The following is a 56,071-nucleotide window of genomic DNA, read 5'->3' as shown; positions in this document are numbered from 1 at the left end:
CACCGAGAGCCGGATGAAGTACTCGCCCTCGCCGGTGCCAGAGACCGCGGCGGAGCGGTTGGAGGCATAGGTGCCGGCGCCGATCAGCGGACTGTCGCCGACCCGGCCCCAGCGCTTGCCGGTGGTGCCGCCGGTGGAGGTGCCGGCCGCCACATTGGCGCGGACGTCGCGGGCCACGACGCCGACCGTGCCGCGCTTGCCCTCGTCGTGGGCGAGCGCGGCGTGGCTCTCGTCGCGCGAGGCGCCGTCGGGACGCGGCGGGACGGCAAGCCCATCGCGCGCGAGCTGCTTTTCTAGCGCCCGCCAGCGGCGTTCGACGAAGAAGTACGACGGCTCGACGCGCGCCAGGCCCTCGGTCGCCGCGAAGGCGTCCGCGCCGGTCCCCATCAGGAGCACGTGCGGCGAGCGCTCCATGACCGCGCGCGCCGCGGAGATCGGATTGCGCACCCGGGTGACGCCGGCGACCGCGCCCGCCTCGAGCGTCGCCCCGTCCATGATCGCGGCGTCGAGCTCGATGCGGCCGTCGGCGGTGAAGACCGCGCCGCGCCCGGCGTTGAACAGCGGGTCGTCTTCCAGGACGTGGATCGCCGCCTCGACGGCGTCGAGCGCCGCGCCCGAGGCCTTGAGCACCGCGGCGCCCGCCTCGGCGGCCCGCGCCAGGACCGCGCGATAGGCCCTGTCCTGCTCCGGCTTCAGGTCGGCGCGGTCGATGACGCCCGACCCGCCGTGCAGGACCAGCGACCAGGCGGATGCGGACATCAGGCGTCCTTCGCCGGCAGCACTCCGCGGCGGATCTGGTCGAGTTCGATGGATTCGAAGAGCGCCTTGAAGTTGCCCTCGCCGAAGCCCTCGTTGCCCTTGCGCTGGATCAGTTCGAAGAAGATCGGGCCGATCATGTTCTCGGTGAAGATCTGCAGGAGCAGGCCCTGGCCCTCGGTGGGCGCGCCGTCGAGCAGGATCTTGTCGGCCTGCAACCGCTGCAGGTTCTCGCCATGCTCCGGGACCCGGGCGTCCAGGAGCTCGTAGTAGCTGTCGATCGTGTCCTGGAATTTCACGCCCTGCTCGCGCATCGTCTCGACGGAGGCGAAGATGTCGGCGGTCCCCAGGGCCACGTGCTGGATGCCCTCGCCGTGGTAATCGCGCAGGAATTCCTCGATCTGGGAATGGTCGTCCTGGCTCTCGTTCAGCGGGATGCGGATCTTGCCGCAGGGGCTGGTCATGGCCTTGGAGATCAGCGCGGTCTGGGCGCCCTCGATGTCGAAATAGCGGATTTCCCGGAAGTTGAAGATGCGCTCGTAGAAGTCGGCCCACTTGGCCATGTTGCCGCGGAAGACGTTGTGGGTCAGGTGGTCGAGATAGGTCAGGCCCTTGCCGTTCTTCGCCATGGCCTCGGCCGCGCCGGGGATCGGCACGAAGTCGACGTCGTAGATCTCCTGGGCGCCGTAGCGGTCGACCAGATAGAGGTTCGAGCCGCCGATCCCTTCGATCGCCGGGATGTTCAGCTCCATGGGGCCGACCGGGCCGGTGACGGCCTTGGCGCCGCGCTCGACGGCGAGCTTGAGCGCCTTGGCGGCGTCCTTGACGCGGAACGCCATGGCGTTGGCCGAGGGGCCGTGCACCTGGCGGAAGTCGGCCGGCTGGCCCGAGGCTTCCATGTTGAGCAGGAAGTTGATGTCGCCCTGGCGGAAGCGCAGCACGTTCTTCGAACGGTGCTTGGAGACCGCCGTGAAGCCCATCAGCTCGAAGAGACCCTTCAGCCGTGCCGGCTCGGGCGAGGTGAACTCGACGAACTCGAAGCCGTCGGTGCCCAGCGGGTTCTCGAAAAGGTCTCGGCCTTGGGCCTTCACGTCGACGGTCATGCGGCTGTCTCCTGTCTGGAGCGGGTTGGTATCATCTGTAACTAGTTCGCGGTAGCCGGAAGACAAGGTTTGTCGCGCCTGATAGCTCAACGCGGCAACATTCTCTGGGATAGTCGATGCTTCGCAAGACCTATGACTGGGTGATGGGCTTCGCCGCCTCGCCGCGCGCGCCGCTGGCGTTGGGCGCGATCGCCTTTTGCGAAGGGTTGTTCTTCCCGATCCCGCCGGACGTCCTGCTGATGCCGGTGGTGCTCGGCGACCGCCGCCGGGCGCTGCGCTATGCGCTGCTGACCACGGTCTGCTCGATCGCCGGCGGATCATGCGGCTACGCTGTGGGCTTCTTCCTGCAGCCGGTGGGCGAGTGGCTCCTGTCCCTGACCGGCGGCAGCTATGCCTCGTTCCACGCCTGGTATTCCCAGTGGGGCGCCCTGCTGATCGCCGTGCCGATCCCCTACAAGATCACCGCCATCGCCTCGGGGATGGCCAAGCTCGACTTCGGCCTCTTCATCGGCGTCTCGATCCTGGTGCGGGGCCTCAGGTTCTCGCTGGAAGCCGTGTTGCTGAAGATCTACGGCGAGCCGATCCGCGCCTTCGTCGAGAAGCGCCTGGCCCTGGTGGCCAGCGCCGCGGCGGTCGTGGTCGTCGCCCTGCTCATGGCGTTGAAGTTCGCTCACTAGGCCTCGCGCGGCGAGCCGGGCTATAGAGGCGCTCATGCAGACGATCCTGCGACCGATCCTCGACCGCTGGCGGCTTTTCGCGCTGCTGGCCTCCGGCGCCATGCTGGCCATCGCCCACGCCTTCCAGACCTTTGGGGGGCTGGCGCCCTGCGAGCTTTGTCTGAAGCAGCGGACGGTCTATTGGGCGGCCGGCGCCTTCGCGGCCGTCGCCATGGTCGTCGTCCGGACGGCGGGCGGTCCGCGCTGGCGCGAGCCCACCTGCTGGGCGCTCGGCCTGTTCTTCCTGGTGGGCGCGGGCGTCGCCGGCTACCACGCGGGCGTCGAGTGGAAGTTCTGGCCGGGGCCGCAGAGTTGCTCCGGCGGCGGACGGGTGACCGCCGCGGCGCTGCGCGAGCTGCTGAACGGCGGCGGGGTGAAGATGCCGGCCTGCGACCAGCCGGCCTGGAAGCTCGCCGGCCTTTCCATGGCGGGCTGGAACACCGTGGCCTCGCTGATCCTGGCGGCGCTGAGCGCGGCCGCGGCGCTGCGCGAACGGAGCAAGGCGTGAGCGCCAAGCCGGTCCCGCCGCGTCCAGGCCGCGGCGCGCTCGCCGCCCGGATGGCGGAGATCCTGCGCGTCGACCACGCGGGCGAAATGGCCGCCGTCGCCATCTATCGCGGCCAGCGCACGGTGTTGGGAGGCGCGGCGGGCCACGAACGGATCGCCGGCCAGCTCGCCGAGATGGAGGAGCAGGAGGGCCAGCACCTCGCCCGCTTCGACCGGCTGCTCACCGAGCGCCAGGTGCGGCCGACGGCGATGGCGCCGGTCTGGCGGATGGCCGCCTTCGCGCTCGGCGCAGGGACCGCCCTGATGGGCGACAAGGCCGCCCACGCCTGCACCGAGGCGGTCGAGACCGTCATCGAGGAGCACTACGCCCACCAGGTCGCCGAGCTCGCCGAGCACGACCCGGACCTCGCCGCGGAGCTGTCGAAGTTCCGCGACGAGGAGCTGGCCCACCGCGACCTGGCCGTCGAGGAGGGGGCCCGCGAGGCGCCCGGCTACGCCCTGCTGTCGGCGGTGATCCGCACCGGCTGCCGCGCGGCGATCAAGATCAGCGAGAAGCTCTAGGCCGCCGCCGGGAACCGCGCCGCGCCCGCCTCAAGCGGCAGGTCGAGCGCGTTGGCCAGGTAGGACACCGTCCGGTAGAAGCCGCAGAGCAGGATGATCTCCAGCATCTGCTCGTCGTCGAAATGCACGCGCAAGGCCTCGAACTCGGCTTGCGAGAGCGTCGAGCGCGCGTGCAGGCCATCCACCGCGGCGAGCAGCGCCCGTTCCGCCGGGCTCCAATCCGCCGTCACCTCCCCCGCCGCCGTCGCGGCCACCTCCTGGGGCGTCAGGCCCGCGGCTTCGGCGAACAGCGCGACGTGCACGCCCCACTCGTATTCGCAGCCGTTGAGCGCGCTGGTACGGTCGATGACGATCTCCCGCTCGCGCAGGCTGAGCGGGCCCTTGTCCAGCAGCGACCCCGCCCGGAACCGGGCCCACGCCCGCTCGCTGACCGCCAGGGTTCGGAACAGCGCGAGCGGCGGCGCACCGCGCATGACCCGGTCGAAGCTCGCCTGGACCTCCGGCGCATAGGGGTCGTTCAAGGGCTCGATACGGGGCATGGCGACGCTCCTTTTGCTACTAATTATGTAGCAATTACGCCGAACGCAAGTCCGCAACGCGGTAGCGTCGCCGTGCGGTTGCGGGCCGCCGCCGATACAGCCGCAGCGGCGTAGCGCCGATCGATAAGTTCTGTTTTTGTTCTTGTTGGCGATTCAGGACGAGGCGAACATGGCGGACGGCGCATCCTATCGGAGCCTTGCGGCCTGGCCGGCTTGGCCCCGGCTCAACCAGGCGCTGGCGGCGCGATCGAGCCTGTGGGCGATCTGCCGCTGCGGGCGCGAGGCGGCGATCGATCCCAGGCCCTGGGTGAGCCAGGGACTCGGCCGTCAGGCGACGGCCCACCTGGAGACACGGCTACGCTGCCTGTGCGGGTCGCGCCGCGCCAGGCTGGAGATCCGCGGTCTCGCCGAGGCGCCGCGGGGCGCCACGGGCGGGATCTACGTCTTCCGCTAGGCCGCCGCGGTTTCCGTGAACATCGGGCTCGAGCGGAAGATCGCCTGCTCCTCCTCGGTCATGTCGACCGGCACGTCGGCGAACAGCGGGGTTGAGAGATAGCGTTCGCCGGTGTCGGGCAGCATGGCCAGGATGTTGGTCCCCTTCGGCGCGTCGGCGGCGATCTTCAGCGCGCCGGCGAAGGTCGCGCCGGAGGTGATGCCCACGAAGATGCCTTCCTTGGTGGCCAGCTCCTGGCTGAGCCGGATCGCTTCCGGACCCGGGATCGGCAGGATCTGGTCGGCCAGGCCCAGGTCGACGGCGTCGCCGGTGAGCTTGGGGATGAAGTCCGGCGTCCAGCCCTGCATCGGGTGCGGTTTCCAGGCCGGATGGCCGGCGGCCGGCGTGCCGTCCGGATTGCGCGCCTGGGGCTCGCCCGATGCGAGGAGTTGGGCGTCCTGCGGCTCGCAGACGACGATCCGGGTCTTGGGGCTCTTCTCGCGCAGCACGCGCCCCACGCCCTTCAGGGTGCCGCCCGTGCCGTAGCCAGTCACCCAGTAGTCGAGCTGCTCGCCCTCGAAGTCGCGCAGGATCTCCTGGGCCGTGGTCTTGGAGTGGATGTCCGGGTTGGCCTCGTTCTCGAACTGGCGGGTCATGAACCAGCCGTGGGTCTTGGCCAGCTCGATGGTCTTCTCGACCATGCCCGTGGCGCGCAGCGCGGCCGGCGTCAGCACCACCTTGGCGCCCAGGAAACGCATCAGCCGCCGGCGCTCGATGGAGAAGCTCTCGGCCATGGTGACGACCAGTGGATAGCCCTTGGCCGCGCAGACCATGGCCAGGCCGATGCCGGTGTTGCCGCTGGTGGCCTCGATCACCGTCTGGCCGGGCTTGAGAGCCCCGGACTTCTCGGCCGCCTCGATGACGCCCAGCGCCAGGCGGTCCTTGACCGAGCCCAGCGGGTTGAAGGCCTCGACCTTGACGTAGAGGTTCACGCCGGCCGGCGCGAGGCGGTTGATCCGCACGACCGGGGTGTTCCCGACGGTGCCCAGAATGCTGTCGTATCGTGCCATGTGGCGTCCCTCTCGTTCGGCCGCGGACTGGAAGCCAGGGCCGGCGAGGAGTCAATTCAGCAGAACATGGGTCATTTGGACATTCTCTGGGGTCGCGCCGCGCGACGGCCGGCGGTCGCCATGTCGCGGCGGGCGCCTAACGTCCGCCGCCGCCGGTGATTTCCTTGATCAGGCCCTGGACCGGGGCCTTGCCGCCCGCACCCCAAACCACCTTGAGGAAGGCCAGGGTGCGCCCGGCGGCGTCCTCGAATTTCCACTCGCAGTCGTCGATGCGGCAGTCCGTGAAGGTCGGCGGCTCGCCGCCGGAATAGACCAGGCGGCAGTCGCGGAACTCGCAGGACGAAAAGGTCTCCCCGTCCAGGACAACGGTCTCGTGGTTGTAGATAGCGCCGTCGGCCATGCCTCAGGCCTGGTCGTCGTCGGACGGCGTGGCGGGCGCGCCGCCCTCGGCCTGGGCGCGGTCGCGCTCACGCTGCTCGGCCTTGGCCCGCGCCTTTTCGGCGACCTTGGCGGCCTTCAGCCGTTCGCGCTCCATGCGCTCGAAGGGGTAGTTGGGCTTACGCGCCATGGGTCTGGTCTCCGTCGGGGGTAAGGCGGGGCGCGAGCCGAGCCGGCGAGCAGGCGTCTTACACCGAAACCGCGGCCGGGCGCATCAGCCTCGTGGATCGCGCCGCGTCCGGCTGGCCGTCGCCATAAAGAAAGACGGCTCCCCCGCCGGGGAGCGGGGGAGCCGTTGGCGGCGCCGCGGGAGACTGGGGGGTTAGTCCGACGGAGCCGTTCTTGACGTGCGGGCGGCGGGGCTGGGGGGAGGAGATCCGCCGCTGCACAACGCCAAATTGGTCCCCGTCCTGGGCGCGAGTAGGGCCGGTTCGTGTCGCTGGCGTCTCCAAATGGAGGTCAAGTCGAGGCGTGCGGAAATATGGCGCAGCCGGCTCCCGGATGGCCTTGCCGGCCTCCTAAGCGATGCGGCGATTACGACCTGAGGCGCCGTCCGCCGGAAAGCTGCCTCATTTCCGCTGTGAAACGCCTCAAATGGGATGACTCGCGCTGAGTGATCCGGGGCGCGGGGGCGTTCTTTCGCTGATGGGAAATCCATGGAGCTCGGTCGAAACGCCAAGGGGGCGCGGCCTTCGGAAGTGATGCAGTCCCAGCAGGATGTGATCCGGCAGCAGGACGAACTGATCGAGGTGCTGAAAGGCGCCCTGGCCGCGGCCGGGATGGCCACGGTTCCCGCCCACGCCCGCTGGATGAGCGCGCTGTCGCCCCAAGAGCGTGCGCTGTTCGGCGTGCTCTACGCCAGATATCCGCGGCCGGTTCCCCGGGAGGTGATCCTGGAATTCCTGCCCGGGCACGACCATGTCCGGGAGCGCCAACTGCAGGTCGTCGACGTCCTGGTGCACAAGCTGCGCAAGAAGCTCGGCGTCGACGCCGTGGTCACCGAGAGGGGCGCGGGATTCCGCTTCGGCGCCACCTTCTATGAACAGACGCCCAAGACCCGGGTCGAGCCGAGCCCCGGCGCTGCCGTGGCGCCCGAGCGCGCCAGCTTCGAGGACAAGCGGCCCGGCCTGCCGCTCGCCAAGGCGACCTCCGTCAGCTGACCGCTATGCGGCTTCGTAGAGCGCCTGGGCCGCGGCCAGATCCTGCACGATGTGGCCCAGGGATTTGTAGATCGTGACCTGATCCGTGGACTGGCGGCCTTCGAGCGCCCCGTCCAGCACCTGGCCGATCTCCCCCACCACATGGTCGTCGCCGATCAGGCCCGCGGCCTTGGCGCGCAGGAATTCCGCGCCCTGCGCCAGCACGCCTTCGCGGCTGTCGGCGATGAAGCGGGCGCGCACCACCAGATCGCTGTCAGCCTCGACCGGCCCGGCGAAGCTGGAGCCCACGAGATTGACATGCGTCCCCGGCCGGACCCAGCGGCCCAGCAGCACCGGCTCGGCCGAGTTGGTCACTGTGCAAATGATGTCGGCCTCTGCGACCGCCGCCTCGGCGGACGCGCAGGCCGTGACCGACAGGCCGAGTTCGGCGCCGAGCCGTTCGGCGAAGGCCTGGGCGCGTTCCGGCGCGCGGCCCCAGACTGCGATGGCGTCGAGCGCGCGCACCTTGGCGATCGCGCGGGCGTGGGTCAGGGCCTGTTCGCCGTAGCCCAGCAGGGCCAGGCGCCGCGCGTCGGGGCGCGCCAGGACGTCGGTCGCCACGGCGCTGGCGGCAGCGGTTCGGATCGCGGTGACCTCGCCGGCATGGATGACGCAGACCGGCGCGCCGCCCTCCCCGTCGAACAGCACCACGAGGCCCTGGTGGGACGAGCCGCCCTTTTCGAAATTCTCCGGAAAGACGCTGATCACCTTGGCGCCGAACATCGCGCGTTCGCCGAGCGCGCCGGGCATGACCCCGAAGAGCCGGCCGCCGCCCAGGGGGATGATCGCGCGCAGCAGCTGGCGGGTCTCGCCGCGGGAGAGCGCGATCATCGCCTGCCGGACCAGCGGCATGCAGACCTCGTAGGTCAGGCGCGCGCGGACCTCGTCGCGGTCGATCATCCTCATGCGGCGGCCTCCAGCGGGGCGCGCGGCGGTCCACATTCCGGGCCGACGCGATATAGCTGCGGGCTATGACCGACGCCGCCGCTGCGATCAACCTTGCCTGGACGCTCTCCACCGAGGGCCGCCATGAGGCCGCCGAGCCCGCCTGGCGGCGCGCCGCGGAACTCGATCCGCGCAACGCCGCGGTCTGGGGGAACCTCGGCGCGACGCTCGCCAAGCTGCAGCGAGCGGATGAGGCCGAGGGCTGCTTCCGCAAGGTCCTGGAGATCGACCCGGGCGACATCCCCGCCCTGCGCAACCTCACCGTCATCCTGCGCGGCCAGGGCCGGCTCGACGACGCGCGCGAACTCTTCGCCGCCGCCAGGGGCCGGGGCCTGCCGGCGGATCTCGTCGCGCCCGCCGAGCTGGCGCTACGTGTGGTCAACCGCTCCCGCGCCGAGATCGCCGAGGAACGCGCCGCCTACGCCGAGGGCCTGAGGAACCTCAGGGCCCTGCCCGGTCCCCTGGTCTATGACGGCGAGCCGTTCGGGCTGCAGGCCTTCTACCTGGCCTATCATGCCCTCGACGACCGGCCGCTGATGGAGGAGACGGCTTCGACCTTCCGGGCGAAGATCGCGGGCCTCGACCATGCCTCCCCGAACGCGACCGCGCCGCGCGGCGACGGCAGGATCCGCGTCGCCTTCGTCTCCGACAACCTCAACAACCACACCATCGGCCACCTCTACCGGGGGATCGTCCGTCATCTGGACCGCGCCCGCTTCGAGGTCGCGGTTGTGCACGGCGCCTATTCGCGGCGCGACGCCTTTCGCGACAGCGTCGATGCGGCGGCTGACGAGGCGGTGGTGCTGCGGCCCGGCCTGGCGGCCCAGCGCGCGCAGATCGCGGCCCTCAGGCCCGACATCGTCTTCTATCCGGACATCGGCATGTCGGCGCCGAGCTACTTCCTGGCCCATTCGCGGCTTGCGCCCGTGCAGGCGACGGCGTGGGGCCACCCGGACACCACCGGGCTTTCGAGCCTCGACTACTTCATCTCCACCGAGTTGTTCGAGCCCGCGGGCGGGGCGGCGCACTACACCGAGCAACTGGCGACGATCCCCCGGATTCCCTGCTGCTTCGACCCGCCCGAACCGCCGCCGGCCGTCTCCCGCGAGGCCGCCGGCCTGCCGGCGACCGGAACCCTCTACGGCTGCCCGCAGACCCTCTTCAAGCTGCACCCGGACTTCGACGCCGTGCTGGCCGCGATCGCCCAGGGGGACCCCGAGGGCCACATCGTCCTGCCGGCGGCCGACCAGCCGGGCTGGACGGCGGCCGTCGAGGCCCGCTGGCGCGAGACCTTCCCGATCCTGCTCGAGCGCGTGCGCTGGACGCCCAGGATCGAGCCGGAAGCGTTCCTGGCCCAGCTCGCGCATTTCGACGTGCTGCTCGATCCGCTGCATTTCGGCAGCGGCTACACCTTCTACCTGGCGATGACCCATGGCGTACCGATGGTCACCTGGCCGGGCGAGTTCGCCCGCGGCCGGGTGGTCGCCGGCGCCTACCGGCAAATGGGCGTCGGCCAGGAGCTCGTCGCGGCCAGCCCGGCCGACTACGCGGGCCTGGCGCTCAAGCTGGGGCGCGACCCCGGCCGCCGCGCGAAGCTACGGACGGAGCTGCATCGGGCAGCGCGGGATCATCTGTTCTCCGACCTCGCGGCCGTGGAGCAGCTCGGCGACCTCTTCGCCGCCGCCGTCGAGGCCGCCCGGCGCGGCGAACGGCTCGCGCCCGCCGGGCCCGGGTGTGGTTGAAATTCAACCGGGGTCTGGTGAAGCTGCTCGCGGGACCGGGAATCGTCGTCGCCGTGGTGATCGCCGCGCTCGGCCTCGCCACCGACGTCAGGCCCCCCGGCCTGCTGGCGGGATGGCTCGTGGCGGGCCTCACCGACTATACCTGGACGTGGACCCGCCCGCGCCCGCCCGCCGCCGAAGGAGCCTGAAGATGCGCGCCCTGTTGATCGCCACCGCCCTGCTCACCGCCACCGCCGCCAACCGGGCCATGGCCGCGCCGGAGTTCTTCCCGCCCGCCAATCCCAAGAGCCCCTTCTCGGAAGCCGTGAAAGCCGGCGACCTGCTGATCGCCTCCGGCCAGCTCGGCGTACGGCCCGGTCAGCCCGCCAGCTTCGAGGACGAGGCCCGCCATGCCATGGAGAACGTCGCCGCCGTGCTCGGCCGCCACGGGGCTTCGATGAACGACGTGGTGAAGTGTACGGTGCTGCTGACCGACATGGGCAAGTTCGCGGCCTTCAACGAGGTCTATGTGAGCTTCTTCAAGCCCGGCCGGCTGCCGGCCCGCACCGCCATGGGCGTCGGCGCGCTTGCCGCCGGCGCCGCTGTCGAGGTGGAGTGCTGGGCCTACGTCGGGGCGCGCTAGGACCCGACGATCACGGAGGGAACCATGTCCGACAAGCTTCGACTTCTGGCCCTGGCCCTGCTGATCGCCGCCTTTGCGCCGGCCGCGGCCACCGGCGCCAGGCCGGCCAAGGCCGAGCCCTCGCCCGTCAAGTATGAGTGCCCCGACGGCTATCGGGTGAAAGAGGGGCTGAACCTCGACTTCGCGCACAAGGGCGAGAAGCGGGCCTTCGTCGTCGTCCCGCCCGTCGCCGCCAAGGGGCCCGCGCCGGTGTGGGTCCCGCTGACCGGCACCGTGGAGTCCACCAACGCCAACCTCACCGTGGCGCGTAGCGGGGCCAACGGGCTGATGGCGCAGAAGGGCTTCATGGTGATCGGGCCGGTGCGCAACTGCTCCAGGCAGGATCCCGCCGACTTCAGCCAGGCCTGCAACGGCCCCGGCAAGGACGGCTGGAACTGGATGCCCTGGCGCGAGGGTCGCGCGGGCGGTCCAGCGGGTGAGGCCTGGAAGACCGACGCCGGGCCCGACGTCAGCTTCCTGGAAGCGGCCGTGAAATGCGTCGGGACCAGGTGGCCGCTGGACAGCCGCCGGCTCTACGTCGGCGGCATCTCGTCAGGCGGCACGCTGACCAACCGCTCCCTTACCTTCGCCTCGGACTTCTGGGCGGGCGGCATGCCGATCTCCGGCGAGTGGTATGTGAGCAAGGACGACGGTTCGGCGCTGTCGTTCGAAGCGGCCCGGCAAGCCGTGGCCGACGCCCCCGCCAAGATCCACCAGGGCCGGGTCGGGCCCTATCCCCTGAAGGCGGCGCTGGGGCCGATGATCGTCATCACCGTCTGGGGCGGTGAGAAGGACATGTGGAATTGCGGCCCGCCGATCGGGCTCTGCTCGGACTACCGGCCGACCACCCAGGCCGCGTCGAACTACTTCTCCTCGATGAAGAACCTCGTGCATGTCGCCTGCTCGGCCACCCACGGCCACATGTGGCCGCAGGTGAACACCCAGGCCTTCAACCTGTGGGCGCTCACCACGCTGGCGTCCTATCCCAAGGGGTCGAAGCCGGCGGACTTCCGCCTGACGCCGCCGCCGGAGGGCTACCGCTGCAAGCTCGGGCCGTTCTCGGATCACTATCCGGCGCCGGCGGCCGACTGACGCCGGAAGACGCGCCGTCCGCTACTTCACGCCGTCGAGGTCCGCCAGCGTCGCCGCCGAGGCCTGGGTGGTCGCGCGCAGGCTTTTTCCCACGGCTTCGGTCTGGCGCATGACCCGCAGGACGTTGCCGCCAGCCAGCTTGCCCAGGGCCTCGTCACTCCAGCCGCGGCGCGCGAGTTCTGCGAACAGGGCGGGATATTTGTCGACGCCGTCCAGGCCGTCCGGCGTGTTGGGGATGCCGTCGAAATCGGAGCCGATGCCGACGCAGTCGCTACCGCAGACCTTGGCGACATGCTCGATGTGGTCGGCGACCATGGCGAGCGTGACCGGCGGCTTCGGGTGGGCCGCGTCCCAGGCGGCCAGCGCCGCCTTGGCCTTGTCCGGCTGACCGATATAGAGGCCGCCGTAGGGTGGGCTGTTGTAGCGGGCCTGCTCCGCCGAGCGGTCGGCCTCCCAGTGGGCGCGCGCCTCCGAGACATAGATCGGCGCGAAGTTGACCATCACCACGCCGTGGTTCTTCGCCACCAGCGCCAGCACCTCGTCGGAGACGTTGCGCGGGTGGTTCGAGATCGCCCGCGAGCCCGAGTGCGAGAAGATCACCGGCGCCTTGGTGGTCTCCAGCGCGGACTTCATGGTGCCCTCGGAGACATGGCTCAGGTCGACCAGCATCCCCAGGCGGTTCATCTCGGCCACCACCTGCTTGCCGAAGGGTGTCAGCCCGCCGTGGACCGGGTTGGCCGTCGCGGAATCGCCCCAGCGGATGTTGGTCGCGTGGGTGAGCGTCATGTAGCGGGCGCCGGCGGCGTACATCTGGCGCAGGCTGGCCAGGCTCTCGTTGATCTGGTTGCCGCCTTCCACGCCGATCAGCGAGGCGATGCGTCCGGCCGCGTGGATGCGCACGATGTCGTCGGCCGTGTAGGCCATCTCGAGGTCGGCGGGGTAGCGCTCGGCCAGCCGCTTCACGAGGTCGATCTGTTCGATCGTGGTCTGGACCGCGGCGGGGCCGGTGATGTTCGACGGGATCCACACCGACCAGAACTGGCCGCCCATCCGGCCGGCCCGCATGCGCGGGATGTCGGTCATCAGCCCGAGGCCGCCCTCCTCCGGCGACGGCAGTTTCGAGGTGTCGGCTTTCAGGTCCAGCCCCTCGAGCTTGCTGGCGAACCGGATGCGGATTTCCCAGGGCAGGTCGTTGTGGCCGTCAATCAAGGGGGTCTGGGCCAGGATCCGGTCGACGCGCGCCGCGATCTTGGGATCCGGCCGCTCGGCCGCCGCCGCCGCGGTGCTCATCGCCAGCGCCAGCGCCAGGCCCGCGGCCAGTCTCGACAAGGACGTCATGGGACCTCTCAGGCGGCCAGGGCGGCCGCGCGCAGGACTTTCTGCAACTCCGCCCAGGATGGGCCGAACGACGCCGGCGCCTTGGCCCCGCCGTCGCTGTTGATGATCAGGGCCATGGTCGTCCGCTCGGCCGGCAGCGTCTCCAGGAACGAGCCGAAGCCCTGGATGCTGCCACCGTGCGACACGGCCTCGCGCCCGTCCACGGGATTGACGCCGATCCCGAAGCCGTAACGCACCGGCGTACGTTCGCCCTTGCGGTTGGTCTGCAGAGGCAGCGAGCCGTCGTTGAGCGTGATCGGCGTCAGCATGGCCTTGAGCATCGCCGGCTGCAGCACCTTGCCGCCCAAGAGCGCCTCGTGCCAACCGCAGAGGTTCTCGCAGGTCGAGCGCAGGGCGCCGGCCCCGCCGGGGTAGGTCATGGAGGTGAAGGACGCGTTGTCGAAGCCGCTCGGCGCCTTCGGATCGTCCGTATACCCCGCCGCCCGGTTCGGTACGATCTCGGCGACGTCGTCGACAGCGGTGTGCGACAGGCCGAGCGGAGTGAATAGCCGCGCCTGCAGGAAGTCGCGGTAGGTCTGCCCCGAGGCCTTCTCGATGACCACGCCCAGCAGCACGAAGCCGGTGTTGGAATAGCGGTAGTTGGTCCCCGGTTCGAAGATCAGCTTGGCGCCGACGTTGCGCATGATCTCCAGCATCTGGGCCGTGTCGCGATCGGTCCGGGCGATCTGCCAGATCAGTTCCGGCGGCGTGGTCTCGGTGTAGTTGCCGAGGCCCGCGGTATGGCTCAGGAGCCGCCGGATCGTCAGGCGCTCGGCGTTGGGGAAGTCCGGCAGGAACCGCGACAGCGGGTCGTCCAGCGCGACCTTGCCGTCCTGCACCAGCAGCAGGATCCCCGCGGCGGTGAACTGCTTGCTCACCGAGCCGATCCGGCACACCGAGGCCGGCGTCATCGGCGTCGCGGTCTCGACGTCGGCCTGGCCGAAGCCCCGGGAGAACACCGTCGCGCCGCGCTTGCGCACGCAGATCTGCAGGCCGGGGACCAGCCGCCCGGCGACCATCTTGCGCGCGGCGGCCTCCACCGGCGTCCAGGAGCCCGCCGTCCTGGCCGCCCTGGCCGCGGCCAGCGTCGGTGCGGCGAGCGCCGCCAGCATTCCGGCCATCGATGCGCGTCGGTTCAGGTCCATCTCGGATTTCCCTGCCTCTTCAGCGGGCACCTTGCACGGGAACCGACGGCGCTGGCAATGTCGATTTTTCCGATTGGGAAAATTGTGAAAACCATGACCGATTGCAGGCGCCATCAAGGGGTGGGACAGGCCGACCGGCCGGCCCTAGGTTGCCGCGAGGCGTCGTTCACGGGGACCAGGATGAAGACCATGGCATTGGCCGTCGCGATCGCGGCGGCGTGGGGTTCGGCGGCGTTCGCGCAAGCCCCGCCGCAGCTCTCCACCTGCGAGGGCCCGTCGAAGCCGGCGGCCTGCCAGGCGATCCGCGGCGACCGGACCGAGGGCTGGGCCGCCCAGTCGCGGGCGGAGGTCTTCGCCCAGCATGGCATGGTCGCGACGAGCCAGCCGCTCGCCGCCCAGGCGGGTCTGCAGGTCCTCAAGCAGGGCGGAAACGCCATCGACGCCGCGGTGGCGACGGCCGCAGTGCTCAACGTTGTCGAGCCGATGAACGTCGGGGTCGGCGGCGACCTCTTCGCGATCATCTATGTGGCCAAGGAGCACAGGCTCTACGCCCTGAACGCCAGCGGCATGGCGCCCTCCGGCGCGACGCCGGAGCACTTCGCGGCGCTGGGCTACCGGGCCGATCCGAAGAACTGGGGACCGGGCTCCGGCATGCCGCTCGGCGGGATCCTGCCGGTCACCGTGCCGGGCTCGGTCTGGGGTTGGGACGCGGTGCTGAAGCGCTTCGGGACCATGACCTTCCGCCAGGTGCTGCAGCCCGCCGCCGATTACGCCCAGGACGGCTTCCCGGTCAGCCAGCGCATCGCCCACGACTGGCGCCTGCCCAACGCCCTGCCGCTCAAGGCCTGCTGCACGGCGCCCGATCCCGACTCCGTGGCCGCCTGGTACATCGACGGCCAGCCGCCGGTCGCCGGCCAGGTCTATCGCAACCCCGACCTCGCCAAGACCTTCCGCCTGCTCCAGGCGCAAGGGCCGGACGCCTTCTACAAGGGCGACATCGCCAGGGCCCTGGTCGCCAAGTCCACGGCGGTGGGCGGGACCATGACGCTCGCCGACCTCGCCGCCTACAAGGGCGAGTGGGTGGACCTGGCGCACACCACCTATCATGGCCACGACCTCTATGAGCTGCCGCCGCCGTCCCAGGCCTGGGCCGCGCTGGAGATGGTCAATGTGCTGGAGGCCTGCGTGCCGGTTTGGACGCCCGGCCGCACGCTGGCTGACCTCGGCCCGCGCAGTCCGCGATACTGGCACCTGATGGTGGAGGCCAAGAAGCTCGCCTACGCCGACCTGATCGCCTTCAATGCCGACCCGAACTTCGCGAAAATCCCGCTGGAGAGGCTGCTCTCCAAGGCCCACGCGAAGTCCCTCTGCGGGCGGGTCGATCCGGCCCACGCCTCGGCGACCGGACCCCGCGGCGAGGCCGCCGGCGCCGGCGACACCATCGTGCTCTCCACCGCCGACGACCAGGGCAACATGGTCGCCTGGGTGAACTCCAATTTCGACAGCTTCGGCTCGGGCCTGACGGTGCCGGGCTACGGCTTCGTCCTGCACAACCGGGGTTCGCTGTTCAGCCTCGATCCGAAGTCACCCAACGTCATCGCCCCGCACAAGCGGCCCTACAACACGCTGGCGGCCGGCTTCGTGATGGACGGCGACCGGCCGCTGATGTCGCTCCTGCTGATGGGCGGCGACATGCAGGCCCAGGGCCACGCCCAGGTGCTGGTCGACATCTTCGACCTCGGCGCCAATCTGCAGATGGCCACCGACATGGCGCGCTTCCGGCACAACCAGGTCGCCAACAAGCTCTCGCTGGAACCGAGCCTTTCGGACCTGGTCGGCAAGGGCCTGGCGGCCATGGGCCATGACCTTGGGCCGCCGAACAGCAGCATCATGGGCGGCTTCCAGGCGATCATGGTCCAGCCCGCGGCCGCCGATCCGAAGGCCGGGCGCGTCTACCGGGCGGGCTCCGACCACCGCAAGGATGGTCAGGCGGTGGGCTACTAGCGGGCCCGGGGCGCCGGCGCCGGTTTGCATATCCGGAAACTGTTGCTAGGTTCGAAAATTCGACGCCGCCCCATGCGGCTCGCGCCCTTGGAGACATCGACGTGAGCCCCAGGACCCACTGGTTCCAGCGCTGGCTGCTTCCCGGCCTCGCCTTCAAGGCGGTGGTCATCGGCGGCGGCTACGCCACCGGCCGCGAACTCGCCTCCTACTTCCTGCCCAGCGGACCCTGGGGCGGCCTCTACGCCATGCTGCTGGCCACCGCGATCTGGAGCGTGGTCTGCGTGGTGACCTTCCTCTTCGCCCTGCGCACCACGAGCCGCGACTACCGGACCTTCTTCAAGCACCTGCTCGGCCGGTTCTGGCCGATCTTCGAGATCGCCTATATCGCGGCGATCATCGTCATCCTCTCGGCCTTCGCGGCGGCGGCCGGCGCCATCGCCGGCGCGGTCTTCGGCTTCCCGCCGCTCGCCGGCGCGCTCGCCCTGATGGCCCTGATCACCGCCTTCGCCTCGCTCGGCAACGACGCCGTCGAGCGGCTGTTCAAATACGTCTCGTTCCTGCTCTACGGGACCTATGCGGTGTTCGTGGTCCTCTCGCTCCTGAAGTTCGGGGGGCGGATCGAGACGGCGTTCGCGGCCCACACCCCCACGACGGGCTGGCCCCTGGGCGGCCTCACCTACGCCGGCTACAACATCATCGGCGCTGTCATCATCCTGCCTGTGACGCGCCACCTGACCTCCAGGAAAGACGCCGTCATCGCCGGCCTGCTGGCCGGTCCGCTGGCCATGATCCCGGCCGCCCTGTTCTTCATCGTCATGGCGGGCTTCTATCCGACGATCGCCCAGCAGGTGCTGCCGTCCGACTTCCTCCTGGGCCAGCTCGGCCTTCCAGCCTTCCGCATCCTCTTCCAGACGATGATCTTCGCCGCCCTGCTCGAGAGTGGAACGGGCGGCGTCCACGCCATCAACGAACGCATCGCGCACGCCTATGAGCGCGGCGGGGACCGGACCTTCGCCAAGCCCATGCGTCTGGCGGTGACCGTCGCGATCCTCGCCGGCTCGGTCTTCGTCGCCGACCGCGTGGGCCTCGTGAGCCTGATCGCCGACGGCTACCGGTGGCTCGCCTATGTGCTGCTCGCCATCTACGTCGCGCCGCTGCTCACGCTCGGCGTCTGGCAGCTCTCGCGCCCGGCGCCGCCGACCCTGACGGAGCCCGCGGCCTAGCGTCCCGCGGCCGGGGCCGACCTGGTGAAATCCAGGTCCTGGAAGTCGAAGCTGAAGTCGGTGGTGGGCGAGAGCGGGGCCATGGTCATGCCGCTGACCGCGCCGTCCATCCCGGTGCGGAAGTTGACCAGGGCGTCGGCCTTCAACGTCCGGTCGTCCCAGCGCACGGCGAAGACATTGCCCTTCATGACCTGCATGTCGCCCTGCATGTCCGTGGTCCGGCTGAAAACCATGCGCAGCTTGTCGCCCTGCTTCTTGACCGTCACGTCGCCGCGCCAGGCGTCGTGATAGACGCCGACATAGGCGTCGAGCGGCAGGAAGGCGCGCCCGCCGGCCGCCTTGATCGCGGCCTCCGCGTCGCGGTCCGCCGCCGCCTCCCGCTTGACCCCATCGGCCTCCCGCTGGTCCCAGACCTTCACCCAGTCCTGGACAGGCTTTCCAAGCAGCGGATCGAGCAGCGACTGCATCATCGCCGACATGGCCGCGCCGCTCTGCTGGTTGGTGAGCACGATGACGCCCAGGTGCTGCTCCGGCAGCAGGGAGACGTAGCTGACCATGCCCACCAGGCCGCCGGTGTGGGTGACGCGCTCGGCGCCCTGATAGTCCTCGAGGAACCAGGCGAGGCCATAGTTCCGGAAGTGGGTCTGGGTCGCGGCCGCCGTGTCCGGCAGGGGCGCGACGATGGTCTGCGGCGTCCACATCTCCTTTTGCCGCGCGGGGCTGAAGAGGGCCGAGCCATCCTTGAACTTGCCGCCGGCGAGCTGCAGCTCGGCCCAGGCGGCCATGCCGTTGGCGTTGCATTGGATCGAGCCGGCCGGATCGTAGGCGGTGCTCGGGTCCGGGGTGACCACCGTCATCTTGTCGCCGACCACCACGTGCGGCATGGCCACGTTGTGGCCCGAGATCGTGCTGACCGTCGCCGCGCAGCCGGTCCCCAGCCGATCCAGGATCTTGGTCTGGACGAAGCTCTCCCAGCTCATGCCGGTGATCGCGGGCACCAGCTCGCCGGCGACGATATAGAGCAGGTTGTCGTAGGCGAACTTCGACCGGAAGCTTGAGGCCGGCGGCATGTACCGCAGATTGTGAATGATCTCCGCGCGCGTGAAATCGCTGGGCGGGAACAGCATCAGGTCGCCCGAGCCCAGGCCCAGGCCGCTGCGGTGGGTCAGGAGGTCGCGCACCGTCAGCTCGCGCGTCACATAGGGGTCGTAGAGGCGGAAGCCCGGCAGGCGATCGATGACCTTGTCGTCCCAGTTGAGCTTGCCCTCGTCCACCAGGATCGCCAGCGCCGCCACCGTGAACGCCTTGGTGTTGGAGCCGATGCCGAAGAGGGTGTCGGCGTCGACCTTGTCGGGCTTGCCGGCCTCGCGCACGCCATAGCCCTTGGCGAACAGCACCTTGCCGTCCTTGACGATGGCGACGGACATGCCGGGCACGGCGAACTTCTGCTGGATGCGCGCGGCCAGGCGATCGATGTCCTGCGGCTGCGCCCCGGGCGGAAGGGCCGTCGCGGGCGCCTTGGCGGCCAAGGCGGGCGTGGCCAGGGCGACGCCCAGCACGCAGGCGAGCGTCCGGGCCGCGGTCAGGGTCGTGCGGAGAGCGTGCATGGCGGTCCTTCAGCTTGGCGTCTAGCGGTGCGTCGGTGGGGCCGGATCGGGCTTGAGATGGCGGCCGAAGAAATCGTCGGTGGCATGGAAGAACGTCAACCAGGATTGCGCGCGCAGCAGGTCGTGGATCTCGTCGGGCAGGATGATCTGCTCGAACTCGACGCCGTGCTTCCGCAATCCCTCGACCAGCTCCACCGTCTGCGAGAACGGAACATTGCGGTCATCGTCGGCGTGCACAAGCAGCACCGGCGACTTCCACTTCTCGATGGTGGCCATCGGCGAGGACTCGAAGGCGAGCTCCACTGCGCCCTTGGCGGTCCCCGGGCCGAGGCGCGCGCCCATGGTGCTCCAGTCGTGGACGCCCGCGTAGTCGACGCCCGCCGCCAGCAGGTCCGAGGCGCGCGAGAGGCCAAGCGCGGTCATCAGGCCGCCGTAGCTGCCGCCCCAGATGCCGATCCGCTTGGGGTCCACGTCGGGCCGCGCGCGCAGGAACTGGGCCGCGCCCAGGATGTCGTTGAACTCGCTGGAGCCGGACGGTCCGAACTTCGGCGGCTCGCGGAAGTCGAGGCCGTAGCCGCTGCCGCCCCGGTAGTTGACCGACAGGACGACATAGCCCTCGCGGGCCAGATACTGGTTCAGCCCGTACATGTAGGTGTAGGCGTCCATCGGATGCCAGCCGAGCAGCATCTGCCGGGTCGGGCCGCCGTGGAAGAACAGGATCGCGGGACCGCGCGCCGCGCGCCCGGGGGGCGGCATGAAGAGCTGGCCGTGGACCTGCAGGCCGTCGGGCGAGGTGAAGACCACCGGCTTCGGCTCGGAGAACCGCGCGTCGGGGAAGTCGGCCGGGTTCGCGGCGGGCGCCAGATCGGTCAGGCGGCCGCCGGCGGCGAGCGAGACCGGACGGATCGGTTTGCGCCAATCGCCGTGCAGCGCCACCACCTGTCCGTCGCTGGCCACCGCGGGATTGTCCTCGATGGTCGCGCCGCGGGTCAGTTGGCGCGGAGCCCCGCCGCTGAGCGCGATCTCCCAGACGTGGCGGTGGTCGATGTCGCCCTGGTTCGAGGAATAGACGATCCGCTTGCGGTCATGGCTGAGGGTCGCGCTGAACACCTCGAAATCGCCCTCGGTGAGCCGGGTCGGCGCGCCGCCTGAGGCCGAGACCGCATAGAGCTGCAGCCAGCCGCTGCGCTCCCACGGGAAGACCAGCCGGCCGTCTGCGGCCCACATCAGGGTCTGTTCGACTTCCAGCGAGTGGAAGGCGCTGCCAGCGCCCGGGCTCGCGGTCCAGACGTTGCGCGCGGCGCCCGTCGCGGCGTCGGCCACCCACAGGGACCAGGGCTGGGCCTCGTGGCGGCCGGCGAAGGGGTTGGCGTTGCCCGCCGCCACCCGAACGTAGGCGAGGCTCCGTCCATCCGGCGACCAGGCCGGCGCCATGTCGCGGTCGACGCTGGGGCCGAGCCAGACGATGGCCTTGGCCGCGAAGTCGTAGACGCCGACCAGGCTGTGATCGCCGCGCGAGCTGACGAACGCCAGCCTGGCCCCGTCGGGCGACCAGGCGATGGCCTCGGCATGTCCGCGATCGTGGATCAGCTGCGCCGGCTGTCCGCCCGCGGCCAGCGGCGCGGTCCAGATCTGGTCGGCGAGGATGTAGGCGACGGCGTCGCCGTGGGGCGAGACGGCAGGCGAATGTCCGGGCCCGAGCCGGCGCGGCGCCGTCCCGTCCACCGAGGCGATCCAGACCTCCTGGCCGACCGCGCCGGCGGGTTTGCTCAGCACGTTCACCGGCCCGCCGCCTTCCAGGCTGCCGCCGCGCGAATAGGTCACCTGGCGGCCGTCAGGGCTGAAGGCCAGCTCGCCGAGGTCGTAGCCGTCATCACCCGCATAGGCGCTGATCGCCCGTGCGGCGTAGGTCCCGCCGGCGCCGGGCTCGGCGACCCAGACGTTGCGGCTGCCGCCCTTGTTGTTGACCCAGGCGACGCGGCCGCCCGCGCCCGCCGCCACCAGGCTCGAGGGGAATGGCGCGCTCAGCGCCTGCTCGATCGTGAAGTCCGGCGCGGCCGCCGCCGGCTGCGCGGCCGTCAGCGAAAGCGCCAGGGTCAGGGCCGCGGCCCCGATCGCCGTGGCGAGACGCATGTGGCTCGAGGTGGTGAGCATCTTGCGGAACCTCAAAGGGCTGATGGGCTGGATCGCACGGCGGTCATTGGAGGGCTCGGAAGACGTGCCAGCCGGCCCACAGGTCCTGGGCGACGGATCCGAGCGACTTGTAGGCGGTGATCTCCGAGCCGGACTGGCGACCGCCGACCCGGCCCGCCAGCACCTCGCCGATCTCGCCAACGATGTGGGCGTCGTCGATGCGCCCGGCCGCGCGGGCCCGCAGGAACTCGGTCCCCTGGGCCATGACGTTTTCCCGGCTGTCGACGAAGTAGCGCGAGCGCGCGACCAGGTCGTCGTCGACCTCGCTGGGTCCGGCGCGGCTGGAGCCGACGATGTTCACGTGAGCGCCATCCGACAGCCAGGCCCCCTGCAGGACGGGTTCGGCCGCGGCGGTGGTCGTGCAGATGATGTCGGCCTGGGCGGCGGCGAACGGCAGGGCCGCGGCGACCTCGATCGGGACCGCGATCGTCGCGGCGAGCGTATCGGCCAGGCGTCGGGCGTTGGCCGGATTGCGGCCCCAAAGGACGATGCGGCGCAGCGGCCGCACCGTGGCGATCGCCCGCACATGGGCCTCCGCCTGCTCCCCGGTCCCCAGGACCAGCAGTTCCCCCGCGTCCGGCCGGGCCAGCACGTCGGTCGCCATCGCGCTGGCCGCCGCCGTGCGAATCCGGGTGATCTCCCCGGCGTCGAGGATGCAGACCGGCGACCCGGTCAAGGGATCGAACAGCACCACCACGCCCTGGTGCGCGGGGAGATCCGAGCCCTTGGCGTGGTTGAAGGCGCTGATCAGCTTGGCCCCGAACCGGTCGTCGGCGATCACCCCGGGCATGATCCCGAAGACCCCCTTGCCGCTGACCAGCGGCAGGATCTGGCGCGGCGGCTGGTTGATACCCCCGCTCGACACGGCGGCCATCGCCTCCCGCATCAGCGGCGTGCAGGCCTCGAAGGTCAGGACGCGCCGGATCTCCTCGCGGCCGATGAACCGGGGCTCCACCGCAGGCCTCAGTAGGCGATGTGCAGCGTGATCAGGCGCAGGCTGAACGCGAACCAGATGCAGGCCACGCACGCGACCGCGATCGACACGCTCGAGACCTTGGCCCACCAGCCCCGCGAGGCGTCGCCGAACACCGTCGCCACATTGGCCAGCGGTGCGAGCGTTCCCAAGACCCCGACCAGGCCCACCAGCTGGATCAGCCGGATGATCCCATCGGTTCCGCTGCTGAACCACTGGATGTCCTTCTGCGACAGGAACCAGAACCAGAGGCCAGCGAACGCGAGGTCGACCACGCAGACGGCCCGGGTCAGCCGGTAGAGCAGGGCCGCGCGGCCGGCGAGCGCGAAGCTGTGGCCATAGCGCCGGCGGATGATCGCCGCCGCCGGCCAGGTCACCGCCGCGGTCAGCAGGATCCCCAGGCTCACGTAGAACAGAGGCACGTTCCAGGCCGCCGACATGGCGGGCGAGACCGGCTGCAGCGACAGGACCGGCGGCTGGTCGTCGGTCATGATCCTGATGACCTTGCCGCCCTCGACCACCGCGGCCATCCGGCTGTCGCCGCCGACGTCCTGGTACTGGAACGGTCCGACCTCGCGCCAATGCTTGGGCTGGTTGTTGACGCCCCGATAGCTCGAGATCGTCACCACGCCCTTGGGGTCGGCGGTGACCTTCGCCTGGCCGAGCAGGAAGTTCGCGATCCGCAGCCAGCCGGAGTCCGAGCGGCGGCTGTCGATGTAGCGGCCCGACAGGGTCTTGCCGTCGGCCTTGGCGTCTTTCCAGGTCGGCAGCTCCGGCGTCGCGGGCGCCGGGAAATAGCGGTTGGTGAAGCCCTTGAAGACCGTCGTGCGGATGTTGTGCGCCGCGCCCAGGCTGCCGGCGCTGTTGAACGAGATGAACAGGCCGACGTGGTCGTCGAGGTAGAGGTGCATGTCGCTGTGGAAGTGGTTCAGGTCGCCGGCGTGGGCGATCACCCGGTGGCCGTTGCCGGGCTCCTGATAGAAGCCGAGCGCCATGCCGGGCAGCGAGGGCACGGGCTTGAACTGCGGGCTGTGCATCAGCTGGGCGGTCTGGGCGCTGAGGATGCGCTGGCCCTGGTATTCGCCGTCCTGCAGGTGGGCGATCATGAACCGCGCCATGTCCGACCCGCTGGTGGCGAGCGCGCCGGCCGGGGATTCGCCCACCAGTTCGTAGGGACCGGCCGGTTGCGAGGCGACGCGATAGCCCTTGGCCATGTCCGCCGCGAAGCGCGCCGGCAGCGGCTGCTCGAACGTCGAGTGGGTCATGCCGAGGGGCACGAAGATGTGCTTGTCGACGTAGGCGGCGAACGGCTCGCCGGACACCCGCTGCACGATGTAGCCGGCGAGCGAGGCGCCGTAGTTCGAATAGGCCGGCGTGGTCCCGGGCGGGAAGATGCGCGGCGGCACGGCGGCCTTCAGCAGGGTCTCGAGGCTCTGGAGGGTCTTCGGATCCTTGACGATCAGGTCCTTGGCCGCGTCCGAGAACCCGGGCGAATGGGTCATCAGGTTGCGCATGGTGATCGGCTTGCCGTCGTAGGCCGGGATCTTGAAGTCGAGGTACCGGTTCACGTCGGCGTCGAGGTCGATCTTGCCGGCCTCGACCTGCTGCATCACCGCGGTCCAGGTGAAGGTCTTGGAGATCGAGCCGGGGCGGAACAGCGTCTTCTCCGGATCGATCGTCCGCCTGGCCTTGATGTCCGCGAGGCCGTAGCCGCGCTCGAACAGGGGCTCGCCGTCCTTGACGATGACGATCACGGCGCCGGCGATGTCGGCGCGGCTGATGGCGTCCGGCAGCAGGCCGTCGAAATAGGCCGCGGCGTCCTCGGCGGTGAGCGCGTGGGCGGCGGTCGGCGCCGGCGCGGCGGCCGCCTCCGCCCTGTGCGACCCGGGGGCAGGCAGGGACACCGTCGCCTTGGGGGCCAGGGTCGTGGGCGTCACCTCGGTCGGCGCGGGCGCGAAGGCGCCGAGGGCGACGAAGATCGCGCCCATGGCGGCCAGGTTGGTGAGCAGTTTCATTTCTCAAAGCCCCCGAGACGGTGAAATGCCTGGACCGTGCCGGCGCGATGCCGTCATGGGTCAGCGATCGCCCACGGCGACCCGAAGCCACGGCCCCTGACCGCCTGTCACGATCAGTTCATATGATTTCTCTTTTCGCAAGCTGTTTCCGGTTTAGATATATTGCCGCTCACTGGGAAACTTGAGCCGCCAGAACTACGGCGGCGGCGGCCCGCGTTGGACCTCTGAAGCAAGCCAGTAGTAGGATGCGAAAAGCGGATGCGGAGCTGAAGGCGCGTGAATACCAAAGCAAAGCCAGGATCGGTCCTGAAGGGCCTGAGGCTCGCCAACGGCTGGACCCTGTCCGAGGTCAGCCGAAGGACCGGCCTGCCCGTCTCGACATTGTCGAAAGTCGAAAACGACAAGATGTCCCTCAGCTACGACAAGCTGGCGCGGATCAGCCGCGGGCTGGAGATCGACATCGGCGTGCTGTTCGCCTCGGACGGCGCGGCCCCGCCGCTGAGCCTCGTGACCGGCCGGCGCAGCATCACGCGGGCCGGCGAAGGCCGGGTCATCGAGACCGAGCCCTACGAGCACGTCTATCCGGCGACCGACCTCCTGAATAAGCGCTTCGTGCCGATCGTCGCCGAAATCCGCGCCCGCTCGGTGTCGGAGTTCAGCGAACTGATCCGCCACCCCGGCGAGGAATACACCTTCGTCCTCGAAGGGACCGTCGAGCTCCACACCGACCTCTACGCGCCGGTCACCCTGGAGGTTGGCGATTCGATCTATTTCGACAGCGGCATGGGCCACGTCTACCTCTCGGCGGGGCCGGGGCGCTGCCGGGTCCTGTCGATCTGCTCGGGCGAGGAATCCCAGCTGATCGCCGCGGCCATGGGACCGGATCCGGCCGCGGCCGCCGCAACGGCCGAGCGCGACGAGGCCGTCGCCAAGCCCGTCAAGCCAGCGGGTCGGCGACGCGCGGGTGGTAGTTGAGGTCGGCCTTCTTCACATAGTTCAGAGCCGCGAAGTCCATCTGGATGGCGCCGTGCGTCGCGGCGCGGATCACCTTGGCGGCGATCGGCGCGAACCCGCCGTAGAAGTGCTGGCTCGACTTCACCGCGACGATCTTCTTGGCCGCCAGGTCGATGCCGAGGCCGGTGAAGGCGTCGGGCGAAAAGACCTGGGTGCGGATGGAATTGAGCACGACGTCGATCCCCGCCACCTCGATCCACACCGACAGGCCCATGTCGGTGCGCGAGTTTCCAAGCCCGGTCTGGTCGTGCCGCTCGCGTACGGCCCGGACGGTGGCCTCGACGTCCAGCGGCTGGGCCGAGGACAGCCCGGACTTGCCGCCGATCCGCAGCCGCAGCCTTGCGCCCACGCCGGCGTCCGCGCAGGCCGCCGCGGCGACCGGGTCCCAGATCGCGCCGAGCGCCGCGCCGGCGATCCCGCGGTCCAGCATCGCCTTCAGCAGGCTGGTGTTGTCGCCGGGCGCGCCGCCGCCGGCGTTGTCGGCGGTGTCGGCCACCACCACCAGGCCCGGCGTCGCGAGCGCGTCGGTGAGCGCGGCGTCCACGCTCAGGAACCGGGGCAGCAACGCCTCACGCGCGGCGTAGATCTCCCGGCCGATCTGTTCGGAGAGCCGCGCGGCGAGCGCCGGGTCTCCTTCGGTGATGACCAGCACCCGCGAGCCGGTGTCGGGCGTGTCGCCCCACGGAAACCCGTGGGCGAAGCTGACCGAGAGCACGCCGGGCTGGCGCTCGACCTCGGCGAAGCGTCCGAGGAAGGAGGCCATGGGCTCGCCCGTGGTCGGGTAGAAGCCGACCATCCGGCAGTCGAACAGCGCGGAGGTCGGTTGCGCCTCGCCCCGCGCCTTGGCCAGGCAGAGGCCGTAGAGTTCCACGCAGCGTTCGAGATAGTCGTCGTGCGGATAGTGCTTCATCAGGATGACGGCGTCCGCCGCGTCGATCAGCGGCTGGGTCAGATGGCAGTGCGGGTCGAGCTCGACGCCGATCACCGCCTTGTCGCCGACGACCTCGCGCACCCGGCGCACGAGGTCCGCCTCGCAATCGTCGCAGCCGGTCGAAACCATGGCGCCATGCAGGAACAGCAGGACCACGTCGAACGGCCCCTGCGACCGCAGGGCGGCCAGGATCTCGTCGCGCATGGCCTCATAGACCGTCTGCACGATGGGGCCCGACGGCTGGGCCCAGGCGAACAGGCCGGCCGTGAACTCATGGCCGTCGCGCAGGCAGAGCTCACGCCACAGCTGCGCGGTCTTGTGGTCGGGGCCCTGGCCCGCCAGGACCTCGGCGCCGCGCCGCATCCCGCCCTCCTCGAACGCCCTGGCGCCCGTCGGCCATGGCGCGAAGGTGTTGGTCTCGCTCTGTAGGCCGGCTGCGAACACCCGCAAACCATGTCTCCTGAGATTTCGGTTGTGGAAAACTGTTTTCAGATATGCCAAGTCGTATCGAAAGCTGGGGACCGGTTCAACCGATGATGACGACCGCCAACGCCGACCGCGCCGTGACGGGGGAAGCCCCGTGGCCGCCCGCGTCCCGCGCCTGGTGGGCGGTGGGCGTGTTCTGCATCGCGGCGGTCCTGTCCTACAGCGATCGGCAGATCCTCAGCCTGCTCGTCGACCCGATCCGCGCGGACTTGCACGCTACCGACGTCCAGATCGGCCTGCTGCAGGGCGCCGCCTTCGCCCTGATCTATGCGGTGGCCGGCGTGGGGCTCGGACGCGCCGCCGACGTCCTGCCGCGCCGCCTGGTGATCGTCACCGGCATCGTCATCTGGAGCCTGGCGACGGTGGCCTGTGGCTACGCGCATTCATTCGGAAGCCTGTTCGCCGCCCGCGCCGCCGTGGGCATCGGGGAAGCCGCGCTCGCGCCCGCCGCCATGTCGATCATCACCGACAGCTTCCCGGTCAACCGCCGCGGCGCCGCCACCGGGACCTTCCTCATGGGCATGATCGTCGGCGGCGGCGTGGCGCTGGCGCTCGGCGGTTTCATCCTGCAGGCCGCCCAGTCCGGCGCGCTGCACGGCATGCCGGTCATCGGCGCGCTGGCCCCCTGGCGGGCCGGGCTGGTGATCCTGGGCCTGCTCGGCCTGCCCGTCGCGGTCCTCGCCGCCACCGTCCCCGAGCCCGCGCGGCGTCACCTGATCGGCGGCGGTTCGGCGAAGCCCGTGCCGCTGCACGACGCCGCCAAGCGCCTGGCCGCCCTCTGGCCGGTGCTGGCCCCGCTCTACGCCGCCATGGGCCTCAGCAGCCTCTGCGACTTCGCGATCCTCAACTGGATCCCGACCTTCCTCTCGCGGCGCTTCGGGACTGGGGTCGCGGAAATCGGCGGCGTCCTGGGCACGGTGGTGATCATCGGCGGCGTGCTGGGTTCCGCCGGCGCCGGGATCGTCGCCGACCGGATGGTCAAGCGCGGCGGCGCCTCCTCGCGCCTGGTCCTGGCGGTCGGCGCCATGCTGGCCGGCATCGTCAGCACGCTCTTCGTGATGGCCCCCTCGCCGCCCCTGGTCTTCGCGCTCGCCGGCGTCTGGATATTCGCCTCGACCACCGGCCAGGCGGTCGGGATCACCGTGCTGCAGGAACTGGCGCCCGGCGACGCCCGGGGCCTTAGCGTCAGCATCGTTTCGCTGATCAATATCGGCCTGGGCCTGGCCCTCGGCGCCGCCCTTCCCGCGTTGATCCTGGAGCATGTGCTGCACGACCCGACCGCGGTCGGCGCGGCGATCACCGCTGTGGCGCTGCCCTGCGCGATCGTCGCAACCTTGCTCTACCGAACCGCCCTGGCCGCCGCCCGAAAGATCGACAGGACATGAAAACGGACACGGCCGACATCGTCGTCATCGGCGCCGGGATCGCGGGCGCGGCCGTCGCCGCCGAACTCGCCCAGACGCACAAGGTGATGGTGCTCGAGCGGGAAGCCTTTCCCGGAATGCATTCGACCGGCCGTTCGGCGGCGCTGTTCTCGGAGATCTACGGCAGCGGCCCGATCCGCGCCCTCTCCCGCGCCAGCCGGGCGTTCCTCTACACGCCGCCCGCGGGCTTCGCCGACGCGCCGATCGTGCGGCCGCGCGGCGCCCTGCACATCGCCTCGGCCGCCCAGATGGCCAAGCTGGAGGACTTCTGCGCCCTGCCCGACGTCGCCCCGTCGATCCGACGCCTCACCGCCGCCGAGACCCTCGCCCAGTGCTCGATCCTGCGGGACGACTACGTCGCCGGCGCGGCGCTGGAGATCGGTTCGGCCGACGTCGACGTGGACGTCCTGCACCAGGCCTGGCTTCGGCAGCTCAAGACCCGGGGCGGCGAGCTGGTGGTCAACGCCGAAGTGGTGCGCCTCTCGCGGCGCGAGGGCGGCTGGCGGGTGGACACTCCGGACGCGCGGATCGACGCGGCGACGGTGATCAACGCCGCCGGCGCCTGGGCCGACGTGATCGCCGAGCTCGCCGGGGTGAGGACCGTGGGCCTGCAACCGAACCGGCGGACGGCGCTGATCGTCCCCGCGCCGGAGGGTTCGAACAGCGACGACTGGCCGATGGTGATCGACGTCGACGAGCAGTTCTACTTCCGGCCCGACGCCGGCGCCCTGTTGTTGTCGCCGGGCGACGAGACGCCCACCGACCCCTGCGACGCCCAGCCCGAGGAGCTGGACATCGCCATCGCGATCGACCGGGTGCAGACCGCGACGACGCTTGAGGTGCGGCGGGTGCGCCGCAGCTGGGCGGGCCTGCGCAGCTTCGTGGCCGACCGCAGCCCGGTGGTCGGCTATGCGCCGGACGCGCCGGGCTTCTTCTGGCTCGCCGGCCAGGGTGGCTACGGCATCCAGACGGCGCCGGCCATGGGCCAGCTCGCCGCCGCCCTGGTGCGCGGCGAGCGGGTCCCCGAGGCGTTGACCCGGTTCGGCGTCGAGGCGCATGACCTGCGCCCGGACCGTTTCGCCAGCAGCGTGGCGTCGGTCTCCAGGGCCTGACGGAATCCACGGACGCCGCGATGTTTGAAATCCAGCCCCACCCCTCGCCCACGCCCGCGGACCGGCGCGCCGAGCTGCTCCACGCGCCGGGATTCGGCCGGGTGTTCACCGACCACATGGTGACGATCCGCTATTCCGAGGCCCGAGGCTGGCATGACGCCGCGGTCGGGCCGCGGGGGCCGATCGCCCTCGACCCGGCGGCCGCCGTCTTCCACTACGCCCAGGAGGTGTTCGAGGGCCTGAAGGCCTATCGGGGCGACGGCGGCGGCGTGCTGATGTTCCGGCCCGAGGCCAACGCCCGGCGCTTCCAGCAATCGGCCGAGCGCCTCGCCATGCCGGCCCTGCCCGAGGCGCTCTTCGTCGAGGCGCTGGAGCAGCTCGTGCGCCTCGACGTCGCCTGGATTCCCGATGGCGACGGCAGCCTCTACCTGCGCCCCTTCATGATCGCCACGGAGGTGTTCCTGGGCGTCAAACCGTCGGCGGACTATCTGTTCGCGGTCATCGCCTCGCCGGTCGGCTCCTACTTCGGCGCCCAGACCGGCGCGCTCTCTGTATGGGTCTCGCAGGACTACAGCCGCGCGGCCCCCGGCGGCACCGGCGCGGCCAAGTGCGGCGGCAACTATGCCGCCAGCCTGGTCGCCCAGGCCGAGGCCGTCGCGCGCGGCTGCGACCAGGTGGTCTTCCTGGACGCCGCGGAGCGCCGGTGGATCGAGGAGCTCGGCGGCATGAACGTCTTCTTCGTGTTCGAGGACGGATCGCTGCGGACCCCGCCGCTCGGGACCATCCTGCCCGGGATCACCCGCGACGCGGTGATCGCGCTTGCCCGCGCCCGCGGCCTCGAAGTGCGCGAGGCGGCCTATTCCCTGCCGCAATGGCGCGAGGACGCCGCGGCCGGGCGGCTGCGCGAAGCCTTCGCCTGCGGCACCGCCGCGGTGGTCGCCGCGATCGGTCAGGTCAAGACCCGCGATGGCGACTTCATGATCGGCGATGGCTCCGAGGGCCCGCTCACCGCCGAGCTCCGGACCCAGCTGGTCGCCATCCAGCGGGGCCGGTCCGACGACCCCCACGGCTGGGTGCGCCGCGTCGGCTTTCCGGCGGTCTCGTGATCGCGCCTCGCGTCTAGCGCGCATTGCGGCAGAGCATTCGCCAAACGAGAAACTCGGCCGCAGGCGGAGTGAAAGTTCGGCGGCATGATCAGAGCCCGCCGAGTTCTGCTCGGAAGATTCCCGACTTTCAAATCTGACGCCCGAAAACCTCAACCAGGCACTCGCGTTCAGATTCGGAAAGCATTTGCCAACTCTGAAAAATTATTGTCATCATCGCCCCGACGAACTGCAGGGGGAACTACCGATGAACGCTGTCACGAAGCTGAGCTTGCTGGCCGGGGCCGCCTTCGCCGCCCTCGCCCTTCCGGTCGCGAGCTACGCCGCCGACGCCGCGGCGGGCTCGCCCGGCACGGTGCAGGAAGTCGTCGTCACCGCCGACAAGCGCGAAGAGAACCTGCGCGACGTTCCCCAGTCGGTGACCGCCATTTCCGGCGACGCGCTGGCGCTGGTGCGGGCGTCGAAGTTCGAAGACTACATCACCCGGGTTCCGGGCATGGCGTTGATCGCCTCCCAGGCCGGCTCGAACCGCCTCGTCCTGCGCGGCATCAACGCCGGCGGGGTGAGCGCCACGATCGGCACCTACGTCGACGAAACCCCCTATGGTTCGGTGACCGGCCTGTCGAACGGCGCGATCCTGACGCCGGACCTAGACACTTTCGACATGCAACGCGTGGAAGTCCTGCGCGGACCCCAGGGCACGCTCTATGGCGCCAGCAGCCTCGGCGGCCTGTTGAAGTTCGTGACCAACGCGCCCGACCCCTCGCACTATTCCGGCCGCATCGAGGCGGACGTGGAGAACACCAACTCCGGCTCGACCGGCGGCTCGGTGAAGGGCGTCTTCAACGCCCCGCTCGGCGAGAACGCGGCGGTCCGGATCGGTGGCTTCTACAGCGACCAGCCCGGCTGGGTCGACGACCCGCTCCGCCACGCGCGCAACGTCAACGGCGCACTCTTCAGCGGCGTGCGCCTGGGCTTCCTCTACCACCCGACCGACAAGTTCACCCTCAGGCTTTCGGCGGTGGGCCAGGCGATCTCCAGCAAGGGCACCTCGACCGAGGATGTGAACCGCATCACGCTCGCGCCGCTCTATGGCGACCTCGGGCAGAGCCGCACCTTCGCCGCGCCCAACAAGATCGACTATCGGATCTACAACGCCACCGCCGACTACGATCTCGGCTTCGCCAGCCTGGTCTCGGCGACCAGCTATGCGACGCTGCGCCAGGACGCCAACGGCGACGCGACGGCCCAGCTTGGCCCGACGCTCACCGCGATCTTCCACACCCCGCTCGGCGCGGGCGTGCAGCAGAACCTCCAGCAACAGAAGTTCACGCAGGAAATCCGTCTGGCCTCACCAGCGCAGAAATTCGAGTGGCTGGTCGGCGCCTTTTACACCCACGAAGACAACAAGCTGTTCCAGAACCTCAGCGGGATCAATCTGCAGAGCGCGCCGCAGGTGGCCGCCGGCTTCGGCGGGGTGCAGACCGTGTCCCTGCCGAGCGACTATGCCGAGTACGCGGTCTTCGCCAACACCGACTACCACTTCACCGACCGCTTCGACGTCAGCGTCGGCGGCCGCTACAGCCACAACAAGCAGACCGAATCCCAGACCAACGGCGGTCCGCTCGGCGGCGGCACCGTGGTCGGCGGCAGTTCGTCCGAGGGCGTATTCACCTTCGCCGTGGCCCCCAAGTACAAGCTGAGCGACGACGCCACCGTCTATGCCCGGGTCGCCAAGGGCTACCGTCCCGGGGGCCCGAACGCCATTTCGCCGCTGGCGCCCGCCGCCGTGCCGCGCACCTTCCAATCGGACTCGATCGTCAACTACGAAGCCGGCATCAAGGCCGACCTGCTCGACCGCAGCGTCTCGGTCGACCTGGCCGCCTTCTACATCACCTGGACCGACATCCAGCTGCTGGCCAACGTCAACAACTTCGGCGTCAACACCAACGGCGGCGGCGCCGAGAGCAAGGGCGTGGAAGGCAGCGTCACCTATGTTCCGATGGTCGGCCTGACGCTCTCGGCCAACGGCGCCTTCACCCAGGCCAACCTCACGGAAAACACCCCGGCCCTGCTCGGCGGCAAGGACGGTGACCGCCTGCCCTTCTCCGCACCCTTCAGCGGTTCGCTGAACGCGGACTACAGCATCCCGATGGCCAACGACGCCCGCGCCTTCTTCGGCGCCAGCGTGCGCTTCGTCGGCCGCCGCCGCTCGGACTTCAACGCCACCTTCGGGCAGACCTCCGTGCCGAGCTTCAAGACGGTCGACCTGCGCGCCGGCCTCGATTGGCAGAAGTACCGCATCGAGGCCTATGTGAAGAACGTCGGCGACGAACGTGGCTTCCTGTCGCTCGGCGGCATCGGCTCGACCCCCAACGGCGCCGTTCAGGCTGGCCTCATCCAGCCCCGCACGATCGGGCTGTCGCTGTCCGCCAGCTACTGAGCGTCCAGGCGCTTCCGAAGGCCGAGCCGTGCAGCGAGCGTCGACGACAGATGACGAGCACGGCGCGGAGGATCACGCCCCGTGGCCCTGCTCGACCCGGCCATGAGACGCGAAGCGAAGCGGCCGACTGGCCTCTCGCTCGACGAGTTGCGCATCCTGGCGAAGCTCGAGGGCAGGCCGCTGCCGCGCGGCCCGGGGCTCGCCGACGCCCTCGGGGTTTCCCCGAACGCGGCGTGGCGGCGGGTGCGCGATCTCAAGCGGCTCGGGGCGCTGGGCTTCGTGTCGCCGGTCAGGCTGCCGCCGGGGACCTGCGAATGCGTCACCTACCTGAAGATCAACGGCGCGCACGTCGGCAGCCTCGACCTGCTGGACGCCTGGATCGCCGCCGACCCGGCCACCACCTCCGCGGCGCGGGTGACCGGGACCTACGACTACCGCCTGAGTTCCGCGCACCGCGACCTCAGGACCGCCAACGACTGGAGCCGGAGCCTGGAAGCCCGTCCCGAGGTCGCCGAGGTGCGGACCCGGTTCTGCGACATCCTCTTCGAACGCCACGCCTTTGCCGCCGCCATCCTCGGGACCGGCTCGGCCTAGGTCGCGGCGACGGCGGGCCGAAAGTTTCAGGTTGCGCTAAATTAATTTCCAGGATTGAAAATTATGTGGGACTGGAACCTGCACGCCGTGCATCGCCGCGGACCTAAGGGGGCTATCGCCATGAAGCTGAAATCGATGATCGGCGCCTTGAGCGCGGTTCTCATCCTCGCAGGCGGCGCGCACGCGCAGGCCCCGCAGGAGACCAGGCCCACAAAGACCGCCTCGGCCGCGGCTGCAGCCCCGCCCGCCGCCCCCGCGACCACGCCCGCCCTCACCAAGGCCGACCTCGACAGCTGGCTTGACGGCTACCTGCCCTATGCGCTCGCCAGCGCCGACATCGCCGGCGCCGTGGTGGTGGTGGTCAAGGACGGCCAGGTCCTGACCGAGAAGGGCTACGGCTACGCCGACGTCAAATCCAAGCGTCCCATCGACCCGAAGGCCACGCTCTTCCGGCCGGGCTCGGTCTCGAAGCTGTTCACCTGGACGGCCGTGATGCAGCAGGTCGAGGCCGGCAAGATCGACCTCGACGGCGACGTCAACCAGTACCTGGATTTCAAGATCCCGGCCTATGGCGGCAAGCCCGTCACCATGCGGGACCTGATGACCCATACCGCCGGCTTCGCCGAGACGATCAAGCACCTCTTCCCCGGCGACACCAAGGTCTTGCTGCCGCTCGACAAGTTCATCTCGGTCTGGACGCCGAACCGCATTTTCCCGCCCGGCGAGGTCCCCGCCTATTCCAACTACGGCGCGGCGCTCGCCGGCTACATCGTGCAGCGCACCTCGGGCGAGCCTTTCGACCAGTATGTCGCCAAGCACATCTTCGCCCCGCTCGAGATGAACCATTCGAGCTTCAGCCAGCCCCTGCAGCCGAACCTGCTGGCCGGGATGGCGTCGGGGTATCTGCGCGCCTCCGGGCCGCCCCAGAACTATGAGCTAGTCGGCCCCGCGCCGGCCGGCAGCCTGGCCACCACCGGCGACGACGTCTCGCGCTTCATGATCGCGCACCTGAACAACGGCCAGTATGGCTCCGTGCGGATCCTGCAGGACGCCACCGCCCGCCAGATGCACGCCCCGCAGAAGCAGTATGTGCCGCCGCTCAACGGCATGGCGCTCGGCTTCTATCACGAGGACCGCAACGGCCATGTGATCGTCGGCCACGGCGGCGACACCGTCGCCTTCCACTCCGACCTGCACCTGCTGCTCAACGACGGCGTCGGCTTCTTCATTTCGATGAACAGCGCCGGCAAGGGCGGCCTCGTCCAGAACGTCCGCGAGACCCTGCTGAGCAGCTTCATGGACCGCTACTACCCGGCCCCTGAGGCGCCCCTCCCCACGGCCGCCACCGCCAAGGCCCACGCCGCGATGATGCAGGGCGTCTACTGGTCGAGCCGCCGGGTCGACACCGGCTTCCTGCGGGTTCTCAACCTGCTCGGCCAGATGAAGGTCGCCGCCAACAAGGACGGGACCCTGGTGGTCTCCAACCTGAAGGACGACGCGGGAACGCCCTTCGTCTGGCGCGAGGTCGGCCCGTTCGTCTGGAAGGACGCCAGCGGCAAACACACCCTCGCCGCGGTGGTCAAGGACGGCAAGGTGACCGGTTTCGGCGAGGACGACCTGGCCGCCATCATGGTCTTCCAGCCGGTGCCGTTCGCGGCCAGCTCCGCCTGGAACGTGCCCCTGCTGATCGGCATGTGCGGCGTGCTCTTGGCGATGCTCGCGCTATGGCCGGTCCAGGCCCTGGTCCGCCGGCGCTACGGCCAGAGCTTCCCGCTGTCGGGGCGCACCGCCATGCTCTACCGGGCGGTGCGGGTCGCCGGCCTCCTCGATCTCCTGGCGCTCGCCGGCTACGTCGGCATCGCCCAGGCGGCCAGCACCAAAATCTACCTGTTCGACGACGCGCTGGATATCTGGCTGCGCCTGCTGCAGCTGGTCTGCCTGCTGGGCGTGATCGGCGCGGGCCTGTCGGTCTGGAACGCCGTCCGTGTCTGGACCGAGGCAGGCCGCAGCTGGTGGGCGAAGACCTCGGTCACCGGAATCATGCTCGCGCTCCTAGCCTTCGTCTGGTTCGTCGTCAGCCTGCAGCTGGTCAGCCCGGGCCTGAACTACTGACCGTCGTCCGGGCGGACACCGTTCAACCTCGGGATCGGGCGGCGGCGGTCGATCAGCCGGCCGCCGGCTGCAGCCTGGCCTGCAGGGTCACCAGGTCCGCAAGCGACCTGGCCTTCATCTTCCGCATCGCCCGACCGCGGTGCGCCTTCACCGTGATCTCGCTGATGCCGAGCTCGCCGCCGACCTGCTTGTTCTGGAGGCCCGAGGCCACCAGGCTCATCACTTCGCGCTCGCGGCGGCTGAGCGTGGCGTAGCGCGCCCGCAGCGCGCGAAGCGCCGTCTGTTCGCCCACCACGGCCTGGCTGCGCTCCAGGGCCGAGGTGACGGCCGCCAGCAGGACGTCTTCGCCGAATGGCTTGGTCAGGAACTCGACGGCGCCCGCCTTCATCGCCCGCACGGTCATCGGCACGTCGCTGTAGCCGGAGATGAAAATGATCGGCATGTCGCTCCGATCGCGGGCGACCAGGGCCTGCACGTCCAGGCCGGTCAGGTCCGGCAAGCCGAAATCGAGCACCAGGCAGCTGGGCCCCGAGGCGGGCGGAGAGGCCAGGAACGCCTGGCCGGAGGCGAAGGTTCGCGGGGTCCAGCCCGCCACCTGGATCAGACCTTCCAGCGCTTCGCGCACGGCGAGGTCATCGTCGACGACAAACACGGTCGGTGAGGATTCCGGCATCTTCGGCCCCTCTGTCGACAGTCGAAGGCCGGATTATAGTTGGTCTACCGGTGATTGCATGGGCGAACTGATCGCCCCTGTCCCAGCGCGGTGCGGCGACGGCGCCCGCTTCAACGGGCGGCCCGCCGGACCGACACGAAGGTATCGCCAACACCTTCGTACAATAGCCTCCGACGGCATTCGGCCGCTTCTGTCCCTGCCCCTCGAAGTCCCGCCATTGGGCGGCCTCGAAGCAGGAGACCTGTCATGCCATCAGAATTCTCATCGACGGCCCATCGGCGGTTCATCGCCGCTTCGGCCACGGTCGGCGCCCTGGGCGGCGTCAGCTCGGCTTCCTCCGATGCTTTCGGCGACGTGCTCGAGCAACCCGGCGGCGGGGCCGCCGCCACGGCTCCCGACCGCACGGCCATCCGGCCGTTCAGCTTCAAGGCGTCCGAGGACGAGCTCACCGACCTGCGCCGCCGCATCAAGGCGACCCGCTGGCCCGAGCGGGAAACGGTCCCCGATGACCTACAGGGCGTGCAGCTCGCGACGGCGCGCAAGCTCGCCGACTATTGGGCGAACGACTACGACTGGCGGAAGGTCGAGGCCAGGCTCAACGCCCTGCCGCAGTTCATCACCGAGATCGACGGGCTGGACATCCACTTCGTCCATGTCCGCTCGAAGCACGAAAACGCCCTGCCGCTGATCGTCACCCACGGGTGGCCGGGGTCGATCGTCGAGCAGATGAAGATCATCGATCCGCTGACCAATCCCACGGCCCACGGCGGCAGCGCCTCGGACGCCTTCGACCTCGTGATCCCGTCGATGCCGGGCTACGGATTCTCCGGCAAGCCGACGGCCGCCGGCTGGGGTCCCGAGCGCATCGCCAGCGCCTGGGCCGTATTGATGAAGCGCCTGGGCTACACGCGTTACGTGGCGCAGGGCGGCGACTGGGGCGCCCTGATCACCCAGCGGATGGGAGCCCAGGCGCCGCAGGGACTGGCGGCTATCCACACCAACATGCCAGGCGCCGTTCCGCCGGAGATCGACGCGCAGGCCATCGCCGGCGCGCCCGCGCCGGCTGGCCTCGCGCCCGACGAGCGGGCGGCCTACGACCGGCTGGTATTTTTCTATACGACCGGCCTGGGCTACGCGAACGAGATGCGGCTGCGGCCGCAGACCCTGTACGGGATCGCGGATTCACCCATCGGCCTCGCGGCCTGGTTCCTCGACCACGACGCCAAGAGCTACCAGATGATCGCCCGCGTGTTCGACGGCCAGACCGAGGGCCTCACGAAGGATGACGTGCTCGACAACGTCACCATCGCCTGGCTCACCAACACCGGGGTGTCGGGCGCGCGTCTCTACTGGGAGAACACGCTTCCCTTCCTAACCCCGCAGAACATCGCCATCCCTGTCGCGGTGAGCGTCTTCCCCGATGAGCTCTATCCCTGCCCGCGCAGTTGGGCGGAGAAGGCCTATCCCAAGCTCATCCACTACAACCGGCTCGAAAAGGGCGGCCACTTCGCGGCCTTCGAACAGCCGGCCGCCCTGACCGAGGAAATCCGAGCCTCGTTCCGATCGATTCGCTGACCGGCGGGCGGGGGCGCAGGGTTCTGCGCCCCCGCCTGAGCCTCCAGCTCGATGTTCCAGCAGAGGTGGACGGCTCGATCGGCGCCTTGTCCTGGCTTGGCCATGGCCGGTTCGCGCCTAGCGACCGCGCGACGCGGCTGCGTAGGCCGCGGCCTGTTTGGCGACGATCCGGTTCAGGTCGCCCATGGTGAGGTCGACGTCGAGGATATGCAGTCCCCAGGACGGGTCGATGCCGGTGGCGCGCAAGATCTGTCCGCCGAGTTCATCGGTGCGATGGCCCTTGGGGTTGGGGTTCACGTGTACAGAGAGGTAGGTGAAGTCGCCCTGCGAGACGCACTCGGTGGAGATCAGCCCCGGGGTTCTGACGAATGGTGTTTTGATCGGGCGCACGGGACGGGTCCACTGCTTCTCCGCGTCGCCGCCGGATCCGTTCAGATAGCCCTGTGTCATGAAATAGGACTGCGCTGCGCCCGTCCCGCCCTTCAGGCTGGCGGGATTGGCGCAGACCACGGCGAGGCCGCCGCGCGAGCGCCCGAACCGCGAGTTCGCGGGCGGCGGCACCCGGTCGCGGAACGACGAATAGCTGATGACGCAGCCGAGCTGATTGTCCGCGTGGCAGACTGGAACCGTCTTGAACGTCCCGCCCACGTCCTTGCCGGGCGGGACCATGACCGGCGCGCCCAGCACGAGGGCCGAGACCAGCTGCTTCTGGACCGGCTTGCCGTCGATCTCCTGGGCGATCAGCCGGGCGATCATCGCCGCGCCCTGGCTGTGACCGATCAGAACGACGCCGCGCCCGTTGTTCTCGTGGGCCATGTACCAGGTCCAGGCGTCGACCACGTCGTTGAACCCGCCGACGCCGGGCGCGGGCTTTTCACCGACCGGCTGCGGCCCGCCCGCCGGCGCCCGAAGGCCGGTCAAGGTCCCCTGCCGATACATCGGCGCGAACGGGCGGCAGACCTGCGAGAACCGCGCGAACTGGACGCGGATATCGTCCCACTCCATGCGGTCGGGCACGAGATCCGATTGCCAGCCCGGATCCTTCGAGACCGTCGGATAGACGAAAAAGCAGTCGATATTGGGGTCCTTGGCGGGGACGAACTTCTCCAAGGACATCGCTCCGCTCGGCGCGATCACCGTGGCGTCGAGGTCAACCTTGCACCTGTTGTCTTTCAGATCGGGCCGGCAGAGCCAGGTCGCGGGGTTGTCATAGTCCGGCCGCCCCTGAGGAGTGAGCAGGTTCGGCTGCGCGATCGCCGCTCCGCCTAAACTCAGCGCAGCGCCCAGGGCCGCCAGCACCGTTAGTCGGCTACGCGTCGACACGCCCCCAAGACCACCCATGACGTCTCCCGCTTTTCTTGTATCTGGACGCTTGTCCTTACGCCGACGCTGAGGGGGTTTCGCCGGCTGGTCAATACTAACTCACGATCTAGCGAATGAAATTCACTGGCCCTCAGGCGCGCAGGGAATGGAAGCCGGCGGCCATGAATTTGGCCATCCGTCGCTTGACCGCCTCGAAGTCGTCGGAGTGGCAAAGCCCGCCGGAGAGCCGGTCGATGCGGCCTGTGCGGGCGAGCGTGTTCATCAGCGCGCCGGTGACAAAGTGGTAGCCCCAGAAGATGTCCTCGTCGGCGTAATCGGGGAGCGCCCGCTTCAGGATGCCGACCAGCTTCAGGACCACCGGGTCGAAGTGAACGTCCATGAGCGCCGCGCCCTCCGGCGTGTTGCTGGCCCTGGCGCCGAAGGCCGCGTAGTTCATCCACCCCTCGCCGCCCTGGATATAGAGGTCGAGGTCGGTGTCGAGGAAGGCGTGCAGCGCGCCCTCGACGGTGGGCCGGTCGCCGGCCTCGGCGGCGTAGCGCTCGAGGGCCTCCATCCGCCGGCCGCTGGTGACGCTGGCGCGGCGCGCGAAGACCGCGTCGAACAGGGCTTTCTTGTCGTTGAAGTAATAGTGCATGAGCGTCGTGTGGACGCCCACCCGCTGGGCCACGTCGCGCAGCGTCACGCCGTGCAGCCCGTTCCTGGAGAATAGATACTCCGCGGCGTCGAGAATCTGCTCAAGCGACTCCGCGCGCCGTTCGGCCCGTTTCCCACCCGCCTTCTTCGCGGCTGAACCGTCCGACATCGGCCTGGACCTCTCCACATCCTCGAAGAGGCCGCGACGGCGCGGCCGCGTCAAGCACCGGGCAGGCCGGCTTCCCCTTCCTTGGCGTACTCGCCACGCAGGCGGAGCTTGTCAATCTTTCCGGTGGCCGCGAGGGGCATCGCAGCCACCTTGACCAGCTGATCCGGCAACCACCAGTCGGCGACCTTGCCCTTGAGGACGGCGAGGAGATCCGGCAGCTCGACCGTGTGGCCCGGCTGGGTTTCGACGATCAAGACCGGCCGCTCTCCCCACTTCGGGTCGCTCCGCCCGATCACCGCCACCTGTCCCACCGCGGGGTGTCGTCCGACGATCTCCTCGATCTCGGCAGGGTTGATCCATTCGCCCCCGGACTTGATCAGGTCCTTTGAGCGACCGCGAATGCTGAGGGTGCCCGCCGCGTCGAGGCTCGCGAGATCCCCGGTGTCGAAATAGCCCTCGTCGTCGAGGGCGCGCTCCGCCGCCTTGAAGTAGCGATCGAGGACGCTGGCGCCGCGGACCTTCAGGTGGCCGACCACGCCGCGCTGTTCGGGCAGCGTCGCGCCGTCGGCGTCCGTCAGCTTCAGATCGAGCCCCATGACCGGCCACCCCGCGGCGCGGGTCTCGGTCACCGGAGCATCGCGGGCCGTGATGACGCCCAGCGGCGAGAGCTCCGTCATCCCCCAGCTCGTCTGCACGCGCGCACCCAGCCGATCCTCCAGCCGGCGGATCAGGGCGTCAGGACAGTGCGAGCCGCCGATGATCACCCGCTCCAGCGCCGGGAGATCGCCACCGACCGCGTCGAGATGATCGACGACGCCGAGCCAGACCGTCTGCACGCCCACCGCGACCGTGACGCCCTCCTCGCGCATCAAGGCCGTCAAGCTGGCCCCGTCGGCGTTCCGTCCCGGCAGCACCAGTTTCGCGCCCACCGCCGGCGCTGCGAACGGCATGCCCCAGCCATTGGCGTGGAACATCGGCACCGCGGCGAGGACCGTGTCGCGCGCGGTCAGGGCCAGGGCGTCGGCCTGCAGGGCCCGCAGGGTGTGCAGGTAATTGGAACGATGGGCGTAGACGACGCCCTTGGGCTTGCCGGTGGTGCCCGAGGTGTAACAGAGCCCTGCATCGGCCTCCTCGTCGAACCCGCCCCACGCGGCCCGCGCGCCCAGGCCCTCCAGCAAAGCATCGTAGGCCCAGACCTTGGCCCGAGACCCGGCCAGGTCGCCGGGCTCCGCCGGGCCGTCGTCCAGCACGATGACGTGTTCCAGGTTCGGGCAGAGCGGCGCAAGCTCGGTCGCCAACGGCCAAAGGTCGCCGGCGACCGCCAGGACGCGGTCCTCCGCCTCGTTGACCATCGCCGCCAGGTGCGCGGCGGTCAGGCGCGGATTCAGCGTGTGGCAGACGATGCCGACGCCCATCGCCGCGTAGTAGATTTCGAGGTGGTGCTGGGTGTTCCAGGCCAGTGTCCCGACCCGGTCGCCGGCCGCAAGTCCGAGCGCGGCGAACGCCCCGGACAGCCGGTTGCTGCGCTCGCGCAGCGCCGCGTAGCCCGTGCGCAGCCTCGCGCCGCCCAGGGCGGTCACGATCTCCCGCTCGCCCGCCCACTTGGCGGCGTGCTCGAGGAACTTGTCGACGGTAAGCGCATAGGACTGCATCGGACGCCTGGGTCTACTTCATGGGTGGGATCGGCCGGCCGCACTCACTCCCGCCGCCCCTCTCAACGGCGATGAGAACGATGGAGACGCCTCCCCGCCCGGCCGTCTCTACGGCAGGCGCCTCCCGCGCGGGCGACAGCGCCGGGCGAACGAGGCCCCCCGGAGCGCCAGGGCGTTCCGGGGGAAAAAGGGCGTGTTCGGGAAGGAACGTCGAACAGCGCCGTGAGCGTGACGGTGGAAGGCCGCCTCGCCCGACCTCAGAAGCGCTTCTTGACGGCCACCTCGAAGACGCGGCCGAGCGGGCTGGCCAGGAAGAAGTCGTAGTTGAAGGGGCTGAAGGCGAAGGGCGGATCCTTGTCGAAGAGGTTCTGGATGGTCGCCGTCAGGGTGGTGTCCGCCGGCAGGTTGACCCGATAGGTGAGGTCCACCGGCGTGAAGGCCTTGATGGTCGCCGCCTGCACCCCTGGGGTGGCGGCGTCGGTGTCGTGGTTGATGTCGCGCAGCGGGTCGACGTAGTGGAACGTGACCCGGACGTTGTGCGGCCCCACGGCGTAGTTCAGGTAGAACGTCGCCTTCCAATGCGGGTCGGAATAGAAGGTGCTGAGCAGGTCGGCCTTGCCGGCCCGGTCCACGCCCGCCGCGATGGTGATCCCGTCGAGGGTCTTCAGCGCCCCGCGCTGATATTTCCGCAGATAGCTCGCGTCGACGCCGGCGGTGAAGTTCCCGGGGATCCCGAACAGGTTCTCAATGTCGTAGAGCGCGTCGATGTCCACCCCGTCGGTGTTGACGTTGGGCCCGTTGATCAGGTTCGCGCGCACCCCCTGGAAGTTCGAGGGGTGGCAGTTGGTGCCGGTGAGCGGGTTCACCGCGGTGCCCGCGCCGGAGGCGAAGGTGAAGCGCGAGGCGAGCGCGGCGTTGGTGCATTGCCATGCGGAGGGCGACGCGCTCGGGAACATCGTCGCGTAGATGGCGGTCGCGGTTTCGCCCGTCAGCTCCTCCTTGAAGTTGAACTTCCACCAGTCGAGCGTCGCGCGGAAGTTCCCCAGCTGGAAGATGCCGCCGACATCGTAGTTCGTGGCCTTTTCCGGCTGCAGGTTCGGATTGGCGTAGGTGTCCACCGCCCGATAGAGGGCCGCCCCGTTCGTGGGATCCACGAACTGCTGGAGCGAGCGCGAGAAGGTGTTGCTGATCGAGGTTTCCGGCGGTGCGCGGAAGGTAGTTCCCACAGAGCCGCGCAGGGCGAACCAGGGGAGCGCCTGCCACTTGATGTCGAACTTGGGATTGGTCGTCGAGCCGATATTGCCGCCGTAATATTCGTATCGCACGGCGAGGTCGGCGTTGAGGTTGTCGAGGATCGGCAACTTGGCTTCGCCAAAGACCGCGGTGACTTCGCGGCTTGCGGAGCTGGTTTGAACCGACGGGAATAGAATGAATGCTCCGATCCCGTTGGTGCAGGTCGGCGTGTGGTCATCGACGTCGTCGACGCACCGCGTGGCGCCGATATCGGAGATCGTGTCGCCGGGGTTGGTCCTGAAGGAGTCGTAGCGCCACTGCGCGCCCACCGCCACGGCCACCGGTCCGCCGGGAAGCTGGATCGGGACCTCCCCGTTCGCGACCGCGTCACCGACCAGGATCTTGCTCTCGCTGATCGCGGTGCCGTTCTGGTGCATCCAGGCGAACAGCGCCTGGGTGTTGGTGTTCGCCGGCACGGCGGCGGCGCTGAAGAATGGATTTACGGCGCCGTGGACCGCGTCTTTCGCCACCGCATTCGCAAAGGGATTGAACCAGAAGCAGCCGTTCTGGCCGGGCGTGTTGGCGGCGACGTTGCAGTTTGGACCGCCGAGGCCGCGGAGGCCCAGCTGCAGGCGATTGACGATTTCATCGGGCGTGCCCGTCTCGCCGTGGATGTCCATGTAGGTGAGCGCGACGTTGTATTTCCAGTTGCCGTAGCCGAGCTTGCCGCTGAGCACGCCGGAGAGGCGGAATTCATCGGCCTCGCGCTTGTTGTGGTCCGCGAGGTCGGAGAACAGCGGCTGGCCGCCATAGCCGCCCGGCCGCCACTGGGTCTGCGAGGTGATCACCCCGGACGTCTGGATGTCGTTGCATTGCACGGCCGAATAGGGCGACGCCACGCCGGCCAGGCAGTGCTGGTTGAACAGCGTCGTCAGACCCGGGTTGGCGAACGGAATATAGAAGCGCGACTGCTGATTGAGGCCGGTGGCGGGATAGGGTGAGACCCCGCCGCCGGGCGATCCCCCGGACGCCTGGATCGGCGTCGGGAACTGCACGGTGGACTCGTAGGGCGATACACGCTCGTCGGTCACGTCGTGCTTGGAGTACATCCCCTCGAAGTGGACTCGCGTGTCGGCGGTCAGGTCGTAGTTGAGTTCGCCATAGACCTGATAGTGGGTCTCGTTGTCCGCTAGGTTGTCGAACTGGCTGTAGTGGAAGCGGCAGGTGCCGCCGACGATCTCGCCGCCCAGCGGCACGCAGCCATCGTCCTGGAAGTTGATCGGGTTGGCATAGGGCTGCGCCAGCGATCCGTTGGGAAGAACGCCGCCGCCCGCGCCGGTGGTGTAGCCGCCCGGGTTCGAGGACGCAGACCATCCGCCGAACGGGTCGACCGCGTTGGGCTGCAGGGCCCAGCTGCGGTCGGTCGTGCGCAGTTCGTCGATGCGGCGGTAGCCCAGGGTGATGAGCGCATTGCCGTTTTCGAACTTCTTCCCCCACGCTCCGCTCAGCGTGTAGTTCCCGGAGTTGCCCTTGATGGCGCTGTAGTCGCCGCTGACCTCCAGGCCGTCGAGGTCGGTTCGGCTGATGAAGTTCACCACACCCGCCACCGCGTCGGACCCGTAGATCGCGGCCGCGCCGTCCTTCAGGACCTCGATGCGGCCGATAGCCGCCATGGGGATCAGGTTGACGTCGACGCCGCCCGCGGCTGGCCCCGCCACCGAGGGCGCCAGCCTCTGGCCGTTGAACAGGACGAGCGTTCGCGCCGCGCCGAAGCCGCGCAGGTTGATCGTTGCGATGCCGGCGGACGCGCCGAGCAGACGATTGGTTTCGCCGATGGAGCCCGAGGCAGCCGGGAGCGACTTCACGATCTCGACCATGGTGGGCGAACCGCGCTTGGCGAGGTCCTGCGCATTGATCACATCGACCGGCAGGGCGGTCGTCTTCGGCGTTCCCGCGATGTAGGAGCCGGTCACCACGACCTCGCTCACGGTGCTGTCGGCGCTTGACCCGGCCGCTCTGGACGGCGCCGCGGCGGCGGTGCGGGTGACCGTCGACCTGTTCACCTCGGCCTCGACGCTCGACCCGCCGGAGGCGGTGCTGATCGGGGCGTCGCCGGCGGCTGCGTCAGCGGCGAAAACCGGACTGGACCACAGAGCTGCGGATACGACGATCGCTACGGCGGACACGCCGCAAAAGACGTTTTGCCTCATATTTCCCTCCCCTGACAGCGCCGCTCATTGCGGGCGTTGACGCTGTGCGCTTCCCCAGAACGCGAGGTTGAATCCCCACGACCGCCGTTCGGCGATTGCTGTGACGGTGCAGGATGGGCGGGAGACTGTCAACGCTGACTATCAGAAGAGTGAATGACTTGGAGACGGGTTGCGTGCGGCCAGGGGCGCGCACGACCGCCCGTGGCTGGAGGGCGCTCTAAGCCTCCAGCTCGATGTCCCAGTAGAGGTAGTCCAGCCAGCTTTCGTGGAGGTGGTGCGGCGGGAAGCGGCGGCCGTGCTGCTGGAGCTCGAAGGCCGAGGGGCGGTGCGGCGGACGGCGCGGGTGCATGCCGGCCTCGCGCGGGGTGCGGCCGCCCTTGATCAGGTTGCAGCGGGCGCAGGCGGTGACGATGTTCTCCCAGGTGGTGCGCCCGCCGCGCGAGCGCGGGATCACATGGTCGAAGGTCAGGTCCTCGCCGGCCCGGCAGTACTGGCAGCAGAACGCGTCGCGCAGGAAGAGGTTGAACCGGGTGAAGGCCGGCGGCCGGTCCTGGGCCACATACTGCTTCAGCGACACCACGCTCGGCAGCTGCATCTCGAAGGACGGCGAGTGGACCACCTGGTCGTAGGTGGAGACCACGTCGACGCGGTCGAGGAAGACCGCCTTGATGACGTCCTGCCAGGGCCAGAGGGAGAGGGGGTAGTAGCTGAGCGGCCGGAAGTCGGCGTTCAGCACGAGCGCGGGCCAACCGGAAGGCGCACGGCTAAGCACCTGCATGGTCGGCCTCCACCTTGTCGGGGGCGGGGCGCCGCTCGGCGCCTATGTCGTACGCTGGTGAACTGAAGACGAGACCCCTGTTCGCGACGCATGGATGCGGCGACGGGCCCGTTCAGGAAGCTCGGGCTGTCCCGCAGTGGGAGCCACTATAGGTAAGATTCGGAGACATCTCCATGACGCAGAGAGGGCGGCCGGGCCTCGCCACAACTCGGTTGAGCGGGCGAGGCTTATCGGCATCGCATCCTGGAGCCTTACGCGCCGACGATGGCGGTGGCGCCGGCGATGGTCAGGCCGAGGAACACGATCGCGTAGGACGCGAGGGTGTCGAGGATACGGTTCAGTTGGATCGACATAGCTTGGTTTCCTTTCGTAGTCGGGAGGCGATTGGGCCGCCCTGTCCGATGTGGACGATGCTTAGATAGCACATATCTGAACGCTGCCTAGATGTGAAATTGTGCAGTGCAGCTATGCAGAAATGCATGATGGCGCTTGGCGCCCTGTCGGCGCCGACGAAAAAGGGCCCCGCGGGGGGCCCTTCTCCGATCGGCAGGAGACGGGGAGATCAGATGCCGACGGCGGCGAAGGCTGCCGTGAGGGACGTGCCGAGGCCCAGGATCAGGGCCGGCGCGATACGGTCGAAGAACCGTTCGAAGCTTGCGAGAGACATGACACACACCTTTGAGTTGGAACCTCGTGAGCAGCGAGGTACTTGTTATGTTAACAACGCTAAGATAACACTGATCTAAGCGGCGTCAAGATATCTTTACGGCGCCCAGATAGAGAATTAGAGTGGGGTTGATGAGAGAATCTCAAGCCGCCGAAGCCCGGCCCTATCACCACGGCGATCTGCGTCGCGCCCTGATCGACGCCGCGAGCCGTCTCCTGGAAGCCGAGGGCCCCAGCGCCCTCTCGCTCCGCGCGGTGGCCCGCGAGGCCGGGGTCAGTCCGGCGGCGCCCTATCACCACTTCAAGGACAAGGGCGAGTTGCTCGAGGCGGTCGCCCACGAGGGCTGGACCCTGCTGGACCAGGCGCTGGCCAGGGCCAAGGCCGAGGCCCCCTCCCCCCGCGAGGCGATGAACAATCTGGGCGTGGCCTATGTCTGTTTCGCGCGCGAGAACCCGGCGCTCTACCGGGTGATGTACGACACCGCCCGCGACAAGGAAGCCCTGCCCGACGAGATGCAGCAGGGCGAGGACAGCGCCTACTGTAAGGTGCGCGACACCCTGGTCGAGGCCGGCGCCGATCCCGATGACGCGCTCGACATCGAACTAGCCACGGTCGCCGCCTGGTGCTCGGCCCACGGCCTGGCCGAGATGGCCGGCTTCAAGCAGTTCGATCACCTCAAGGATGCCTGCGGCGGGGAGCGGGCTTTCTTCAAGGCGATCTTCCAGCACATGGGTCTGGTTCCCAAGCACCTGGCGGACTAGACCGCCGGGGTGTCCGGCCCCGCCTTCGTCACCCGCTTCGCGCCCTCGCCCACCGGCTACTTGCACCGGGGCCACGCCTTTTCGGCCCTCACCGCCCATGAGGCGGCCCGCGCGGTCCACGGCCGCTTCCTCCTGCGCATCGAAGATATCGACCGCACCCGCTGCCGCCCCGAGTTCGAGGCCGCCGCGCTCGAGGACCTGGCCTGGCTGGGCCTGGGCTGGGAAGACCCGGTGCGCCGCCAGTCCGAGCACATGGCCGACTATGGCGCGGCCCTGCGCGACCTTTCCGAGCGCGGCCTCACCTACCGCTGCTTCCGCACCCGCCGCGAGATCGCCGAGGCCATCGAGAGCGCGCCACACGGCGCCATGGAGGCCTTCCGCGGCGCGCCGCTGCCGCCCGACCAAGAGGCGCGGAGGGTGGCGGCCGGCGAGCCCTATGCCTGGCGCCTGTCGCTGGCCGCGGCCGAGCGGGCGCTGGGCGGCTTCGAACGTCTCAGCTTCGTCGAGGAGGGCGAGGGCCCCGATGGCGAGCACGGGGCGATCGCGGCGCGGCCGCAGGTCGGCGGCGATGTGGTGCTGGCCCGCAAGGATGTCGGCGTCGCCTATCACCTGGCCGTCGTGGCCGATGACGCCCTGCAAGGCGTGACCCAGGTGATCCGTGGCCAGGACCTCTTCGAGGCGACCCACGTCCAGCGCCTGTTGCAGGCCCTGCTGGCCCTGCCGACCCCGACCTACCGCCACCACCGGCTGTTGACCGGCCCGGACGGCAGGCGGTTCGCCAAGCGCGACCGGGCGGAAACGCTGCGCGAGCTGCGCGCGTCGGGTATGACGGCGGCGGACCTGCGCGGGGAGCTGGGATTTTGACCGAGGCCGTGGCCGCATCCGAGGCCGGCGCGCAACGCTGGCGGGCCGTGGCCGTGCTCGTGTTCGGCGCCTGCGTCATCGGCCTGTCGCCGATCCTGGTGCGGTTGACTGAGACGGGTCCCGCGGCCGGCGGCTTCTGGCGCCTGGCCTTCGCCATGCCGCTGCTCGCCATCATGACGCGCCGGACCAGCGGACCGCTCGGCCGGCCCTCGCGGATCGCGGTGATCGCCGGGGTGATGTTCGCCCTCGACCTGGGGTTCTGGCACTACGGGATCAAATACACCTCGGTGACCAACGCCACGGTGCTCTCCAACCTGACGCCGGTGGTGGTGACGGCGTTCGCCTGGATCTTCCTGAAGCAGCGGCCGCGCGGCCTGTTCCTGCTGGCCGTGGCGGTCGCGGTGGCCGGCGCCTGGATGATGGCGCTCGGCAAGACCTCGGGCGGCAGGATCCTGAACCAACCGCTGGGCGACGCGCTCTCGGCCACCACCGCGCTCTGGTACGCGCTCTATTTCCTGGCGATCAGCGAGGGCCGCAAGACCGAAGGCGCGAGCCGGCTGATGTTCTGGTCGAGCATCGTGGGCATGCCGCTGATGCTGATCTCGGCCCTGCTGCTCGGCGAGCCGATCCTGCCGACTGGGAGCTCGGGCTGGGCGGCCTGCGTGGGCCTGGGCCTGATGCATGTGGCCGGCCAGGGTTCGATAGCCTGGGCCATGGGCCGGCTGCCGACCGCGACGGCCTCGGTGGTGGTGCTGGTGCAGCCGGTGGTGGCCGCCTGGCTGGGCTGGCTGCTGTTCGCCGAGGCGCTTGGGCCCCTGCAGGCGGCGGGCGCGGCGGTGGCGCTGGGCGGCGTGGTGCTGGCGCAGTGGGCCTCGCGGCCGAAGGCGCAGCCGGCCTAGGTTCCCTGCGCGGGCAGGCCCCAGGCCCTTCGGGCGGCCTCGATGCCGGCGAGCTTGGCTTCGAACCCCGACCAGTCGTCGCGCTCGGCGATGGGCGCCCACAGCGCCTCGATCTGGGCGACGAGCAGTTCCTCGGGCTCGGCCCGCGCGAAATAGGGATCGTCGAGCCGCTCGGGCCGGTCGGCCGTGAAGCCCGCCAACAGCCGCCGGAACTCCGCGAACCCGTCCAGCGCGTAGAGGTCGCCGCGCGGGCCGGCCAGCGCGCGCGCCTCCCCGCCGCAGAACCAGTCGAAGAAGAACGGTTCCCAGCGCAGCCGCTCACCGCCCTCGGCGAAGGCGCGGAAGGCCGCCTGGACCAGCGCCGCATCCTCCTCCGCCCCCCGGGCCTGGACGCCGAGCCGCATCCGCATGGCCGCGGTGAGCTCGCCGCGATAGGCGGTCCCGAAGCCGTTCAGGGCTTCCACCAGGGCCTCGGTTTCGGAGACCAGGCTCAGCGCGCCCGCCAGCTGCTGCAGGTTCCAGAACACCGCCTCGGGCTGGCGGCCGAAGGCGTAGAGGCCGGCGTGGTCGAAATAAGCGGCGGTGAAGTTCGGGTCGTTGTGCGGCAGGAAACGGTAGGGGCCGTAGTCGAAGCTCTCGCCGGTCAGGTTCATGTTGTCGGTGTTGAGCACCCCGTGGACGAAGCCCGCCGCCATCCAGCGCGCCGTCAGCCGGGCGTTGCGCGCCACCACCGCCTGGAGCAGGGCCGCCGGGCGGTCGTTCGCGCCTTCAAGCTCCGGGTAGTAGTTGGCGATGACGTGATCCACGAGCGCGGTGATCCGGTCGGGGCGCTCGAAGAAGGCGTGGCGCTGGAAGCTGCCGAAGCGGATGTGGCCGTGGCTGAGCCTGACCAGCACCGCCGAGCGGGTCGGACTGGGCTCGTCGCCGCGCTCCAGGTCCTCGCCGGTCTCGATCAGTGAGAACGAGCGCGAGGTGGGAACGCCCAAGGCTTCCAGCATGGCGGTCGCCAGCACCTCGCGCACCCCGCCCTTCAGCGTCAGCCGCCCGTCGGCGGTCCGCGACCAGGGCGTGCGGCCGGAGCCCTTGGTCCCGAGGTCCAGCAGGCGGCCGGTTCCGGCTTCGCGGAGCTGGGCGAAGGTGAAGCCGCGGCCGTCGCCGAGCTCGGGGTTGTAAACCCGGAACTGGTGGCCGTGATAGCGCTGGGCCAGCGGCGGATCGATGTTGCCGGGCAAGGGCTCGAAGCGGCCGAAGTGGGCGATCCATTCGTCGTCGGTCAGGGTGTCGAGGCCGACGCTGGCCGCGGCGCGGTCGTTGCGGAACCGCAGGATGGTCTTCGGGAACACCTCCGCGCGCACCGGATCGCCGAACTCCGCGCCCAGGTCGGGGAACTGGGGATCGGGGCGATAGGCGGGCGAGACCGGCATCGCCGCACCTAGCCGCCGACCGCCGCCCGCGGCAAGCGGATCGCTAGGCGATCCGCCGGGCGCCGGGGCCGAGCTGGACGCGCACCTCGTCCATCGTGAGCCGCGCCGCCTTGGGATCGGCGGTCATCGACACCCGCACCGGACGGCCCGACGCGCGCTCGCTCACCTTGGCGACCGGACCGTCCGGCGGCGGCGTCCAGCGTTCGCTCCACTGCGAGAGGGCCAGGAGCGCCGGGAACAGGTCCCAGCCCTTTTCCGTCAGGTGGTACTCCGCGCGCTTGCGCTGGCCGGGTTCGGCATAGGCCCGCCGCTCCATGAGGCCGGCGGTGACCATGGCCTTCAGCCGCCCGCTCAGCACCCCGCGGCCACACGCCAGCGCCCGGGCGAAGTCGTCGAACCGGGTGAGGCCGTAGACCGCCTCGCGCAGGATCTTCAGCGTCCAGGGATCGCCCACCGTCTCCAGCGCCGTGCGGATCGAACAGGCGTCGAGGTCGTAGAGGAAGCGCGGGTGCATCGCGCCCTCATAACTGGATTCGAAGTTCGTACTTAGCCCGATCGAGCCCTAGCCGATCCGCAAGCCCATGGCGCCGTCCACCGGCAGGATGGCGCCGGAGATGAACCGGGCGTCGTCCGAGGCCAGGAACAGGGCCGCATGGGCCGTGTCCCAGCCGTCGCCCATCTTGCCCTTGAGCGGCACCCGCGCATCGCGCTCGGCGCGAACCTCCGCCGTCGAACGGCCGCTGGCGGATGCGATGCCGGAGACCGCCATGGGCGTGTCCATGTAGCCCATCTCGATGGCGTTGCAGCGCACGCCATAGCGGGCGTTCGACTGGGCCACGCTGGTCGTCAGCCGGTTCACGCCGGCCTTGGAGACCTCATAGGCGAGCTGGATGCCGCCGGCCCGGGCCGCCAGCGACGAGATGTTGACGATCGCCCCGCCGCCCTGGTCGCGCATGACCGGCAGCGCCGCCTTGATGGTCAGCCACATGCCCTTGAGGTTGACCGACAGGATGCGGTCGAAGGCCGCTTCTTCCAGCCGATGCGCCGGGGCGTCGCCGTTGCCGATGCCGACGTTGTTGATCAGGACGTCGAGGCGGCCGTAGCGGGCCTTGGCTTCCTCCACGATCCGGGCGGGGTCGCCCGGCTTGACGATGTCGCCGGCCAGGAACGAGGCGACGCCGCCGTCCTCGGCGATCAGCGACGAGGTCTCCTCGGCCCGCTCGGCCACGCGGTCGACGCACAGCACCTGGGCGCCTTCCCGCGCGAACAGCAGCGCCATGGCGCGGCCGTTGCCGATGGTCTCGCCGGGCGTCTGGCCGGCGCCGACGACCACCGCGATCTTGCCCTCCAGACGGCCCGCCACGGTCAGAAGCCCTTCAGGTCGGGGTCGAGGGTCTGGCCTTCGTCGAGCTGCACTCCGAAGGTGTTCAGCATCATCGAGACCTGGGTGTACTGGCCGGCCGTGAACACCACGTCCATCCGCTGCTTGTCGCTGAAATGCTTGCCGAGCTCGGCCCAGGTCGGCTCGGTGATGAACTGGTCGGCATGCAGCTCGTCCGAGGCCCGGATCAAGGCCGCATCGGCCGCGCTCCAGCCGGCGTCGGCACCCTTTTTCAGGCGGCCGATCTCGTCCTCGGTCAGGCCTTCGCGGAGGCCGATGCGGACGTGCTGGGTCCATTCGTAGCCCGACTTGCAGAGGAAGCCGGTGCGCAGGATGACGATCTCGCGCTCGCGGGCCGGCAGGTCGTTGCGCCGGGACAGCACATAGCCGCCCCACTGGTTGAAGCGGACCAGCGCCTTGGGCGCGCGGGCCAGCGTGCGGAAGATATTGAGCACCGGACCAGGGCGCATCGGCTCCAGCGCCTCGGCCTGTTCGGGCGTCAGCTCGGCGTCGGTGAGCGGTTCGAACCGGGGCTTGGTCAGTCGCATCGGAGCGTCTCCTCCGCGTCTCGCGGGTGGTGTTGTCGGATACCTTAGCGACGGGCGCGTGACCATGCTAACCGAAGCCATGGCCAGGCGGATCACGCTGGATTTCCTGAAGACCGAAAGCGCGTCGGGCGCGATCCTGGCGGCCGCCGCCGTGGTCGCCATCACGCTGACGAACTCGCCCTGGGCCCACATCTATTTCGGCTTCATCGCCGAGCCTTTCACCGTCCAGCTGGGCGCCTTCACCGAGACCCTTTCGATCCTCGACTGGGTCAAGGAAGGGCTGATGGCGGTGTTCTTCTTCGTCGTCGGCCTGGAGATCAAATACGAGATCGTCCGCGGCGAGCTGGCCAATCCGCGCAGGCTCGCCCTGCCGGTGATCGCAGCCCTCGGCGGCATGGTCGGGCCGGCCCTGATCTACCTGGCGATCAACATGGGTCCTGGCGGCGCGCCGCGCGGCTGGCCGGTGCCGGTCGCCACCGACATCGCCTTCGCCATCGCAGCCCTCGCGGTCGCCGGGCCGAAGCTGCCGCCGAACCTGCGGGTCTTCCTCCTGACGCTGGCCATCGTCGACGACCTGGGGGCGGTCGGCCTGATCGGCCTGCTCTTCACCGACCACTTCCGGGTGATGGAGCTGCTGGGCGCCCTCGTGGGCCTGGCGCTGATGGGCCTGCTCGGCCGCTGGCGGCGCGCGCCCTACCTGCTCTACGCCTTAGGGTTCGTGGTCGTCTGGGGCTTCACCCTGAAGTCGGGGATCTCGACCTCGCTGGCGGGCGTGGCGGCCGCCGCCATGATCCCGCTCGAGGCCCGCAAGCCCGGTCGGCCCGGCGTGCTGGAGGACTTCATGGAGGGCCTGCATCCTTACGTCGCCTTCCTCATCCTGCCGCTCTTCGCCTTCTGCGCCGCCGGCTTCACGATCCGCGGCCTCGGGGTCTCCGACCTCTTTGGGCCGGTGGCGCTCGGGGTCGCCGCGGGCCTCTTCATCGGCAAGCAGCTCGGCGTCTTCGGCGCCGCGGCCCTGGTCATCGGCCTGAAGCTCGCACGCCGGCCGACAGGCGCGAAGTGGATCGAGCTCTATGGCCTGTCGCTGCTCTGCGGGATCGGCTTCACCATGAGCCTGTTCATCGGCCAGCTCGCCTTCCCGCTCACCGATGCGGCCGCCGAGGCGCAGGTGCGGATCGGCGTGGTCGCAGGCTCGCTCCTGTCGACGCTGGCCGGCATGGCGGTGCTCGCCTGGTCCCAGGCCCGCCGCGCGCGCGACGACGACTAGGCCGGCAACGAAAAAGGGCCGCCCTCGCAGGCGGCCCCTGATCGCTTGAGCTGCGGAGGACCTACTCGGCGGCCTGCTTGGGCGCGTAGCCGAGAACGGCCTTGGTCTCCAGGAACTCGTGGAAGGCGTAGTCGCCCCACTCGCGCCCGTTGCCGCTCATCTTGTAGCCGCCGAAGGGGGCGGTCAGGTCGCCGCCGCCGCCGTTGATCGACACCTGGCCGGCGCGCAGCCGCGAGGCGACCTTGCGGGCCTTCTCCAGGTCGCCGGCCTGGACGTAGGCGGCCAGGCCGTACTCGGTGTCGTTGCCGATATCGATGGCCTGATCCAGCGTCTCGTAGCCGAGGATCGACAGCACCGGCCCGAAGATCTCCTCGCGGGCGATGGTCATGTCGTTGGTCACGTTGGCGAAGACCGTGGGCTTCACATAGTAGCCCTTGTCGAGGCCTTCCGGCCGGCCGACCCCGCCGATGACCAGGGTCGCGCCCTCGTCGATGCCCTTCTGGATCAGCTTCTGGATCTTGTCGAACTGGGTCTTGTTGACCACCGGACCGAGCTGGCTGTTGCCGTTCGGGTCGCCGACGGTGACCTGGGAGGCCGCCTCGCGGGCCACGGTGATCGCCTCGTCCATCCGCTTGGACGGGACCAGCATGCGGCTCGGGGCGTTACAGGACTGGCCGGAGTTGGGCATCATCGCCGCCACGCCGCGGCCGACGCCCTTGGCGAACGCGTCGTCGTCGAGGACGATGTTCGGGCTCTTGCCGCCCAGCTCCTGGGCCACGCGCTTGACCGTAGGCGCGGCCGCCTTGGCGACCTCGATGCCGGCGCGGGTGGAACCGGTGAAGGACACCATGTCCACGTCCGGATGGCTGGCCATCGCCGCGCCGACCGTCGGGCCGTCGCCGTTGACCAGGTTGAACACCCCGGCCGGCACGCCCGCGGCATGCATGATCTCGGCGAAGATATAGCCGCTGAACGGCGCCACTTCCGACGGCTTCAGCACCATCGTGCAGCCCGTGGCGATGGCCGGGGCCACCTTGCAGACGATCTGGTTGAGCGGCCAGTTCCAGGGGGTGATGAAGGCGCAGACGCCGATCGGCTCCTTGACGATCATCGTCGGGCCGCGGTCGTCCTCGAACTTGAAGGTCTTCAGGATCTCGGCGGCGGTGGCCAGGTGGCCCATGCCGATCGGCACCTGGGCGCGCTGGGCGAGCGAGGACGGGGCGCCCATTTCCTCGGTGACGGCCGTCGCCAGGTCGCCGAAGCGCTTCTGGTACTCGGCGAGAATCCGGCCCAGCACCTCCAGGCGCTCCTCGCGGCTGGTTTGCGACCAGGTGGCGAAGGCCTTGCGGGCGGCCTTCACGGCCTTGTCCACGTCGGTCGCGTTGCCGAGCGCGATCTGGCCGACGACCTGCTCGGTGGCCGGATTCTCGACGTCGAGGGTCTTGAGCTCGGTGGGCTCGACCCACTTTCCGTCGATGTAGAACTTGAGGTACTCGCGCATGACGTCCTCCCGGATCGTTCGTTTTAAGGGGTGGCCGGACGGGCGGGCCCGCCCGGCTTCAATCCCTATTCTAGTGATCGGCGGTAAGTGGGGAAGACAGATTCCCTAATGACGTCGCGTCACCGTTGGTGGATGAGCGGCTCGCCGGCCACGGACGAGCGGCCCTTCAGCACATAGTCCGCCCGGATCGAGCCGATGTAGAGGTCCTTCAGGTCGGCCCCGCCCCAGGTGACGTTGGTCGGGTGGTTGACGATCTCGCCGGACGGATCGTGGATCACGGTCACCATCTCCAGCGAGGGCAGGATCGCCACGATCTTGTTGGCGGCCGGCAGGCAGACCCAGACATTGCCCTCGGCGTCCATGCCGACGCCGTCGGTGTAGCCCAGGTCGTTGTGGTCGGGCGCGGGCTCGCCGGCCTGCTGCAGGAGCCCCAGCACCGGCCCGTAGCGTTCGCCCCTGCCCAAGCGTCCGCCCGGCAGGATCGGGAAGGCCATGACATCGGCGCCGCTGGTCTGGGCGCAGTAGAGGGTCTTCTCGTCGGCGGAGAGCGCCATGCCGTTCGGGAACTTCAGCCCCTCGGCCACGATCGACGACGAGCCGTCGGGCCTGAGCACGAAGATGAAGCCGTCGGTGCGGCCATCCAGCGCCTGGGGCCAGGTCTCCGCATGGGTGGAGTTGGCGCACCAGATGTTCCCGGCCGCGTCCATCACCGGATAGTTGGACGAGGTCAGCCGCATGCCGCCCACCTCGGCCAGCAGGGTCTCGTGCTTTCCGGTCGCCGGATCGAACCGCTGCAGCGGCCCTTCCTCCTGGTCATAGAGGCCGAAGTTGGCGATCAGGATGCGGCCCTGCCGGTCCATGTTGAGGCCGTTGGGCGCACCCCCCTTGGGCCCCAGCCGCTTGAACGACCCGTCGGGGAAGATCTCGGCCACCGCGCACTGGTGGTCGGAGGCGAAGACCCGGCCGTCCGGGCCCACCACCACATCCTCCGGCCG

At 69.7% G+C, this 56,071-nt stretch carries 49 protein-coding genes (2 of these 49 cut by a window edge); 23 read left to right on the top strand and 26 right to left on the bottom strand.

What is annotated here, in order from left to right:
- Together ACESMY_RS06120 and hppD are read right to left on the bottom strand one after the other, a co-directional pair.
- Positions 1-759, bottom strand: the 5' portion of a protein-coding gene (locus tag ACESMY_RS06120; protein ID WP_372783245.1) for an isoaspartyl peptidase/L-asparaginase family protein. The gene continues 225 nt to the left of window position 1, outside the view; only the first 759 of its 984 coding nucleotides appear in the window; it begins with the start codon at positions 757-759; its stop codon lies beyond the left edge, outside the window.
- Entirely contained in the window at positions 759-1,859 is a 1,101-nt protein-coding gene (gene hppD, locus ACESMY_RS06115; RefSeq protein WP_372783243.1) for a 4-hydroxyphenylpyruvate dioxygenase, read from the bottom strand. The genes ACESMY_RS06120 and hppD overlap by 1 nt, the downstream gene beginning before the upstream one ends.
- A 116-nt stretch (positions 1,860-1,975) precedes the next feature.
- On the opposite strand from hppD, the gene ACESMY_RS06110 reads away from it, so the two are divergent.
- The 3 genes from ACESMY_RS06110 to ACESMY_RS06100 are packed head-to-tail and all read left to right on the top strand — an operon-like array spanning position 1,976 to position 3,643.
- The gene (locus tag ACESMY_RS06110) at positions 1,976-2,536 is read left to right on the top strand and encodes a YqaA family protein (RefSeq protein ID WP_372783241.1); all 561 of its coding nucleotides are present in this window, start codon (positions 1,976-1,978) and stop codon (positions 2,534-2,536) included.
- 34 nt (positions 2,537-2,570) lie between these two features.
- Positions 2,571-3,083 carry a disulfide bond formation protein B gene (locus ACESMY_RS06105; RefSeq protein WP_372783239.1) on the top strand — a complete coding sequence of 171 codons (513 nt, stop codon included), beginning with the start codon at positions 2,571-2,573 and terminating at the stop codon, positions 3,081-3,083.
- Positions 3,084-3,133: 50 nt separating this feature from the next.
- The gene (locus tag ACESMY_RS06100) at positions 3,134-3,643 is read left to right on the top strand and encodes a demethoxyubiquinone hydroxylase family protein (protein WP_372783404.1); all 510 of its coding nucleotides are present in this window, start codon (positions 3,134-3,136) and stop codon (positions 3,641-3,643) included.
- Here ACESMY_RS06100 and ACESMY_RS06095 read toward each other — a convergent pair.
- Positions 3,640-4,182 carry a carboxymuconolactone decarboxylase family protein gene (locus ACESMY_RS06095; RefSeq protein ID WP_372783237.1) on the bottom strand — a complete coding sequence of 181 codons (543 nt, stop codon included), beginning with the start codon at positions 4,180-4,182 and terminating at the stop codon, positions 3,640-3,642. The genes ACESMY_RS06100 and ACESMY_RS06095 overlap by 4 nt on opposite strands.
- Before the next feature lie 169 nt (positions 4,183-4,351).
- Between ACESMY_RS06095 and ACESMY_RS06090 the strand changes: the two genes are divergently transcribed.
- Complete coding sequence (locus ACESMY_RS06090; protein WP_372783235.1) at positions 4,352-4,636, top strand: hypothetical protein; 285 nt, start codon at positions 4,352-4,354, stop codon at positions 4,634-4,636.
- Here the strand turns inward: ACESMY_RS06090 and cysK are convergent.
- From cysK to ACESMY_RS06075, 3 genes are all read right to left on the bottom strand, one after another.
- Complete coding sequence (gene cysK, locus ACESMY_RS06085) at positions 4,633-5,685, bottom strand: cysteine synthase A (RefSeq protein ID WP_372783233.1); 1,053 nt, start codon at positions 5,683-5,685, stop codon at positions 4,633-4,635. The genes ACESMY_RS06090 and cysK overlap by 4 nt on opposite strands.
- Before the next feature lie 136 nt (positions 5,686-5,821).
- Entirely contained in the window at positions 5,822-6,085 is a 264-nt protein-coding gene (locus tag ACESMY_RS06080) for a hypothetical protein (protein WP_372783231.1), read from the bottom strand.
- A 3-nt stretch (positions 6,086-6,088) separates the two neighbouring features.
- A complete protein-coding gene (locus ACESMY_RS06075) occupies positions 6,089-6,253 on the bottom strand; it encodes a hypothetical protein (RefSeq protein WP_372783229.1) in 165 nt (54 codons plus the stop codon).
- 526 nt (positions 6,254-6,779) lie between these two features.
- Here ACESMY_RS06075 and ACESMY_RS06070 point away from each other — a divergent pair.
- On the top strand, positions 6,780-7,283 hold the full coding sequence (locus ACESMY_RS06070) for a winged helix-turn-helix domain-containing protein (protein ID WP_372783228.1): 504 nt from the start codon (positions 6,780-6,782) through the stop codon (positions 7,281-7,283).
- Positions 7,284-7,286: 3 nt separating this feature from the next.
- Here the strand turns inward: ACESMY_RS06070 and ACESMY_RS06065 are convergent, their stop codons facing one another.
- On the bottom strand, positions 7,287-8,228 hold the full coding sequence (locus tag ACESMY_RS06065; RefSeq protein ID WP_372783226.1) for an ornithine cyclodeaminase family protein: 942 nt from the start codon (positions 8,226-8,228) through the stop codon (positions 7,287-7,289).
- A 65-nt stretch (positions 8,229-8,293) separates the two neighbouring features.
- Between ACESMY_RS06065 and ACESMY_RS06060 the strand changes: the two genes are divergently transcribed.
- From ACESMY_RS06060 to ACESMY_RS06045, 4 genes are read left to right on the top strand one after another with little or no spacing between them, the layout of a single operon-like run.
- Complete coding sequence (locus tag ACESMY_RS06060) at positions 8,294-10,009, top strand: tetratricopeptide repeat protein (RefSeq protein WP_372783224.1); 1,716 nt, start codon at positions 8,294-8,296, stop codon at positions 10,007-10,009.
- Positions 10,006-10,197, top strand: coding sequence for a hypothetical protein (locus ACESMY_RS06055; protein ID WP_372783222.1), 192 nt, complete (start codon positions 10,006-10,008; stop codon positions 10,195-10,197). Before ACESMY_RS06060 ends, ACESMY_RS06055 begins: the two co-directional genes overlap by 4 nt.
- A 2-nt stretch (positions 10,198-10,199) precedes the next feature.
- Entirely contained in the window at positions 10,200-10,631 is a 432-nt protein-coding gene (locus ACESMY_RS06050) for a RidA family protein (protein WP_372783220.1), read from the top strand.
- 24 nt (positions 10,632-10,655) lie between these two features.
- Entirely contained in the window at positions 10,656-11,762 is a 1,107-nt protein-coding gene (locus ACESMY_RS06045; RefSeq protein ID WP_372783218.1) for a hypothetical protein, read from the top strand.
- 21 nt (positions 11,763-11,783) lie between these two features.
- Here the strand turns inward: ACESMY_RS06045 and ACESMY_RS06040 are convergent, their stop codons facing one another.
- Together ACESMY_RS06040 and ACESMY_RS06035 are read right to left on the bottom strand one after the other, a co-directional pair.
- A complete protein-coding gene (locus tag ACESMY_RS06040) occupies positions 11,784-13,100 on the bottom strand; it encodes a dipeptidase (protein ID WP_372783216.1) in 1,317 nt (438 codons plus the stop codon).
- Between the two features lie 8 nt (positions 13,101-13,108).
- Complete coding sequence (locus tag ACESMY_RS06035) at positions 13,109-14,284, bottom strand: serine hydrolase domain-containing protein (RefSeq protein WP_372783214.1); 1,176 nt, start codon at positions 14,282-14,284, stop codon at positions 13,109-13,111.
- Positions 14,285-14,473: 189 nt separating this feature from the next.
- Between ACESMY_RS06035 and ACESMY_RS06030 the strand changes: the two genes are divergently transcribed.
- Together ACESMY_RS06030 and ACESMY_RS06025 are read left to right on the top strand one after the other, a co-directional pair.
- Positions 14,474-16,288 carry a gamma-glutamyltransferase family protein gene (locus ACESMY_RS06030; protein ID WP_372783212.1) on the top strand — a complete coding sequence of 605 codons (1,815 nt, stop codon included), beginning with the start codon at positions 14,474-14,476 and terminating at the stop codon, positions 16,286-16,288.
- Positions 16,289-16,389: 101 nt separating this feature from the next.
- On the top strand, positions 16,390-17,511 hold the full coding sequence (locus tag ACESMY_RS06025; RefSeq protein ID WP_372783210.1) for a hypothetical protein: 1,122 nt from the start codon (positions 16,390-16,392) through the stop codon (positions 17,509-17,511).
- On the opposite strand, the gene ACESMY_RS06020 is transcribed toward ACESMY_RS06025, so the two are convergent.
- The 4 genes from ACESMY_RS06020 to ACESMY_RS06005 are packed head-to-tail and all read right to left on the bottom strand — an operon-like array spanning position 17,508 to position 24,299.
- Positions 17,508-19,118: a serine hydrolase gene (locus ACESMY_RS06020; protein WP_372783208.1), complete on the bottom strand. Its 1,611-nt coding sequence runs from the start codon at positions 19,116-19,118 to the stop codon at positions 17,508-17,510. The genes ACESMY_RS06025 and ACESMY_RS06020 overlap by 4 nt on opposite strands.
- A gap of 21 nt (positions 19,119-19,139) precedes the next feature.
- Positions 19,140-21,272, bottom strand: a complete 2,133-nt coding sequence (locus tag ACESMY_RS06015; RefSeq protein ID WP_372783206.1) for a prolyl oligopeptidase family serine peptidase — start codon at positions 21,270-21,272, stop codon at positions 19,140-19,142.
- A gap of 43 nt (positions 21,273-21,315) precedes the next feature.
- A complete protein-coding gene (locus tag ACESMY_RS06010) occupies positions 21,316-22,266 on the bottom strand; it encodes an ornithine cyclodeaminase family protein (RefSeq protein ID WP_372783204.1) in 951 nt (316 codons plus the stop codon).
- 8 nt (positions 22,267-22,274) lie between these two features.
- The gene (locus ACESMY_RS06005) at positions 22,275-24,299 is read right to left on the bottom strand and encodes a serine hydrolase domain-containing protein (protein ID WP_372783202.1); all 2,025 of its coding nucleotides are present in this window, start codon (positions 24,297-24,299) and stop codon (positions 22,275-22,277) included.
- A 276-nt stretch (positions 24,300-24,575) separates the two neighbouring features.
- Between ACESMY_RS06005 and ACESMY_RS06000 the strand changes: the two genes are divergently transcribed.
- The gene (locus tag ACESMY_RS06000) at positions 24,576-25,274 is read left to right on the top strand and encodes a helix-turn-helix domain-containing protein (protein ID WP_372783201.1); all 699 of its coding nucleotides are present in this window, start codon (positions 24,576-24,578) and stop codon (positions 25,272-25,274) included.
- On the opposite strand, the gene ACESMY_RS05995 is transcribed toward ACESMY_RS06000, so the two are convergent.
- On the bottom strand, positions 25,237-26,688 hold the full coding sequence (locus ACESMY_RS05995) for a M81 family metallopeptidase (RefSeq protein ID WP_372783403.1): 1,452 nt from the start codon (positions 26,686-26,688) through the stop codon (positions 25,237-25,239). The genes ACESMY_RS06000 and ACESMY_RS05995 overlap by 38 nt on opposite strands.
- A gap of 89 nt (positions 26,689-26,777) precedes the next feature.
- On the opposite strand from ACESMY_RS05995, the gene ACESMY_RS05990 reads away from it, so the two are divergent.
- The 6 genes from ACESMY_RS05990 (at position 26,778) to ACESMY_RS05965 (ending at position 35,518) form a co-directional block, all read left to right on the top strand.
- Positions 26,778-28,115: an MFS transporter gene (locus ACESMY_RS05990; RefSeq protein ID WP_372783199.1), complete on the top strand. Its 1,338-nt coding sequence runs from the start codon at positions 26,778-26,780 to the stop codon at positions 28,113-28,115.
- Positions 28,112-29,266, top strand: coding sequence for an NAD(P)/FAD-dependent oxidoreductase (locus tag ACESMY_RS05985; RefSeq protein ID WP_372783197.1), 1,155 nt, complete (start codon positions 28,112-28,114; stop codon positions 29,264-29,266). Before ACESMY_RS05990 ends, ACESMY_RS05985 begins: the two co-directional genes overlap by 4 nt.
- A gap of 20 nt (positions 29,267-29,286) precedes the next feature.
- Positions 29,287-30,372, top strand: a complete 1,086-nt coding sequence (locus ACESMY_RS05980; RefSeq protein WP_372783195.1) for a branched-chain amino acid aminotransferase — start codon at positions 29,287-29,289, stop codon at positions 30,370-30,372.
- Between the two features lie 244 nt (positions 30,373-30,616).
- Positions 30,617-32,812, top strand: coding sequence for a TonB-dependent receptor (locus ACESMY_RS05975; protein ID WP_372783193.1), 2,196 nt, complete (start codon positions 30,617-30,619; stop codon positions 32,810-32,812).
- A gap of 102 nt (positions 32,813-32,914) precedes the next feature.
- Positions 32,915-33,406, top strand: a complete 492-nt coding sequence (locus ACESMY_RS05970; protein ID WP_372783192.1) for a hypothetical protein — start codon at positions 32,915-32,917, stop codon at positions 33,404-33,406.
- A gap of 120 nt (positions 33,407-33,526) precedes the next feature.
- Positions 33,527-35,518, top strand: a complete 1,992-nt coding sequence (locus ACESMY_RS05965) for a serine hydrolase domain-containing protein (RefSeq protein WP_372783190.1) — start codon at positions 33,527-33,529, stop codon at positions 35,516-35,518.
- 52 nt (positions 35,519-35,570) lie between these two features.
- Here ACESMY_RS05965 and ACESMY_RS05960 read toward each other — a convergent pair whose 3' ends face one another.
- The gene (locus ACESMY_RS05960) at positions 35,571-36,191 is read right to left on the bottom strand and encodes a response regulator transcription factor (protein WP_372783188.1); all 621 of its coding nucleotides are present in this window, start codon (positions 36,189-36,191) and stop codon (positions 35,571-35,573) included.
- Positions 36,192-36,437: 246 nt separating this feature from the next.
- Here ACESMY_RS05960 and ACESMY_RS05955 point away from each other — a divergent pair, with 246 nt between their 5' ends.
- A complete protein-coding gene (locus ACESMY_RS05955; RefSeq protein ID WP_372783186.1) occupies positions 36,438-37,766 on the top strand; it encodes an epoxide hydrolase family protein in 1,329 nt (442 codons plus the stop codon).
- A 117-nt stretch (positions 37,767-37,883) separates the two neighbouring features.
- Here ACESMY_RS05955 and ACESMY_RS05950 read toward each other — a convergent pair whose 3' ends face one another.
- From ACESMY_RS05950 to ACESMY_RS05930, 5 genes are all read right to left on the bottom strand, one after another.
- On the bottom strand, positions 37,884-39,089 hold the full coding sequence (locus tag ACESMY_RS05950) for a DUF3089 domain-containing protein (RefSeq protein WP_372783184.1): 1,206 nt from the start codon (positions 39,087-39,089) through the stop codon (positions 37,884-37,886).
- A 130-nt stretch (positions 39,090-39,219) separates the two neighbouring features.
- Positions 39,220-39,891 carry a TetR/AcrR family transcriptional regulator gene (locus ACESMY_RS05945; RefSeq protein ID WP_372783182.1) on the bottom strand — a complete coding sequence of 224 codons (672 nt, stop codon included), beginning with the start codon at positions 39,889-39,891 and terminating at the stop codon, positions 39,220-39,222.
- Positions 39,892-39,941: 50 nt separating this feature from the next.
- Positions 39,942-41,543, bottom strand: coding sequence for an AMP-binding protein (locus ACESMY_RS05940; RefSeq protein ID WP_372783180.1), 1,602 nt, complete (start codon positions 41,541-41,543; stop codon positions 39,942-39,944).
- Positions 41,544-41,800: 257 nt separating this feature from the next.
- On the bottom strand, positions 41,801-44,986 hold the full coding sequence (locus ACESMY_RS05935) for a TonB-dependent receptor domain-containing protein (protein ID WP_372783178.1): 3,186 nt from the start codon (positions 44,984-44,986) through the stop codon (positions 41,801-41,803).
- Positions 44,987-45,203: 217 nt separating this feature from the next.
- Positions 45,204-45,764 carry an HNH endonuclease gene (locus ACESMY_RS05930; RefSeq protein ID WP_372783176.1) on the bottom strand — a complete coding sequence of 187 codons (561 nt, stop codon included), beginning with the start codon at positions 45,762-45,764 and terminating at the stop codon, positions 45,204-45,206.
- A 798-nt stretch (positions 45,765-46,562) separates the two neighbouring features.
- Between ACESMY_RS05930 and ACESMY_RS05925 the strand changes: the two genes are divergently transcribed.
- The 3 genes from ACESMY_RS05925 to ACESMY_RS05915 are packed head-to-tail and all read left to right on the top strand — an operon-like array spanning position 46,563 to position 48,955.
- Positions 46,563-47,192 carry a TetR/AcrR family transcriptional regulator gene (locus tag ACESMY_RS05925; protein WP_372783174.1) on the top strand — a complete coding sequence of 210 codons (630 nt, stop codon included), beginning with the start codon at positions 46,563-46,565 and terminating at the stop codon, positions 47,190-47,192.
- A gap of 9 nt (positions 47,193-47,201) precedes the next feature.
- A complete protein-coding gene (gene gluQRS / locus ACESMY_RS05920) occupies positions 47,202-48,056 on the top strand; it encodes a tRNA glutamyl-Q(34) synthetase GluQRS (protein ID WP_372783172.1) in 855 nt (284 codons plus the stop codon).
- A complete protein-coding gene (locus tag ACESMY_RS05915; RefSeq protein WP_372783170.1) occupies positions 48,053-48,955 on the top strand; it encodes a DMT family transporter in 903 nt (300 codons plus the stop codon). Before gluQRS ends, ACESMY_RS05915 begins: the two co-directional genes overlap by 4 nt.
- On the opposite strand, the gene ACESMY_RS05910 is transcribed toward ACESMY_RS05915, so the two are convergent.
- The 4 genes from ACESMY_RS05910 to ACESMY_RS05895 are packed head-to-tail and all read right to left on the bottom strand — an operon-like array spanning position 48,952 to position 52,308.
- Positions 48,952-50,379: a protein adenylyltransferase SelO gene (locus ACESMY_RS05910; protein ID WP_372783168.1), complete on the bottom strand. Its 1,428-nt coding sequence runs from the start codon at positions 50,377-50,379 to the stop codon at positions 48,952-48,954. The two genes, ACESMY_RS05915 and ACESMY_RS05910, sit on opposite strands and share 4 nt — an antisense overlap.
- 43 nt (positions 50,380-50,422) lie before the next feature.
- A complete protein-coding gene (locus ACESMY_RS05905) occupies positions 50,423-50,893 on the bottom strand; it encodes a winged helix-turn-helix transcriptional regulator (RefSeq protein WP_372783166.1) in 471 nt (156 codons plus the stop codon).
- Positions 50,894-50,941: 48 nt separating this feature from the next.
- Entirely contained in the window at positions 50,942-51,742 is an 801-nt protein-coding gene (locus ACESMY_RS05900; RefSeq protein WP_372783164.1) for an SDR family NAD(P)-dependent oxidoreductase, read from the bottom strand.
- 2 nt (positions 51,743-51,744) lie between these two features.
- Positions 51,745-52,308 (bottom strand): carboxymuconolactone decarboxylase family protein, encoded by a 564-nt coding sequence (locus ACESMY_RS05895; protein ID WP_372783162.1) that lies wholly within the window; start codon positions 52,306-52,308, stop codon positions 51,745-51,747.
- Between the two features lie 64 nt (positions 52,309-52,372).
- Here ACESMY_RS05895 and nhaA point away from each other — a divergent pair, with 64 nt between their 5' ends.
- Positions 52,373-53,575 carry a Na+/H+ antiporter NhaA gene (nhaA, locus tag ACESMY_RS05890; RefSeq protein WP_372783401.1) on the top strand — a complete coding sequence of 401 codons (1,203 nt, stop codon included), beginning with the start codon at positions 52,373-52,375 and terminating at the stop codon, positions 53,573-53,575.
- Positions 53,576-53,636: 61 nt separating this feature from the next.
- Here the strand turns inward: nhaA and ACESMY_RS05885 are convergent, their stop codons facing one another.
- On the bottom strand, positions 53,637-55,076 hold the full coding sequence (locus ACESMY_RS05885) for an aldehyde dehydrogenase family protein (protein ID WP_372783160.1): 1,440 nt from the start codon (positions 55,074-55,076) through the stop codon (positions 53,637-53,639).
- A gap of 119 nt (positions 55,077-55,195) precedes the next feature.
- On the bottom strand, positions 55,196-56,071 hold the 3' portion of the coding sequence (locus ACESMY_RS05880; RefSeq protein WP_372783158.1) for an SMP-30/gluconolactonase/LRE family protein. 57 nt of this gene lie beyond the right edge of the window; only the last 876 of its 933 coding nucleotides appear in the window; its start codon lies off the right edge, out of view; its stop codon occupies positions 55,196-55,198.

Source organism: Phenylobacterium sp., assembly GCF_041691455.1.
Lineage (GTDB): Bacteria > Pseudomonadota > Alphaproteobacteria > Caulobacterales > Caulobacteraceae > Phenylobacterium.
Note: the sequence above shows the minus strand (reverse complement) of the source record. Positions and strands in the feature narration are given on the sequence as shown.

What these genes read in the sequence shown, in the direction of transcription:
- hppD (WP_372783243.1), bottom strand. Translation starts at nt 1,859, where the DNA reads ATGACCGTCGACGTGAAGGCCCAAGGCCGAGACCTTTTCGAGAACCCG.
- ACESMY_RS06110 (WP_372783241.1), top strand. Translation starts at nt 1,976, where the DNA reads ATGCTTCGCAAGACCTATGACTGGGTGATGGGCTTCGCCGCCTCGCCG.
- ACESMY_RS06105 (WP_372783239.1), top strand. Translation starts at nt 2,571, where the DNA reads ATGCAGACGATCCTGCGACCGATCCTCGACCGCTGGCGGCTTTTCGCG.
- ACESMY_RS06100 (WP_372783404.1), top strand. Translation starts at nt 3,134, where the DNA reads ATGGCGGAGATCCTGCGCGTCGACCACGCGGGCGAAATGGCCGCCGTC.
- ACESMY_RS06095 (WP_372783237.1), bottom strand. Translation starts at nt 4,182, where the DNA reads ATGCCCCGTATCGAGCCCTTGAACGACCCCTATGCGCCGGAGGTCCAG.
- ACESMY_RS06090 (WP_372783235.1), top strand. Translation starts at nt 4,352, where the DNA reads ATGGCGGACGGCGCATCCTATCGGAGCCTTGCGGCCTGGCCGGCTTGG.
- cysK (WP_372783233.1), bottom strand. Translation starts at nt 5,685, where the DNA reads ATGGCACGATACGACAGCATTCTGGGCACCGTCGGGAACACCCCGGTC.
- ACESMY_RS06080 (WP_372783231.1), bottom strand. Translation starts at nt 6,085, where the DNA reads ATGGCCGACGGCGCTATCTACAACCACGAGACCGTTGTCCTGGACGGG.
- ACESMY_RS06075 (WP_372783229.1), bottom strand. Translation starts at nt 6,253, where the DNA reads ATGGCGCGTAAGCCCAACTACCCCTTCGAGCGCATGGAGCGCGAACGG.
- ACESMY_RS06070 (WP_372783228.1), top strand. Translation starts at nt 6,780, where the DNA reads ATGGAGCTCGGTCGAAACGCCAAGGGGGCGCGGCCTTCGGAAGTGATG.
- ACESMY_RS06065 (WP_372783226.1), bottom strand. Translation starts at nt 8,228, where the DNA reads ATGAGGATGATCGACCGCGACGAGGTCCGCGCGCGCCTGACCTACGAG.
- ACESMY_RS06060 (WP_372783224.1), top strand. Translation starts at nt 8,294, where the DNA reads ATGACCGACGCCGCCGCTGCGATCAACCTTGCCTGGACGCTCTCCACC.
- ACESMY_RS06050 (WP_372783220.1), top strand. Translation starts at nt 10,200, where the DNA reads ATGCGCGCCCTGTTGATCGCCACCGCCCTGCTCACCGCCACCGCCGCC.
- ACESMY_RS06045 (WP_372783218.1), top strand. Translation starts at nt 10,656, where the DNA reads ATGTCCGACAAGCTTCGACTTCTGGCCCTGGCCCTGCTGATCGCCGCC.
- ACESMY_RS06040 (WP_372783216.1), bottom strand. Translation starts at nt 13,100, where the DNA reads ATGACGTCCTTGTCGAGACTGGCCGCGGGCCTGGCGCTGGCGCTGGCG.
- ACESMY_RS06035 (WP_372783214.1), bottom strand. Translation starts at nt 14,284, where the DNA reads ATGGACCTGAACCGACGCGCATCGATGGCCGGAATGCTGGCGGCGCTC.
- ACESMY_RS06030 (WP_372783212.1), top strand. Translation starts at nt 14,474, where the DNA reads ATGGCATTGGCCGTCGCGATCGCGGCGGCGTGGGGTTCGGCGGCGTTC.
- ACESMY_RS06020 (WP_372783208.1), bottom strand. Translation starts at nt 19,118, where the DNA reads ATGCACGCTCTCCGCACGACCCTGACCGCGGCCCGGACGCTCGCCTGC.
- ACESMY_RS06015 (WP_372783206.1), bottom strand. Translation starts at nt 21,272, where the DNA reads ATGCTCACCACCTCGAGCCACATGCGTCTCGCCACGGCGATCGGGGCC.
- ACESMY_RS06005 (WP_372783202.1), bottom strand. Translation starts at nt 24,299, where the DNA reads ATGAAACTGCTCACCAACCTGGCCGCCATGGGCGCGATCTTCGTCGCC.
- ACESMY_RS05990 (WP_372783199.1), top strand. Translation starts at nt 26,778, where the DNA reads ATGATGACGACCGCCAACGCCGACCGCGCCGTGACGGGGGAAGCCCCG.
- ACESMY_RS05985 (WP_372783197.1), top strand. Translation starts at nt 28,112, where the DNA reads ATGAAAACGGACACGGCCGACATCGTCGTCATCGGCGCCGGGATCGCG.
- ACESMY_RS05980 (WP_372783195.1), top strand. Translation starts at nt 29,287, where the DNA reads ATGTTTGAAATCCAGCCCCACCCCTCGCCCACGCCCGCGGACCGGCGC.
- ACESMY_RS05975 (WP_372783193.1), top strand. Translation starts at nt 30,617, where the DNA reads ATGAACGCTGTCACGAAGCTGAGCTTGCTGGCCGGGGCCGCCTTCGCC.
- ACESMY_RS05970 (WP_372783192.1), top strand. Translation starts at nt 32,915, where the DNA reads ATGAGACGCGAAGCGAAGCGGCCGACTGGCCTCTCGCTCGACGAGTTG.
- ACESMY_RS05965 (WP_372783190.1), top strand. Translation starts at nt 33,527, where the DNA reads ATGAAGCTGAAATCGATGATCGGCGCCTTGAGCGCGGTTCTCATCCTC.
- ACESMY_RS05960 (WP_372783188.1), bottom strand. Translation starts at nt 36,191, where the DNA reads ATGCCGGAATCCTCACCGACCGTGTTTGTCGTCGACGATGACCTCGCC.
- ACESMY_RS05955 (WP_372783186.1), top strand. Translation starts at nt 36,438, where the DNA reads ATGCCATCAGAATTCTCATCGACGGCCCATCGGCGGTTCATCGCCGCT.
- ACESMY_RS05945 (WP_372783182.1), bottom strand. Translation starts at nt 39,891, where the DNA reads ATGTCGGACGGTTCAGCCGCGAAGAAGGCGGGTGGGAAACGGGCCGAA.
- ACESMY_RS05940 (WP_372783180.1), bottom strand. Translation starts at nt 41,543, where the DNA reads ATGCAGTCCTATGCGCTTACCGTCGACAAGTTCCTCGAGCACGCCGCC.
- ACESMY_RS05935 (WP_372783178.1), bottom strand. Translation starts at nt 44,986, where the DNA reads ATGAGGCAAAACGTCTTTTGCGGCGTGTCCGCCGTAGCGATCGTCGTA.
- ACESMY_RS05930 (WP_372783176.1), bottom strand. Translation starts at nt 45,764, where the DNA reads ATGCAGGTGCTTAGCCGTGCGCCTTCCGGTTGGCCCGCGCTCGTGCTG.
- ACESMY_RS05925 (WP_372783174.1), top strand. Translation starts at nt 46,563, where the DNA reads ATGAGAGAATCTCAAGCCGCCGAAGCCCGGCCCTATCACCACGGCGAT.
- ACESMY_RS05910 (WP_372783168.1), bottom strand. Translation starts at nt 50,379, where the DNA reads ATGCCGGTCTCGCCCGCCTATCGCCCCGATCCCCAGTTCCCCGACCTG.
- ACESMY_RS05905 (WP_372783166.1), bottom strand. Translation starts at nt 50,893, where the DNA reads ATGCACCCGCGCTTCCTCTACGACCTCGACGCCTGTTCGATCCGCACG.
- ACESMY_RS05895 (WP_372783162.1), bottom strand. Translation starts at nt 52,308, where the DNA reads ATGCGACTGACCAAGCCCCGGTTCGAACCGCTCACCGACGCCGAGCTG.
- nhaA (WP_372783401.1), top strand. Translation starts at nt 52,373, where the DNA reads ATGCTAACCGAAGCCATGGCCAGGCGGATCACGCTGGATTTCCTGAAG.
- ACESMY_RS05885 (WP_372783160.1), bottom strand. Translation starts at nt 55,076, where the DNA reads ATGCGCGAGTACCTCAAGTTCTACATCGACGGAAAGTGGGTCGAGCCC.